This is a genomic window from Streptomyces sp. NPDC001549, from assembly GCF_042894025.1.
Classification (GTDB): Bacteria; Actinomycetota; Actinomycetes; order Streptomycetales; family Streptomycetaceae; genus Streptomyces; species Streptomyces kutzneri.
The window spans coordinates 445,774-501,784 of the sequence record NZ_JBIAVJ010000003.1 but is presented as its reverse complement, the minus strand read 5'-3'; the positions used below and the strand labels follow the sequence as shown (position 1 = coordinate 501,784).

The window sequence follows — 56,011 nt, the reverse complement described above, 5'->3', positions numbered from 1 at the left end:
CCCGTCGAACGAGGTCCGCGCGAGGCTCTCCAGGAGTTCGGCGCAGGGCTGCGTACCGCGGCCCGGGACCAGGTGCTCGTCCTTGGCCGATCCGTTCCCGTCGGCGAGGTGGATGTGCGCGAGCCGGTCGCCCATCCGGTCGATCATCGCGGTGGCGTCGGTACGGGCGGTCGCGGTGTGCGACAGGTCGACGGTGAAGTGGCGGTAGTCGTCCTTCGTCACGTCCCACTCGGGGGCGTACGCGAGCATCTCGCGGTCGCGGTAGCGCCACGGGTACATGTTCTCCACGGCGAACCGGACGTCGGTCTCGTCGGCCATCCGCCAGATACCGGTGACGAAGTCCCGCGCGTACTGGCGCTGCCAGCGGAAGGGCGGATGCACGACCACGGTGCTCGCCCCGAGCCGCTCGGCCGCGGCCTGGGCGCGCTGCAGCTTGGTCCACGGATCGGTGGACCAGACCCGCTGGGTGATCAGGAGACACGGCGCGTGCACGGCCAGGATCGGCACCCCGTGGTGGTCCGACAGCCGGCGCAGGGCGTCGACGTCCTGGCTGACCGGATCCGTCCAGACCATCACCTCGACGCCGTCGTAACCGAGGCGCGCGGCGATCTCGAAGGCGGTCGCCGTCGACTCCGGATAGACGGAGGCGGTGGATAGGGCGACTTTCGCGGTCGGGACACGGACTGGTTCTGCCACGAAGACAGGGTACGGGCCCGAAACGGCGCCCGACCGTGACGGCGGCCACGCGACTCCGGAAGGCGGGATCCGCTCGACCGGAATCAGAGACGCGTATGGGGGTTTCCCGTCAGTCTCATCGTCTCTCCGTGTCGGGCCGGTCCCTCACGCCCCCGGGGCCGGCATGTGGTCCAGCCTGCGCAGGATCACGCCCTCGCGGAGTGCCCACGGGCAGATCTCCAGCTCCTCCACGCCGAAGAGGTCCATCGCGCCCTCCGCGACCAGCGCTCCCGCCAGGAGCTGGTTCGCCCGGCCCTCCGAGACGCCCGGGAGGGCCGAGCGCTGGGCCGTGGTCATCGCCGCCAGGCGCGGGACCCATTCCTCCAGGGACTTGCGGCTCAGATCCCGCTGCACGTACAGGCCGTCCGCCGAGCGGGCCGCGCCCGCGATGCGGGCCAGCTGCTTGAAGGTCTTCGAGGTCGCCACCACGTGGTCCGGCGCACCGAAGCGGCTGAACTCGCCGACCGTCCGGGCGATCTCCGCCCGCGCGTGCCGCCGTAGCGCCCGGATGTCCAGCGCGTCCGGCGGGTCGCCCGGGAGCCAGCCCGAGGTGAGGCGGCCCGCGCCCAGCGGGAGGGAGACGGCCGCGTCCGGGTCCTCGTCGATGCCGTACGCGATCTCCAGCGAGCCGCCGCCGATGTCCAGGACCAGCAGTTTCCCGGCGGACCAGCCGAACCAGCGGCGGGCCGCGAGGAAGGTGAGCCGGGCCTCGTCCTCGCCGCTCAGCACCGGCAGGTCGACGCCGGTCTCGGCCCGGACCCGCGCGAGGACCTCGTCCGCGTTCGTGGCCTCGCGTACGGCGCTGGTCGCGAAGGGGAGGACGTCCTCGCACCCCTTGTCCTCGGCGGCCTGGACCGCGTCGCGGATCACCGAGACGAGGCGCTCGACGCCTTCGGGGGTGACGGCGCCACGCTCGTCGAGCAGCTCCGCCAGCCTCATCTCCACCTTGTGCGAGTGCGCCGGCTGCGGGCGCGCGCCGGGGTGCGCGTCCACCACCAGCAGATGGACCGTATTCGAACCCACATCCAGCACACCGAGTCTCATAGGGGGAAACGCTACTGCGAGGAAGACTCGGGGGTTGTGTAAGGGGCGCATAGGCTTGGGTTTGTGCCAAATACGAAGAAGGCCAACAAGACCCGGTCGCAGAAGGACACGGGCAAGGACACCGTCAAGAACAAGGCGAAGGCCAAGGCCGACGCCAAGGGCGGCAAGGACAAGGCCGTGGTCGCGGCCGACGAGAAGGGGCTCGACTTTCCCCGGGCCTGGGTGGAGTTCCCCGATCCCGCCGACGACGAGCAGATCTTCCGCTGTGACCTGACCTGGCTGACCTCCCGCTGGACCTGCATCTTCGGCAGCGGCTGCCAGGGCATCCAGGCGGGCCGGGCGGACGACGGCTGCTGCACGCTGGGCGCGCACTTCTCCGACGAGGACGACGAGAAGCGCGTCGCGCAGCACGTGGCCCGGCTGACGCCCGAGCTGTGGCAGTTCCACGACGTCGGCAGCGAGAGCGGGTGGACGCAGCACGACGACGACGGGGAGAAGCAGACCCGCCGCTGGGACGGCGCGTGCATCTTCCTGAACCGGCCGGGGTTCGCCGCCGGGGCGGGCTGTTCGCTCCACATCCTCGCGGTGAAGGAGGGCCGGGAGCCGCTGGAGACCAAGCCCGACGTCTGCTGGCAGCTGCCGATCCGCCGGACGTACGAGTGGATCGACCGGCCGGACGACACGCGCGTGCTGCAGGTGTCGATCGGTGAGTACGACCGCCGCGGCTGGGGTCCGGGCGGCCACGACCTGCACTGGTGGTGCACGTCGGCCACCTCCGCGCACGGTGCCGGCGAGCCGGTGTACGTGTCGTACCGCCCCGAGCTGACGGAGCTGATGGGCAAGGAGGGCTACGACGAGCTCGTGAAGCTGTGCGAGGCGCGGCTGGCCTCGCTGCTGCCGATGGCCCCGCACCCCGCGGATCCTGCCTGACCGCAGAGGCCCCCCTCAGGGCCCCCTCAGGGCCCCGTCGATGCCGACGGGGCCGGGTCCGGGGCGGGGGAAACCGTTCCGCCTGAGCCCTCCGTCGGGGTCGGCTCGGGCGTCGGGATCGTCGGCTCCGTCGGGGACGGTGCCGGGGTGGACGGCTGCGTCGGGTCCGGCGAGGGCGCCGGGGTCGCGGGCCGCGTCGGGTCCGGGGTGGGCGCGGGCGTCGCCGCGGGGCGGCCGCGGCCCTGGATGGAGACCACGGCGCCGCTCGGGTCGACCCCGACCCGGGCCGTCCAGGCGCCGACGGGCTGGCCCTCGGGGTCCACGACGATCCGTAGGGTGACCGATTCTCCTGGGGCCAGCGTGCCCGCGGTCCGGCTCGCGCGCAGCCAGGGGGCGTCGGACCAGAGCCGCCAGTCCACGGGGGCGCCGCCGGAGGCGGTGAGGGTGAGCAGGGTGACGGCGCCCTGGGCGGATGCGGCCACGGTGAGGCGGCCGGCGCTGCCGGGGTGGTCGGGGGTCGCGGGCGGGCCGGTGCTGATGATCTCGACGGAGACGTCGGAGGCGGTGTCGCTCTGGGCGAAGCCGGGGCCGCTGGTGGTGGCTGCGTTCCCGGTGTTCTCGTAGGCGGTCAGCGGGCGGCCGTCGGTCCGCGCGGCCGGGAGTTCGGACTCGCTGGCGGAGATACGGGTGGCGTCGCCGCCGGCGGGCTCGCCGGTGCCGGGGCCGCCGCGGTACGCCGCCCACAGGGCCAGGACCGGGGCGGCGACGACGGTGGCGACCACGGTGGTGGTCACGACCCGGGCGCGCAGCCGGTCCCGGCGGGCCGCGCGGTCCTTGGGGTCCATGGGGAAGCCGGTGCGGTCGAAGCGCGGGGCGGACCCCCGTCCGCGGCCCCGGCCGGAGCGGAGCATCGCGGCGTGGACGGCGGTGCGAGGGGCGGGTACGAGGGGGAGCGCGGCGGTGTTGAGGCCGCCGGAGCCGGGCCAGGGGCCCGCGGCGCCCACGCGTTCGGCGACGCGCCGGCATCGGGGGCAGTCGTCGACGTGGCGGACGAGCTCGGCGCGCAGGGTGCTGGACAGCAGGACGTTGCCGTCGCCGTCGTCGCCGGTGAGCCGGGAGACGCTGGGGCAGTTGCCGGTCTCGACGACGGCGAGGGCGGCGCGGGTGCGCTCCACTTCGCAGGCGGCGCCGGAGAGCAGCTCGCGGGCGGCGGCCGCGGGGGTGCCGAGGACGGCGGCGAGTTCGGGGACGCCGAGGCGGTGGCGGACGGCGAGTTCGAGGGCCTCGCGCTGCTCGGGCGTGGTGCCGGCGGCTTCGGGCCAGGCGAGCCGGGCCAGTTCCGTACGGCGGTAGGCGCTCACGTCAAGGGGCCGGTGGGCGTCCTGGCCGCGGTCGGATGGTGTGTCATCACCCGGCGCACGGTCTCGTCCGGTGTGCTCCGGCGCACGCCGGGCGGAATGCGCTCCCTGGCGGGCGCGCCGCTGCTCGGCCAGCCGGTGCAGGCAGCCCCAGCGGGCGAGTGCGTAGAGCCAGGCGCGCCGGTCCCCCTCGTCGGGGCAGCGGCCGGGATGCCGCTCGGCCACGGCGAGGACGTCCCCGAGCACGTCGGTCGCGGTGTCGTGGTCGCACAGGACCGACAGGCAGTACGTGAACAGGCCGTCCAGGTAGGGCTCGTGCCGGAACGGCGGCGGCTGCTCGGCCTCGCGGGGCATGCGCCCGTGCGCCCGGTGTGCGCCGGTGTGCGCCGAGGAGTGTGCCTGGTTGCTGCTGTTCACCTGGCGACCGTAGGCGGCACGCCGGTGACGCCCTGGAAGCCTTCGCCACTTTTAGCCCTTACGGGTGAACAGATCGGTGAGGCGCTGACGCAGGCCCTGACGCGGTCTGACCGGCAGGTCCTGCCGACCCACTGAGCCCACCACGGAGCCCGTCACTGAGCCCGCCACTGAGCCCGCCACGGGGCCCGCCGCGGGGCCCGCCGCGGGGCCCGCCGCGGGGCCCACAGGACCAACGTGCACCTCGCGCAGCAGAGCGCCGTCCTCCCCGTATGAACTCCACGGAGAAGGGGAGGCCGCGTGCGGACAGCACGGCGGTGAGCGCGTCGAGCCGGCCCGCGTCCGCCTGGCCGTGGAGGAGGACGCCGCCGTCGACCGGTTCGATCTCCAGCCGGGCCAGCGGGCTCTCCACCTCGTACCCCTCCCAGGAGGGGGAACGCGAGCTCCAGTCCGCGCGGACGAAGAACGCGGCGAGGTCCGCGGCGGAGCGGCGGCCGGGGAAGAGCCCCGCCACATCCGCGACGGGCATGCCGGTCACGTCGGCGCCGAAGGGGGATCCCTCGTCGGACAGGTCCATGAGGAAGTCCATGAGGGCACCCTCGCAGCGGGCCGGCCGCGCCCCGCGACCGGCACCCTGGTCCGGCCTGTCGGTGCGGGCGGCTACCGTGAACGGCATGGCTGCCCGCACCGCTCGTTCATCCGCCAAGGACCGGCCGTCCTACCGCTGCACCGACTGCGGCTGGACGACCGCCAAGTGGCTCGGCCGCTGTCCCGAATGCCAGGCCTGGGGCACCGTGGAGGAGATGGGCGCGCCCGCCGTGCGGACCACCGCCGCCGGCCGGGTCTCGACCGCCGCCCTGCCGATCGCGCAGGTCGACGGCCGGACCGCGACCGCCCGCAGCACCGGTGTGGACGAGCTGGACCGCGTCCTCGGCGGCGGGCTCGTGCCCGGCGCCGTCGTGCTGCTCGCCGGCGAGCCCGGTGTCGGCAAGTCGACCCTGCTGCTGGACGTAGCGGCGAAGGCGGCCAGCGACGAGCACCGCACGCTGTACGTGACGGGCGAGGAGTCGGCCAGCCAGGTGCGCCTGCGGGCCGACCGGATCAACGCCCTCAGCGATCACCTCTATCTCGCCGCCGAGACCGATCTGTCCGCCGTTCTCGGGCATCTCGACGCCGTGAAGCCCTCCCTGCTGATCCTGGACTCCGTACAGACCGTCGCCTCCCCCGAGATCGACGGCGCGCCCGGCGGCATGGCCCAGGTGCGCGAGGTGGCCGGAGCGCTGATCCGGGCCTCCAAGGAGCGCGGGATGTCCACCCTCCTCGTCGGCCACGTGACCAAGGACGGGGCCATCGCCGGTCCCCGCCTGCTGGAGCACCTCGTCGACGTGGTGCTGAGCTTCGAGGGCGACCGGCACGCCCGGCTGCGGCTGGTGCGCGGCATCAAGAACCGGTACGGGGCCACCGACGAGGTCGGCTGCTTCGAGCTGCACGACGAGGGGATCACCGGGCTCGCCGACCCGAGCGGGCTGTTCCTGACCCGGCGGGCCGAGGCCGTTCCGGGCACCTGCCTGACGGTGACTCTGGAGGGGAAGCGTCCGCTGGTCGCCGAGGTGCAGGCGCTGACCGTGGACTCCCAGATCCCCTCCCCCCGGCGTACGACCTCGGGCCTGGAGACCTCGCGCGTGTCGATGATGCTGGCGGTGCTGGAGCAGCGCGGCCGGATCACGGCGCTCGGCAAGCGCGACATCTACAGCGCCACCGTGGGCGGGGTGAAGCTCACCGAGCCGGCCGCCGACCTGGCGATCGCGCTCGCGCTGGCCTCCGCCGCCAGTGACGTCCCGCTGCCGAAGAACCTCGTCGCGATCGGTGAGGTCGGCCTGGCCGGCGAGGTGCGGCGGGTGACCGGCGTGCAGCGGCGGCTCGCGGAGGCGCACCGGCTGGGATTCACGCACGCGCTGGTCCCGGCGGATCCGGGGAAGGTGCCGGCCGGGATGAAGGTCATCGAGGTGGCCGACATGGGCGACGCGCTACGGGTGTTGCCGCGCGGCCGCTCCCGTACGCCCGCCAGGGAGCGGTCCGCGGAGTAGCCGGCCCCGGGGGGACACCGGGGGGACGATCCCCTGGTCAGGGGGTCCGTACGGGGCCCGCCCGGGCCGTACCTGGCCAAGCCACGGCGGGGCCGTGGCGCGCGCCGGTAGACTTTGGGCTGGTCCGCCCGGCCGTACGCACGTCCTCGTGCCCGCGGCGCGGGGCGGCGCAACCCGCGACCGGAGGAGTGCAGTGGCAGCCAAGGACGGGGCAGCAGCATCCGGGAAGTCGGGCGCGAGCTCCAAGCAGGAGGCCATGATGCGCGCCTCGCTGAGCGCGGTCGCACCTGGTCAGCCGCTGCGTGACGGCTTGGAGCGGATCGTTCGCGGCAACACCGGCGGGCTCATCGTCCTCGGTATGGACAAGAGCGTCGAGGCCATGTGCACGGGCGGTTTCGTCCTGGACGTGGAGTTCACGGCGACCCGGCTGCGCGAGCTGTGCAAGCTCGACGGCGCGCTCATCCTCGACAAGGACATCACCAAAATCCTGCGGGCCGGTGTGCAGCTGGTGCCGGACGCGTCGATCCACACGGAGGAGACGGGTACGCGGCACCGTACGGCCGACCGCGTCTCCAAGCAGTGCGGCTTCCCGGTGGTGTCGGTGTCTCAGTCGATGCGTCTGATCGCTCTGTACGTGGACGGGGAGCGGCGGGTCCTGGAGGAGTCCGGGGCGATCCTGTCGCGGGCGAACCAGGCGCTGGCCACGCTGGAGCGGTACAAGCTGCGCCTCGACGAGGTCGCGGGCACGCTGTCGGCGCTGGAGATCGAGGACCTGGTCACGGTCCGCGACGTGACGGCGGTCGCGCAGCGGCTGGAAATGGTCCGCCGGATCGCGACCGAGATCGCCGAGTACGTGGTCGAACTGGGCACGGACGGGCGACTGCTGTCGCTGCAGCTGGACGAGCTGACGGTCGGGATCGAGCAGGAGCGGGAGCTGGTCATCCGGGACTACGTGCCGGAGCCGACGGCGAAGCGGTCCCGCACGGTGGACGAGGCGCTGGCGGAGCTGGACGCGCTGACGCATCCGGAGCTGCTGGAGCTGGCGATCGTGGCGCGGGCGCTGGGGTACACGGGCTCGCCGGAGACGCTGGACTCGGCGGTGTCGCCGCGCGGGTACCGGCTGCTGGCGAAGGTGCCGCGACTGCCGGGCGCGATCATCGAGCGGCTCGTGGAGCACTTCGGCGGGCTGCAGAAGCTGCTCGCCGCGAGCGTCGACGACCTGCAGACGGTGGACGGCGTGGGCGAGGCCCGCGCACGGAGCGTCCGCGAGGGCCTGTCCCGCCTGGCGGAGTCGTCCATCCTGGAGCGGTACGTCTAGCCTGCGCCGCACTGCCGGACGCCCCGCGCCTCAAACGCCGGCGGGGCTGAATGTTCAGCCCCGCCGGCGTTTGAGGCGCGGGCGCGGAGCGCCGTGTTCGAATCCGCGCCGGCTCGGACCCGGTCAGTCCTGCTTGAGGACGAACGAGGTGCGGGCCACCGGCATGCCCGGGGCCTTGACCTCGACCACGTAGGTGTCGGGTGCCGCCGACCCCGCCGGAGGCGTCTGGCACTGGTCGGCCGCGCTGAACCTGCGGTCCCAGTCCAGCGACTGCTTCGTCTCACCCTGCGCCGGGAGGCGGAAGAAGGCGTTGCCCGCGCCCGCCGGGCAGTCCGCCGAGGACCAGACCGCCTTGCTGCTGCTCGCCTGAAGGATGGTCAGGACGGCCTGCTTCGGGCCGAGGTCGATCTTGCAGGTGGTTCCGGAGGTGTTGCGGGCGACCAGTTCGAGGCGCGGCTTCTCGTTCGCCTCGTACTCGTTCTTCACGCTCTTGACCTCCCACTGCAGCGCTCCGGGCGCGCAGGTGGGGAGCGGGGAGTCCGCCGGGACCGGAGCCGGGCCGCCCGCGGCGCCGCCGGAGCCGGAGCCGGAGCCCGAGCCGCCGTTCGAGCCCGTACCGCCGCCCGGTTCGCCGTTCTTGCCCGCCCCGCCCGTGGAGTCGCCGCCGGAGCCGGTGTTCCCGCCGCTGCCCGACTCGGGGCGCCCGCCGGGGGCCGCGCTGATCGCGGGGCCGGTGCCGGCCGGTCCCGGGGTGATCGAGGTGACGGGGTCGGGGCCGTCCTGGCCCTTTCCGTTCGTACTCGTCCTCCCCCCACCGGAACTGACGGTCCATACGGCGAGGAGCGCCAGGAGCGCGACAACGGAAGCCAGCACAGCCCTCCGTCGCCAGTAGATGGAGGAGGGGAGCGGCCCGACCGGATTGCGCAGAGATCCCACGGATGGAACTTTACGAGAGTTCGCGACCCGATCAGTGCCCCACATGCCGTGCAGAGGACTTGATTTGCCGATGATCATCCTGCGGGCGCAATCGAGGGCGCCGAGATCCGGCCAAAGGGTTGATGCGGAGATTAATCCGCTTTGAGTACGTTCGGTGAGCATGGACAGCTCCGGCCTCTACCGCGCCATCACCGATTTCGCCCACCGGACACCCTCATGGGTGCAACCGGCCTTCGTGATCTGGACGGCGTACGGGCTCCTCCCCTTCGGGGCGCTCTTTCGCGGCCGTCTGGTGGCGCCCGCGCGGCCGGGGCCCCGCCCGGCCGGTGGCCGCACGACGTGGCGTTCGGCCTGCTGCCGGGCGGTTCGGTCGCCGCCCTCGCCGTCCTCGCGTTCACCGGTCCGGCAGGTGCGCTCATCACCGCCGCGCGGGCGGGTGGCGGACCGTCCGCCGTCTGGTTCACCGGTCGCGGTCCGGCGCGCCGAGGGAGGTGAAACGTGCCAGGATGCCGTCTGCCATGACTGCATCTCCCGGTTCCTCCACGGACGTATCCCCCGACTCCTCCCACGCGCTGCACTCCCCCGTCATCGCGTGGTTCGACGAGCACGCCCGCGACCTGCCCTGGCGCCGCCCCGAGGCTGGCCCCTGGGGGGTCATGGTCAGCGAGTTCATGCTCCAGCAGACGCCCGTCAGCCGGGTCCTGCCGGTATACGAGCAGTGGCTCGCCCGGTGGCCCCGCCCCGCGGACCTGGCCACCGAGGCCCCCGGCGAAGCCGTACGGGCCTGGGGCCGGCTCGGCTACCCGCGCCGCGCGCTGCGGCTGCACGGGGCGGCCGTCGCGATAGCGGACCGGCACGGGGGCGACGTACCGCGGGAGCACGCGCAGCTGCTGGCGCTGCCCGGGATCGGCGAGTACACGGCGGCGGCCGTGGCCTCCTTCGCGTACGGGCAGCGGCACGCCGTCCTCGACACGAACGTCCGCCGGGTCTTCGCGCGCACCGCGACCGGGGTCGAGTACCCGCCGAACGCGACGACCGCCGCCGAACGGCGCCTCGCCCGGGCCCTGCTGCCCGAGGACGAGGCCACCGCGGCCCGCTGGGCGGCGGCCTCGATGGAGCTCGGGGCGCTGGTGTGCACCGCCAAGAGCCCCGACTGCGCGCGCTGTCCGGTGGCCGGGCTGTGCGCGTGGCGGCTCGCCGGGAAGCCGGCGCACGAGGGTCCGCCGCGGCGCGGGCAGACGTACGCCGGAACCGACCGGCAGGTGCGGGGCAAGCTCCTCGCCGTGCTCCGGGAGGCGGTGGGCGCGGTTCCGCAGGCGGTGCTCGACACGGTCTGGGACGAGCCGGTGCAGCGGGCCCGGGCGCTGGACGGGCTGGTTGCCGACGGGCTGGTGGAGCCCTTGGACGGGGGCTTCTACCGGCTTCCGCAGTCCCTCCCCCAGGCCCTCCCGCAGTCCCTCCCCCAAGCCGTCGCCCAGACCGTCCCGCAGGCCTGACCGAAGCTGACTCCGAGATTCCGCTTATTGCCGGTAAACCCCAGCTCACGGGGGTTGTTACACAACCTATGGGTGTCCGTGCGCCCACCGAAGGCTGGCTCGCACAGGCCCGTGACAACCCCTCCGTACCTTCGAATCCGTAGGACACGGGGATGAGCGGTTGGACGGGTGGAGGCGGTCTGAGATGGCGCACGGCGAGGTACTCGGATTCGAGGAGTACGTACGCACTCGGCAGGACGCGCTCCTGCGCAGTGCCCGGCGTCTGGTCCCGGACCCCACGGACGCGCAGGACCTCCTGCAGACCGCGCTCGTACGCACCTACGGCCGCTGGGACGGCATCGCCGACAAGTCCCTGGCCGACGCCTACCTGCGCCGGGTCATGATCAACACCCGCACCGAGTGGTGGCGCGCCCGCAAGCTCGAAGAGGTCCCCACCGAGCAGCTCCCCGACGCCTCCGTCGAGGACGGCTCCGACCAGCGCGCCGACCGCGCCCTCCTCATGGACATCCTCAAGGTTCTCGCACCCAAGCAGCGCAGCGTGGTCGTGCTGCGACACTGGGAGCAGATGAGCACCGAGGAGACGGCCGCGGCGCTCGGAATGTCGGCGGGAACCGTGAAGAGCACTCTGCACCGCGCGCTGGCCCGCCTCCGGCAGGAGCTGGAGAGCCGGGATCTGGACATGCGTGCGCTGGAGCGCGGTGACCACACCATGCGGTACGAGGGGCGTGAGCGGTGCGCGGCCTGAATGGCCAAGGTTTGTCCGGAGGTTCTCTGGTGCTGATGTCGGCGGGGACGGTCGTCCTCGTCGGCACAGCCGTGTTCGCGGTCGGGTGCGCCACGGGCGGCACCGGTCTGCGCGACGGCGGCCCGGCCCGCACCGAGGCGGTCGCCAAGGCCACGGCGTCGGGGCCCACCCCCGACGATTCCGTGTCGGCCTCGCCCGGCCGGCCGCTGAGGAAGGTCGACCCGGTCGGGCTGCTGATGAAGGACCCCAAGGTCAGCGCCGAGGTCAAACGGGACCTCAAGCCCTGCTCGGGCAAGGAGTACCCGGTGGACGTGAGCTACGGGAAGGTCACCGGCAGCCCCGTCGTGGACATCGTGGTGAACGTCCTGTCATGCGCCGACGCCCTGGGCCGCGGAACGTACGTGTACCGGGCGGACGGAGACGCGTACGAGAATGTGTTCTCGGACGAACAGCCACCCGTCTACGCGGAGATCGACCGGGGCGACCTGGTGGTCACGAAGCAGGTCTACGGAAAGAGCGACGTGCTCGCCTATCCGTCGGGCGAGGACGTGATCACGTACCGCTGGAACGGGGAGAAGTTCACCGAGCAGGACCGAGTTCACTCGGAGTACAGCAACGTGGTCGACGGCGGTGTCCCGCCCGCCCCGGTCACGAGTCAGAAGAACTGAGCACAGAAGAACCGAGGCGAGGCTCCCGCATGGCCGAGACCCATGTCCTGTTCGTGGAGGACGACGACGTCATCCGTGAGGCCACGACCCTGGCGCTGGAACGCGACGGGTTCGTGGTCACGGCCATGCCCGACGGCCTGTCCGGGCTGGAGTCCTTCCGCGCGAACCGGCCCGACATCGCCCTGCTGGACGTGATGGTCCCGGGCATGGACGGCGTGAGCCTGTGCCGCCGCATCCGCGACGAGTCCACCGTCCCGGTGATCATGCTCTCCGCGCGCGCCGACTCCATCGACGTGGTGCTGGGCCTGGAGGCGGGCGCCGACGACTACGTCACCAAGCCCTTCGACGGATCCGTGCTCGTGGCCCGGATCCGCGCGGTGCTGCGCCGCTTCGACCACTCCGGCGGCCCGCAGAACGGCGGAGCGAACGGGGCCGGCAACGGCTCGGACGCCGAGCGCGGGGTCCTCTCCTTCGGCGACCTGGAGGTGGACACCGAGGGCATGGAGGTCCGCCGGGCGGGCGCCGCCGTGGCCCTGACCCCGACCGAGATGCGGCTGCTGCTGGAGTTCTCCTCCGCGCCCGGCACCGTGCTCTCGCGCGACCGCCTGCTGGAGCGGGTCTGGGACTACGACTGGGGCGGCGACACCCGCGTCGTGGACGTCCACGTCCAGCGGCTGCGCACCAAGATCGGCCAGGACCGGATCGAAACGGTCCGGGGCTTCGGATACAAACTCAAGGCATGAGACGGCTCACCCTCCGCACGGGGATCCGCTGGAAGATCACCGTCGCCATCGCCTCCGTGGGCGTCCTCGTCACGATCGCGCTGAGCCTGGTGGTGCACAGTGCTGCCCGCGTGTCGATGCTGGAGAGCGCCCGCGAAGTGCAGCTGGAGCGCGTCCAGTTCATCTCCCGTAACGCCGATGCCGGGCGCAAGCCGCCCATGGGTGCCAAGCTCAACGATCCCGAACTGCCCTCCGAGCTGCGGCACAAGGCGCAGTCGGGCCGGCGCGGGACCTACGTCCAGGAGCGGCCGGACGGGGGGCTTCCCGAGGTGTGGGCCGCCGTACCGCTCGGGAACGGGCAGGTGCTGTCGCTGCACACGCCGTTCCGGGAGAGCACCAATCTGCTCCCCGACCTGGACCGGGCCCTGCTCATCGGCGGGCTGTCCGCCGTGATCGGCGGCTCGGCGCTCGGCGTGCTCATCGGCGGGCAGATCTCGCGCCGGCTGCGCAAGGCCGCGGCCGCCTCGCAGCGGGTGGCGCACGGCGATCCCGACGTCCGCGTACGGGATGCGGTCGGCGGTGTCGTGCGGGACGAGACGGACGACCTCGCGCGGGCCGTGGACGCCATGGCGGACGCCCTCCAGCAGCGGCTGGAGGCCGAACGACGGGTGACCGCGGACATCGCGCACGAACTGCGGACTCCGGTGACGGGCCTGCTCACGGCGGCGGAACTGCTGCCTCCGGGGCGGCCGACGGAGCTGGTGCGGGACCGGGCCCAGGCCCTGCGCGCACTGGTCGAGGACGTGCTGGAGGTGGCCCGGCTGGACAGCGCCTCGGAGCGGGCGGAGCTCCAGGACGTGGCGCTGGGCGAGTTCGTGAGCCGGCGGGTGGCGTCGCTGATGCCGGAGGCGACCGTACGGGTCGTCGCGGACGAGATCGTCAGCACCGACCCGCGCCGCCTGGAGCGGATCCTGGGGAACCTGCTGGCCAATGCCGCGCGCTACGGGCAGCCGCCGATCCAGGTCGACGTCGAGGGCCGGGTCGTACGGGTCCGGGACCACGGGCCGGGCTTCCCCGAGGCGCTGCTGCGCGAGGGGCCGAGCCGCTTCCGCACCGGGTCGACGGACCGCGCGGGTGTGGGGCACGGGCTGGGGCTGACCATCGCGGGGGGCCAGGCGCGGGTGCTGGGCGCCCGGCTGACCTTCCGTAACGTGGCCGCCCGGGGCGGCTCGGAGCGCGCGGGCGCGGCGGCGGGTGCGGTGGCGGTCCTGTGGCTGCCGGAGCACGCGCCGACGGCGACGGGCAGCTTCCCGATCCTCAAGCCGCCGCAGGGCTGAACCGGGGCGGGACGGGCAGGTCGGGCGGGACGGGTACCGGGCCGTATCCGCCCGGGGGTCCGTGACGTGGCATCCGTGACTTAGCATCCGTGGCATGAGCGACGGTACGAATCCCCCGAGCCACCCGCAGCCCGAGCCCGCCCCAGGGAGCGGCGGATACGGGTTTCCGCCGGGACCGCCCGCGCAGGACGGCTACGGCTACCCGACCCAGTCCGGCGGCTACGGCTACCCGCAGACGGGGCAGCAGCCGAACCCGTACCAGCAGGACGCGGAGGGCGGTCAGTGGCCTCCGGCCCAGCCGGCCTTCACGAGACTGGCCGGTCCGGACCTCCCCGGCGCGTCGCAGGAGCCGGACTGGGAGGCCATGGCCGACCGCTCCGCGGCCGAGCGGCGCAGGAAGCGGCTGTGGATGCTGGGCGGCAGTGTGACCGTGCTCGCGCTGCTGGCCGGCGGAGGAACGTTCTTCCTGCTGGGCGGCGACGAGGACGGACAGGACGCCCAGCCCTCGAACGCGGCCTCCGCCTCCGCCTCGCCCGAGCCGGAGGACTCGAAGGGGCCCGCCGCCTACACCGCGACCGTCGCGGGTGACGACACCCTGCTGCGCGACAGCTACGGCAGCATGGGGATCCGGCTCGGCCCCGACCTCAAGGTCGGCCCGCTGGGCAAGCGCTTCCAGGTCATAGGCAAGGGCAACGGGAACTCGTGGGGGCAGTCCGCCGAGCCGGTCGTGGACGTGACCAAGAGCTTCACCGTGACGGCCCGCGCCTACAACTCCGCCGCCAAGGGCTCGCGGATCATCATGAGCCAGGGCGACGGGGAGTCGTTCTCCTTCGAGCTGGGCGTGAACGAGGTCAACGGCAAGCAGGCCTGGATCTTCCGCGTGCAGACGGGCGACAAGGGCGCCGCGGCCACCACGCGGACGGTCACCGCCGAGGGGCTCAGCATGGTCAAGACGCCCACGCTGCTGATGGCCACCTACGACGCCGAGAAGAAGGCCATCGCGCTCTACGTGGACGGCAAGAAGGCCGGCGAGACCCCGGTGCCGCCGATCTGGCCGGCTCCTGGTCCGCTCCAGCTCGGCCGGTCCAAGCACCACAACATCTGGACCGGTCCGTGGCAGGGCGCCCTGCACAGCATCAAGCTCTACAACATGGCCTTCACGGAGGAGCAGGCCACCGCGTACAAGGAGGGGAAGCTCGAACCATCGCCGAAGCCGACCCATGCCTGGCTGCTCACCTGATCGGTGAGCAGGGCGGGTCGGCCGGTACGACGGGCGCCGCGGGCGCCGCGGATGCGGCGCGTACGGCGGGTGCTGCGGTCGGGACGGGTCAGACGGTGACGCCGTTGGTACGCAGGAAGGCGACCGGGTTGACGGCCGAGCCGTAGTTCGGGGTGGTGCGGATCTCGAAGTGCAGGTGCGGGCCGCTGGAGTTGCCGGTGTTGCCGGACAGGGCGATCCGCTGCGAGGCGTTGACCTTCTGGCCGATCTTGACCTGGATCTTCGAGAGGTGCGCGTACTGCGAGTACGTGGCGTTGGCGTGCTTGATCACGATGGCGTTGCCGTACGCGGGGCCGTCGCCGCCGCCGTTCGGGCCCGCCTTGACGACGACGCCGGCGGCCGCGGCCTTGACCGGGGTGCCGACCGGGGCGGCGAAGTCCTGGCCGGAGTGCTTGTGGGACCACATGTTGCCGCCCTTGCCGAAGGTCGCGGACAGCGTGTACTTCTCCAGCGGCTTGTCCCAGAGACCGGACTTCGAGCCGCCCGCGGCACCGGCGGCGCCGGCTGCCTTGGCTGCCTTGGCGGTGACGGCGGTCTGCGGGGCGTCTGCGAACGCGGCGGTCGTGCCCGCCCCGAGGGCCAGCACGGCACCGAGAGCGGTGGTGCCGACAGCGATACGGGTACGACGGGTGTAGACGCGCTTCGCGAACATGTGCAGACCTCCGGGGCCGGGGACAAGGGGGGTTTCACACCTGTAAGAGGCATGAAGTGACCCGGCACGATCGAGCGAGTGCCGGGTTGGCTCATCTTTGGTAACCCGTGCCCCGGGACTTCCCCAAACGTCCCGATTACTAGCGGAACTCGTAGCGGTGCCCGTGTGACGTGCCCCGTTGACGGCCTCTCTCCAGGGGCGGAGGTCCCGTGGCAGGGCATATTTGATCTACGAAACGACCTAGTACGTCCGATTTGTCCTGTGCGGCTTGTCACCGGCCACCCCACCGAAACCAAGGCCGTCTGAGGCCCAGGTCACTAGGCTCCGATGCCGTGGACGCATCGGTGGTGGGGATCCGGCTGGCCTCGGGGGTCGTGGCACCCCTCGTCAGGAAGCTCTTCCGGCAGGAGGGGGCGGGCGCGGGGCTGGTGGACCGGCCGCACCGCATCTCCTCCTACGTGGCCTGGCGCGAGAAACGCGAGCTCGGCGCCGCCGACCTGCGCACACTCGCCGACCGCCTGGTGAAGGAGGCCTTACGGGCCCCCGGGGAGCGCCCCCTGCCCCCGGGCGATGAGGCGGGCGTGTCCGCCGCCCTCGCCGCCACCCTGCACGCGCTGGGCGGCCTCGCCCTCTCCGACGTGGAGGCCGTCCGCCTCGGACCGCAGGCCTTCGCCCGGAAGCTCCGGGCCGCCGGGCCGCACCCCGGGCTCTCCCGGGACGCCGAGCTCTTCCACGCACGCCTGGTGGACCTGGCCTGCCTGCACATCCTGAACTTCTTCACCCAGCGGTCCACCTTCGTGGCGGCCACCTTGGTCGAACAGAGCCGGCTGCACGCCGAGACCATCGCCAAGGTGGACGAGCTGCTGACCCGCCTGCCCCGCCAGGACGGCCGGGACACCGCCTTCGAGACCCGCTACCTGGACTATCTGGCCCGGCGCCACAGCACCCTCACCATCTTCGGCCTGGACCTGGCCCCCGACTCGTCCCGCTGGCCGCTCGACGCGGCCTACGTGAGCCTGGAGGTCTCCACCACCCCCGGAGCCGGGGCAGGAGCCGGGGCCGGGGCCGGGGGAAGGGCCGGGACACGGGCCGTCGAGCTCCCCGCCCCCTACTCCCTGCCCACCGACCGGCTGCTGGCCGAACACCACCGCGTCCTGCTGCGCGGCGAGGCCGGATCCGGCAAGACCACCCTCATCCAGTGGCTGGCCGTCTCCGCCGCCCGGGACCACGGCGACGGGCTCGTCCCCTACGTCCTGCCCCTGCGCACCCTCACCCGGCACGGCGAGCGGCTCCCCGCGCCCCGCGGCTTCCTCGCCGGCACCCCGCTGGCCGGGGAGGCCCCCGAGGGCTGGGAGGGCCGGGTCCTGCGCGACGGGCGCGCCCTCCTGCTGGTCGACGGCATCGACGAGATCCCGGAGGCCGAGCGCGGCCGCGCCCGGGACTGGCTGGCCGACCTGATCACCGCCTACCCCGGCAACCGCTGGCTGGTCACCTCACGGCCCTCGGCGGTCCGGCAGGACTGGCTGGTCGGCGTGGACTTCTCCGAGGTGACCCTGGCCCCGATGAGCCAGGCGAACGTACGCGCCTTCATCGAGCGCTGGCACGCGGCCGCGGACCATGCCCCGGCGGAGTACCGGGAGCAGCTGCTGGACTCCGTCGCCAGGAAGCCGGACCTGGCCCGGCTCGCCACCAATCCGCTGCTGTGCGGCCTGATCTGCGCGCTGCACCGGGAGCGCCGGGGCTTCCTCCCCTCGGGCCGCAAGGAGCTGTACGCCGCCGCGCTGTCGATGCTGCTGGACCGCCGCGACCGCGAGCGGGGGGTGCGCCTGCCGTATCTGGCCGAGGAGCCCCAGCTCCAGCTGCTCCAGCGGCTCGCGTACTGGCTGATCCGCAACGGCCGCACCGAGATGGACCGCTCCCGGGCCGAGGCGCTGATCGCGGACGCGCTGCCCGCCGTACCGGCCGCCGGTGCCCTCGGCGACGCACGGGCCGTGTTCGGCCACTTCCTGGAGCGCACCGGCCTGCTGCGGGCCCCGACGGAGGACACGGTCCAGTTCGTCCACCGCACCTTCCAGGACTTCCTGGGGGCCCGGGCGGCCCTGGACGAGGGCAGCCTCGGCGAGCTGACGGGGCACGCGGACGACGACCAGTGGGAGGACGTCATCCGCATGGCGGTCGCCCAGGGCCGCCCCCGCGAACGCACCGAGATCATCCGGGGCCTGCTGGCCCGCGACTCGCAGCGGTCGGTCCTGCTCGCCCTGGCCTGCCTGGGGTACGCGGCCGAACTCGATCCCGTACTGCGCGCCGAGGTCGAGCGGCAGGCGGGCCGGCTGATCCCGCCCGCCAGCGTGGGCATGGCGCGCGAGCTGGCCCGTATCGGGCCCCTGGTCCTGGAGCTGCTCCCGCCGCCGGAGCGGGCCCCCGCCGGTCCGGCGGCCCTGCACACGGTCCAGGCCGCGGGCGGGGTGCTGTCGGAGCTCGCGATCCCCTTCCTCGTCGGCTACACCGGCCACCCCTCCTACGAGGTCCGCGCGGAGCTGGCCAGGCTCTGGCCGCGCTTCGAAACGCGCCGGTACGCCGCGGAGGTCATCTCCCTGCTCCCCGCAGACCAGAACGTGACGGTCGTGTCAGACGCGGAGCTGGCCGCCCTGGCCGAGTTCTCGCCCCGCCGGGACCTGAACGTGGTCGGTGAGGTGACCGGCGAGGCCCTCTCCGGCTATCTGGGCGCGGTCCGGGCCCAGTACCTCGCCGTGCGCGGCAACGGCCTGCTCACCGACCTCGGCTTCCTGAAGGGCCAGGACGCGCTGCTCGCCATCGAGATCTCCCACTGCTCCGGGATCCGGGACCTGGAAGGGCTGATGGGGCTGCCGGTCCGGTCGGCCGTGCTCGACCTGCGCGACGCCCTCCTCCCCATCGGCCCCGTCCTCGCCGGCTGGACCTCCCTGCGCGGCCTCGTGCTCCGCGGCACCCACGCCAACTGGTCGCTGGACGGGTTCGCCCCCCGCGTCGAGCTGGACAGCGTGAACATCTACTCGGTGACGCCCGACGCCGCCGGACCCGTCGGTCTGTCCCGCCACCGCGGGCTCCGGTCCGTCTCCCTCGGGGAGTGCTGGGCCCCGAGAGACCCGGCCGAGTGGCAGGAGCTCGCCCTGCTCACGAGGCTGACCGAGCTCGCCGTACCGGACCTGTCCCTCGATCTCGTCCCCGACGGCCTGCGCATGCCCTCGGTGGAGCAGCTCCATGTGCCCCGAAGCACGGGCCTGGGCCCGGAGATCACCCGCCGGCTGCCCACGGTCTTCCCCGGCCTGAGAACCGTGTCCGGGGATTTCGACGAGTCGGCCATCGGCGCGCTGCCCCCGCACATCCGGGTGACCCGTTCGTAAGGGCTGTCCCGCCGAAAAGGGGCGGCCCCGGGACTTTTCAGTCCCGGGGCCGCCCCTTTGGTGCTCAGCCGCGCTTACGCGCCCTTCGACAGGTCCGGGCCGGAGCCCGTGGGCTCGATCGGGGGAAGGTCGGGCAGAGCCGACTTCTCCTCGCCGCGGAAGGTGAACTTGGCGTCCTCGCCCTCACCCTCCTTGCCGACGACCACGATCTGACCGGGACGCAGCTCGCCGAAGAGGATCTTCTCCGAGAGCATGTCCTCGATCTCGCGCTGGATGGTCCGGCGCAGCGGCCGGGCACCCATGATCGGGTCGTAGCCGCGCTTGGCGAGCAGGAGCTTCGCGTCACCGCTCAGCTCGATGCCCATGTCGCGGTCCTTGAGGCGCTCGTCGACCTTGGCGATCATGAGGTCGACGATCTGGATGATGTCTTCCTCGGTGAGCTGGTGGAAGACGACCGTGTCGTCGACACGGTTGAGGAACTCGGGCCGGAAGTGCTGCTTGAGCTCTTCGTTGACCTTCGCCTTCATCCGGTCGTATCCGGTCTTGGTGTCGCCCTGGGCGGCGAAGCCCAGGTTGAAGCCCTTCGAGATGTCCCGGGTACCCAGGTTGGTCGTCATGATGATGACCGTGTTCTTGAAGTCCACGACCCGGCCCTGGGAGTCGGTCAGGCGACCGTCCTCCAGGATCTGGAGAAGGGAATTGAAGATATCCGGGTGGGCCTTCTCGACCTCGTCGAAGAGGACGACGGAGAACGGCTTCCGGCGCACCTTCTCGGTGAGCTGGCCGCCCTCTTCGTAGCCCACGTAGCCGGGGGGCGAACCGAAGAGACGGGAAACCGTGTGCTTCTCGCTGAACTCCGACATGTCGAGGGAGATCAGCGCGTCCTCGTCGCCGAAGAGGAATTCGGCGAGCGTCTTGGAGAGCTCGGTCTTACCGACACCGGACGGACCGGCGAAGATGAACGAGCCACCCGGGCGCTTCGGGTCCTTCAGACCCGCACGGGTACGGCGGATCGCCTGGGAGAGCGCCTTGATGGCGTCCTTCTGGCCGATGACCCGACGGTGGAGCTCGTCCTCCATGCGGAGCAGTCGCGAGGACTCCTCCTCGGTGAGCTTGAAGACGGGAATGCCGGTCGCGGTCGCGAGGACTTCGGCGATGAGCTCCTCGTCGACCTCGGCGACGACGTCCATGTCGCCGGACTTCCATTCCTTCTCGCGCTTGGTCTTCCCCGCCAGCAGCTGCTTCTCCTTGTCGCGGAGAGAGGCCGCCTTCTCGAAGTCCTGGGAGTCGATGGCCGACTCCTTGTCGCGCCGCACGTTCGCGATCTTCTCGTCGAACTCGCGGAGGTCCGGCGGCGCGGTCATCCGGCGGATGCGCATCCGGGAGCCGGCCTCGTCGATCAGGTCGATCGCCTTGTCCGGGAGGAAGCGGTCCGAGATGTACCGGTCGGCCAGAGTCGCCGCGGCCACGAGAGCCGAGTCCGTGATGGAGACGCGGTGGTGGGCCTCGTAGCGGTCGCGCAGGCCCTTGAGGATCTCGATCGTGTGGGGGAGGGAAGGCTCCGCCACCTGGATCGGCTGGAAGCGGCGCTCAAGGGCCGCGTCCTTCTCGAGGTGCTTGCGGTACTCGTCGAGCGTCGTGGCACCGATGGTCTGGAGCTCACCACGGGCCAGCATGGGCTTGAGGATGCTGGCGGCGTCGATCGCGCCCTCGGCGGCACCCGCACCCACGAGGGTGTGGAGCTCGTCGATGAACAGGATGATGTCGCCGCGGGTGCGGATCTCCTTGAGCACCTTCTTCAGGCGCTCCTCGAAGTCACCGCGGTAGCGGGAACCCGCGACCAGGGCGCCGAGGTCAAGCGTGTAGAGGTGCTTGTCCTTGAGCGTCTCGGGAACCTCGCCCTTGACGATCGCCTGGGCCAGGCCCTCGACGACGGCGGTCTTGCCGACGCCGGGCTCGCCGATGAGGACCGGGTTGTTCTTCGTACGGCGGGACAGCACCTGCATGACCCGCTCGATCTCCTTCTCGCGCCCGATGACCGGGTCGAGCTTGGATTCGCGGGCCGCCTGGGTGAGGTTGCGGCCGAACTGGTCCAGGACGAGCGAGGTCGAGGGCGTGCCCTCGGCCGGGCCGCCGGCCGTGGCCGACTCCTTGCCTCCACCGGTGTAGCCGGAGAGCAGCTGGATGACCTGCTGCCGGACTCGGTTGAGATCGGCGCCCAGCTTCACGAGGACCTGGGCGGCGACGCCCTCGCCCTCGCGGATCAGGCCGAGCAGGATGTGCTCGGTGCCGATGTAGTTGTGGCCGAGCTGGAGGGCCTCTCGGAGCGAAAGCTCCAGGACCTTCTTCGCCCGCGGGGTGAAGGGGATGTGGCCGGACGGGGCCTGCTGCCCCTGACCGATGATCTCCTCAACCTGCTGGCGAACAGCCTCGAGCGAAATCCCGAGGCTCTCCAGGGCCTTAGCGGCGACACCCTCACCCTCGTGGATCAAGCCCAGGAGGATGTGCTCGGTGCCGATGTAGTTGTGGTTGAGCATCCGGGCTTCTTCCTGAGCCAGGACGACAACCCGCCGCGCGCGGTCGGTGAACCTCTCGAACATCGTTTATCGCTCCTCAGAGCGGTCGGGCAGTTCGGGGTCGGTCCCCGCCCTGTCCTTCCGCATGCTAGTCCCGCGGGGCGGGACAGCTCATTCCAACTGCCGACATCCGTCCGCGGCTCACCCCTGCATCAGCGGGAAAACCGGCTTGAAGAGCCGACAACTGCTCCAACTCGATGGTGCGAGACGATGTTCCCGCAGGCCAGGCAGATACCCGTCATGCGTGTACGCCGACGGCGAACGGAGGCCCGTCAAATCAGCGTGTCGCCCCGATCCACTAGGAATGTCTTACCCGTAAGGACTGACACTCCATGCCGGTGCCGCCGGTTCCCTCAGCTAAGGGCGAACACGGTTGCGTCCCGAATGCGGACTCCGGACTCGTCTGACGTTTACGTTCCGCATGGTGGTGAGTGCGGTGTGTCACATCGAGCGTAACCCCGGGGCGTTTCGGAAGTTGCTCCGGACATGGCCGCAACCCTCCCGCCGCTCGCCCCGCCGACCGTGCCGCCGCCCCGCCCGGCGCCCGAGGAGGACGCGTACGCCTCCTGGTACGGGAGAGTGCTCGGCTGGACCGTCACGGGCGGGCCGCCGGCCCAGCTCGCGACCGGGATCCGGTTCGACGTGCTGGAGCTGCCGTCCGACGCGGGGGCCGCACTGCTGCGCAGGCCGGTCGCCACGGGCCCGGTGGCCCTGATGGGGCGCCGGATGCGGTTCCTGGTGGCCGCGGGGAGCGCAGAGGAGCTGGACGGGCTGCTCGACTGGCTGGAGTGGGGCGGGGTCGCCCTCGATCTCGCCGCCCTGGGTGCGGGTGGCCGGATCACCGCCCCGGTGCCGCCGGGGTATTGCGTACGGGACGGGAGTCCCCGGGGGGCCGCCGTGTGGCTACGGCCCCCCGAGCAGGGGTGCGAGGCACTTCTGCCTGCCCTGTCCGGTCCCGGACAGGGCGCCGGTCCCGGGCGGGTGAGCGCCGGGCCCGATCTCGTGCGCCTGGTCTCCGCGGCGGCGACGGAATGCCACCGCGCGCGGCTCCGGCGCCGTACGCCCCTGCGGAGCGCCGTGGCCGGGCCTCCCTCGCGGGCCGGCCGGGTCAGTCCCTGACGGGTCAGCCCCGGTTCTCGTAGGCGTCGCGGATCTCCTGCGGTACGCGGCCGCGGTCGTTGACGCTCATGCCCTGGGACTTCGCCCAGGCGCGGATCTCTGCGGTGTCCGGGTTGCCGGACGCCGCGGCCGTACGGCCCTTGGTGCGACCGGTGGACGCGCGGCCACCGATACGGCGGCCGCCCTTGGTGTACGGGTCGAGCAGACCGCGGAGCTTTTCAGCGTTGGCGGTGGTGAGGTCGATCTCGTAGGTCTTGCCATCCAGAGCGAACGTCACCGTCTCGTCCGCCTCGCCACCGTCGAGGTCGTCGACAAGAAGGACCTGAACCTTCTGTGCCACCGGGATTTCCTTTCATCGAAAAGCAGTACGCGGAAAGGAAACCGCTTTTGCCTGGAAAACACAAACCCCCGGGGAGAGGTTCGAGACCGCAACAGGGCGGGAAACGTGCGCGATTCGGACATAGGCCACAGGTGCGCGGAGCGCCGGAAAAGCTGAGGCCATCGCTCAGAGGTGCAGAAGCATCCGACTGTTGCCCAAGGTGTTCGGCTTCACTCGTTCGAGACCGAGGAACTCGGCGACACCCTCGTCATAGGAACGCAGCAGCTCCATGTAGACATCGGTCTTGACCGGGGTCTCGCCGATCTCGACGAAGCCGTGCTTCGCGAAGAACTCGACTTCGAAGGTGAGGCAGAAAACCCGGCTCACCCCGAGGGTACGGGCGGTACGCAACAACTGCTCCAGCACCTGATGCCCGACTCCGGCACCCTTCAAGCCCCGGTCGACGGCGAGAGTGCGCACTTCGGCAAGGTCTTCCCACATCACGTGGAGAGCGCCGCAGCCGACGACCTGGCCGTCGGACTCGCGTTCCGCGACCCAGAACTCCTGGATGTCCTCGTAAAGGACGACCGGAGCTTTGTCGAGCAGGATCCGCTGCTGCACGTACTGGTCGAGGAGGCGGCGCAGCGCGGGAACATCACGCGTCCGGGCACGGCGGATCGTCACTGTTTCTGCATGTGCAGTGGAAAACTCTCCCATGGCTGCGGACGTTATCGCCCCGGCTCCTGCGGGCGCTCGGCGGACTCCCCCTCGGCCGCGGGCGGAGCGGGGGGTTCGGGGGCGGTGTCGGAGGCCGACTCGTCGTCGTACTGGACGACCCGCACGGCGTCGCGGAGGGCTTCCCGCTGTTCCGCGGACATCATGCCGAAGAAGGCCACGAGCGCGGCCGCGGGGTTGTCGCTCGTCGACCAGGCTTCGTTCATCAGTGCGGCCGAGTAGGCGGCGCGGGTGGAGACCGCCGTATATCGATAGGCGCGGCCTTCGGCTTCCCGGCGGACCCAGCCCTTCTGATGGAGATTGTCCATAACGGTCATGACCGTGGTGTACGCGATGGACCGTTCCTGCTGGAGGTCTTCCAGTACTTCTCGCACGGTGACCGGGCGGTTCCACTGCCACACCCGTGTCATGACGGCGTCTTCGAGTTCTCCCAAGGGGCGAGGCACAGCAGCACGATAGTGCGGCTTGTGCGGAATTGCCCGACTATTCGCTCGGCAACGCGCAAGAAAATCGGGCGCACGGCCGGTGAAGCCGCACGCCCTGAGGGTTACTTCTGCTGCTGGGTGGCCTCGGCCCGGGCGAGCACGGCGTCGACCGCCGCGTCCTCCTTGGCCTTGTTGGAACCGCCCTGGCTCTTCACGATCGTCATGACGAGGGCGATGAAGAACACGGCCATCACGAAGGGGGGCACGAGCGCGGAGACATAGTCCATGCCCCACAGCGTAGCTACCCGGCGGCCCGCCCGGCCGCCGGGGGCGGGCTGGGCTTGCGGCGTGGCGGGAACACCTCGCCAGGGGTCGGAATCGGCCGCTCCGGGCGCGGCGGCTCCTTGGGGTGCGGCGCCGGACGGGCCGGCTGCTCGTCCTTCTCCTTGCCGCCGGCCAGGGCCAGCAGCCGGGTCCGGGGCGCTGGGGCGGTCGACAGCCGCCGTCGGACGGAGCGCTCCGCGACCGTGCGGACCCGTTCCAGCAGCGCGGCGGCGACCGGATTGGCGCGGAGCGCGCGCAGGGCGGCGAGGTCGTCGGGCTCCGGTTCGTACCCGGCGGCCAGGGCGTCCTGCAGCAGCTCCAGGTAGCCGGAGAGACTGCCGGGCAGGGCGCCGCGGTAGCGGGCGAGGTCCGCGAGGAGGAACGCTCTGAGCCGGCCCGCCTCCTGGACCGCTTCGTCCACCGACCGCGCGAGGCGCAGGCAGTCCTGGACCTCCTCGGCCGCCAGGGGGGCCGAGGAGGACTGAAGGGCGTGGGCGATGAGGCGCCTGAGCAGGTGCAGCTCAGCGGCGCTGAACGCCATGCCGCCGCGGGATCCGTAGGGCGTGGGCATGGGCCGAAGATACGCGCTAATCGGACAAAATCCCCTGATCGCGGGTGCGGCGCGCTCGGCGGGTCCCTCAGCCGGTCTCTTTGACCGCGCGCAGGAAGTCGGCCCAGGCGGCCCGGGTGGTGGCGAGCACGAGGTGGGCGGGGTCGGCGCGGTCGGCGACCTTGACGAGCGCTCCGGGGGCGGTGGCGACGTAGACGCAGGCGTCGCCCTCGCTGCAGAACGAGGACTTCCGCCACGCGGGCTGAGTGGTCATGGTGTCTCCTCCGGGCGCGGTGGCCGGTAATTGCCGTCAATGACGGTAACTCCGTGGCCGGCCCGCGCCGGCGGCTTTCGGGAATTCGGCGTTTCGCCCTTGCCTTCCGAGGGGCGGGGCGGGTACCGCTGCGCGGGGCCTCTCCCCGCCCCGCCCTTTCGCCGTTTCCCGGGGCTCCGCCCCGGAGCCCGCGCCTCGAACTCCCCCGGCCACCGCTGGGAGGTGCCCCCCGGCCAGGCTGGATTTCGCAGTCCTAGGTCCGGTGAACCTCGCCGGTCACAGCCCTTAGATCCGGGCCACGAAGGCCGAGACTGCTTCGTGGACGTCGGACTCCGTCCAGGACAGGCCCGGCTGCGTGATTTCCAGTTCCGTCACCGCCAGGCCCGGCGGGCCGTCGGCGGACCAGCGGCGGAAGAGGACCGTGCCCGTCTCCTCGGCCTGCCGCAGGCCCGCCTGCGTCAGCCGGTCCGGCTCGTACGGGAGCCACACCTGGAACTGGTGGGTGTGCGGCTCCTCCGGGTTGATCCGGGCCCACGGGACCCCCGAATCCGCGAACGCCGAGCGCAGCGCCCGGGCCACCACCCGCGCCTGGGCCACGTACGACGGCAGCCGGGGCAGTTCCCGTTCCAGTCCGGCCAGTGCCGAGAGGGCCTGCGGGAACTGCCGGAAGATCTGGCCGCCGTAGCGGTGGCGCCAGATCCGGGTCTCCTCCACGAAGTCCCGCGGCCCCGCCAGGGCCGCCCCGCTGAGGCCGCCGAGCGACTTGTAGAAGGAGACGTACACCGAGTCCGCGAGGCCCGCGATCTCCGGCAGGGTGCGGCCGAAGTGGACGGTGGACTCCCACAGCCGGGCCCCGTCGAAGTGGACGACCGCGTCCCGCGCCCGGGCCGCTTCGGTGAGCGCCTCCAGCTCCTCCCAGGTGGGCAGCAGGAAGCCCGCGTCCCGCAGGGGCAGCTCCACCATCAGCGTGCCGAAGGGCTCCCGGAGCGACTCGACGTCCGCGGCCGACGGCGGGCGGGCCTCCGTCGTCGGGTGCGCCACCCGCAGCCCGGAGACGGCCGACAGGGCCTCCTCCTCCCACCGCTCCGGATGGCTCATCGGGTGCAGCGCCACCACCGGGTTCCCGGTCCGGCCCGCCCAGCACCGCAGCGCGATCTGCTGCGCCATAGTGCCGCTGGGGAAGAACGCCGCGTCCTCGGTCCCCAGCAGCTCGGCGACCTTGCGCTCCAGTGCGCCGACGACCCCGTCGCCGTAGACGTCGGCCGGCCCGTCCATGTCGTACGGGGCTTCGGCGAGCGAGCCGAGCAGCTCGCCCACGGTGGGCTCCAGCAGGCTGCGCGACAGCCTCCGCTCCGCCCCGCGCCAGGCCGCGACCAGCCGCTTCGTACGTTCGATGTCGTCGCTGTCATCACTCATGGGGAAAGATCCTCGCTCCCGTCACCGCCGACCGGCCAACTGCCCCAGGAGCTAGCATGGCGGCGTATCGTCCGGTACCCCCCGCGGACTGGAACGGAAGGGCCCTCCCCGCGTGAATCCATCACAGCAGCCCCGCCCTGCCCGGCTCGCCGTCGGCGTCGTCGGAGCCGGCCGCGTCGGTCCCGCGCTGGCGTGTGCGCTCCAGCAGGCCGGGCACCGGCCCGTCGCCGTCTCCGGAGTTTCCGACACGTCCGTGCGCCGGGCCGCGCGGATGCTGCCCGATGTGCCGCTCGTACCGCCCGCGCAGGTGCTGGAGGTGGCCGACCTGGTGCTCCTGACCGTCCCCGACGATGCGCTGCCGTCCCTCGTGGAGGGCCTCGCCGAGACCGGCGCGGTCCGGCCCGGGCAGCTCCTGGTGCACACCTCCGGCCGGTACGGGACCTCCGTGCTCGACCCGGCGCGGCGCGCGGGCGCCCTGCCGCTGGCCCTGCACCCGGCGATGACCTTCACCGGTACCGAGGTCGACGTGCAGCGGCTCGCGGGCTGCTCCTTCGGGGTCACCGCCCCCGAGGAGCTGCGCCTGGCCGCCGAGGCCCTGGTCATCGAGATGGGCGGGGAGCCCGAGTGGATCGCGGAGGAGAACCGTCCGCTCTACCACGCGGCCCTGGCCCTCGGCGCGAACCACCTGGTCACGCTGGTCGCCCAGTCGATGGAGCTGCTGGCCAAGGCCGGGGTGGAGCACCCCGACCGGATGCTCGGCCCGCTGCTCGGCGCGGCCCTCGACAACGCCCTGCGCTCCGGTGACGCCGCCCTGACCGGGCCGGTGGCCCGCGGGGACGCCGGTACGGTCGCCGCGCACGTCTCGGAGCTGCGCAGGCACGCGCCCGGCGCCGTCGCCGGGTACCTGGCGATGGCCCGCACGACCGCGGACCGGGCCCTCGCGCACGGTCTGCTCAAGCCCGAACTCGCCGAGGACCTGCTCGGAGTGCTCGCCGACACGGAGACCGACGGGGGCGACCGGTGACCGACCTGCTGCTGCACACCGCCGAAGAGCTGCACAAGCTGCCGCGCACCGGCCGCCGGGCCGTGGTGATGACCATGGGCGCCCTCCACGCGGGCCACGCCACCCTGATCCGCACGGCCCGCGAACAGGCCGGGCCCGAGGGGCAGGTCGTCGTCACCGTCTTCGTCAACCCCCTGCAGTTCGGGGCGGGCGAGGACCTCGACCGCTACCCCCGCACCCTCGACGCGGATCTGCGGATCGCCGAAGAGGCGGGCGCCGACGCGGTGTTCGCCCCGGCCGTCGACGAGGTCTACCCGGGCGGTGACCCGCAGGTGCGGATCACCGCCGGCCCCATGGGCGAGCGTCTCGAAGGGGCCACCCGCCCCGGGCACTTCGACGGAATGCTGACCGTCGTCGCCAAGCTGCTCCACCTCACCCGCCCCGACCTGGCCCTCTTCGGCCAGAAGGACGCGCAGCAACTGGCGTTGATCCGGCGGATGGTGACCGACCTGAACTTCCCCGTCGAGGTGGTCGGCGTACAGACCGTCCGCGAGGAGGACGGGCTCGCGCTGTCCTCCCGCAACCGCTACCTCTCGACCGCGGAGCGGCACACCGCCCTGGCCCTGTCCCGCGCCCTGTTCGCCGGCCGGGACCGGCTCGCCGCGCAGGCGGCGCTGCGCGCCCGCGCCGAGGCCTCCCCGGCCAGCGACGAGCGGGCCACCGCCCTGGCCCGGCTGGGCGAGATCCGTGCCTCCGCCGACGCGCACGCCGTCTCGGCGGCCGGCGCCGGGCTGCCGGACGCCGTACGGGCCGCCGCGCTGCACGTCCTGGACGAGGCGGGCCGCCACGAGCCGCCGCTCGTGCTGGACTACCTGGCGCTGGTGGATCCGCTGGACTTCACCGAGACCGGTCAGGACTTCACCGGGCAGGCCGTGCTGGCCGTCGCCGCGAAGGTGGGCTCGACCCGGCTGATCGACAACATCCCATTGGAATTCGGAGCACACTCGTGAGCACCCCAGGCAGAGGCATCCCGTCGGGCGGGGCAGGCGCAGGCACCGGCATACGGCTGCACGCACCGGCCCCCGGCTGGTCCCTCGACGCCGATGTCGTGGTCGTCGGCTCCGGCGTGGCGGGCCTGACCGCCGCGCTGCGCTGCGCCGCCGGGGGCCGCCGTACCGTCGTGGTCACCAAGGCCCGGCTCGACGACGGCTCCACCCGCTGGGCCCAGGGCGGTATCGCCGCGGCCCTCGGCGAGGGCGACACCCCCGAGCAGCACCTCGACGACACCCTGGTCGCCGGTGCGGGCCTGTGCGACGAGGAGGCCGTCCGGCTGCTCGTCACCGAGGGCCCCGACGCGGTACGGCGGCTGATGGCCACCGGCGCGGTCTTCGACACCTCCACGGAGACCGGCGAGATAGAACTGACCCGCGAGGGCGGGCACCACCGCCGCCGGATCGCGCACGCGGGCGGCGACGCCACCGGCGCCGAGATCTCGCGGGCGCTCGTCGAGGCCGTCCAGGCCGCGGGCATCGAGACCGTGGAGAACGCCCTCGTCCTGGACCTGCTGCAGGACGCGCAGGGCCGTACGGCCGGGGTCACCCTGCACGTCATGGGCGAGGGCCAGCACGACGGGGTGGGCGCCGTGCACGCGCCCGCCGTGATCCTCGCGACCGGCGGCATGGGCCAGGTCTTCTCGGCGACCACCAACCCGTCGGTGTCCACCGGTGACGGCGTGGCGCTCGCGCTGCGGGCCGGCGCCGAGGTCTCCGACCTCGAATTCGTGCAGTTCCACCCGACGGTGCTCTTCCTCGGCCCGGACGCCGAGGGCCAGCAGCCGCTGGTGTCGGAGGCGGTCCGGGGCGAGGGAGCGTACCTCGTCGACGCGGACGGCGTGCGCTTCATGCAGGGCCAGCACGAGCTCGCCGAGCTCGCGCCGCGCGACATCGTCGCCAAGGGCATCATGCGCCGCATGCAGGAGCAGGGCGCGCAGCACATGTACCTCGACGCCCGGCACTTCGGCGCGCAGATGTGGGAGCAGCGCTTCCCGACCATCCTGGCCGCCTGCCGCTCCCACGGCATCGACCCGGTGACCGAGCCCATCCCGGTGGCGCCCGCCGCGCACTACGCGTCCGGCGGCGTCCGCACCGACCTGCAGGGGCGGACCACCGTCCCCGGCCTGTACGCCTGCGGCGAGGTCGCCTGCACCGGTGTGCACGGCGCGAACCGGCTGGCCTCCAACTCCCTGCTGGAGGGTCTGGTCTTCGCCGAGCGGATCGCCCAGGACATCGTCGCCGAGCGGCCCGCCGGCAGCGGCCCGGGCATACCGGTCCCGGCGACCGGCCCGCTGCAGCCCGGCGGGGCCCGGTACGAGGTCCAGCGGATCATGACGGAGGGCGCGGGCGTGCTCCGCTCCGCCGACTCGCTCAGTACCGCGGCCGACGCCCTCGAAGCTCTGTACGCCACTGCCCTGAACGACCTCGAAGCGCACGGCAAGACCGCCGAGCCGGGCGTGGACACCTGGGAGGCCACGAACCTGCTGTGCGTGGCGCGGGTCCTGGTCGCAGCGGCGCAGCGGCGCGTGGAGACCCGCGGCTGCCACTGGCGTGAGGACCACCCCGAGCGGGACGATGCGCACTGGCGCCGCCATCTCGTCGTCCGGCTCTCGGCGACCGAGAAGCGCGCCCTGGTCGTCGTACCCACCGACTCCGCGGACTTCCCGTCCGTGCACCCCCTGAGCACCCCGAGCCTGGAGCAGTGACCGTGAGCACCCCCGAACTTCCCCTGATCGACCAGAACGACGGCGGCTGCGGCGACGACTGCGCCTGCGGCGACGGCGAGGAGAGCGGCCTGGACCCGGCGCTGGCGCAGCTGCTCGCCGACGCCGGCCTGGACCCGATCGAGGTCGAGGACATCGCGCACATGGCGCTGTCGGAGGACCTGGACGGCGGCGTGGACGTGACGACCGTCGCGACCGTGCCGGAGGAGGCCGAGGCCGTCGCCGACTTCGTCGCGCGCGAGGACGGTGTCGTGGCCGGTCTGCGGATCGCCGAGGCCGTGTTCTCCGTGGTCTGCACGGAGGCCTTCGAGGTGGAGCGGCACGCGGAGGACGGCGACGCCGTCACGGCCGGGCAGCTGCTGCTGTCCGTGCGCTCGCGCACCCGTGACCTGCTCACGGCGGAGCGCAGCGCGCTGAACATCATGTGCCGGCTGTCGGGCATCGCGACGGCCACCCGCCGCTGGGCCGACGTGCTGGAGGGCACCTCGGCGAAGGTCCGCGACACCCGCAAGACCACGCCGGGCCTGCGCTCGCTGGAGAAGTACGCGGTGCGCTGCGGCGGCGGCGTCAACCACCGGATGTCGCTCTCGGACGCCGCGCTGGTCAAGGACAACCACGTGGTGGCGGCGGGCGGTGTCGCGCAGGCCTTCAAGGCCGTGCGCGAAGCCTTCCCGGAGGTCCCGATCGAGGTCGAGGTCGACACGCTGGAGCAGATCGGGGAGGTCCTGGAGGCCGGCGCCGACCTGATCCTGCTGGACAACTTCACGGTCGAGCAGACCGCGCAGGCCGTGGCCCTGGTGGCCGGCCGCGCGGTGCTGGAGTCCTCCGGCCGCCTCACCCTGGACACGGCGCGCGCGTACGCGGAGACCGGCGTGGACTACCTGGCGGTCGGCGCGCTGACCCACTCCTCGCCGATCCTGGACATCGGGCTCGATCTGCGCGAGGCGGTGTAACCCGTGCTCCTCACCATCGACGTGGGCAACACCCACACGGTCCTGGGCCTGTTCGACGGTGACGAGATCGTCGAGCACTGGCGCATCTCGACCGACCCGCAGCGCACGGCCGACGAGATGGCCGTGCTAATGCAGGGGCTGATGGGCATGCACCCGATGCTCGGCAGCGAGCTCGGCGACGGGATCCACGGCATCGCGATCTGCTCGGCGGTGCCCTCTGTCCTGCACGAGCTCCGCGAGGTGACCCGCCGCTACTACGGCGACGTGCCCGCGGTGATCGTGGAACCGGGCACCAAGACGGGCGTGCCGATCCTCATGGACAACCCGAAGGAGGTCGGCGCGGACCGCATCGTGAACGCGGTCGCGGTGGTCGAGCTCTACGGGGGCCCGGCGATCGTGGTCGACCTCGGTACGGCGACCACCTTCGACGCGGTGTCCGCCAGGGGCGAGTACGTGGGCGGGGTGATCTCCCCGGGCATCGAGATCTCGATGGACGCGCTCGGCGTGCGGGGTGCCCAGCTGCGGAAGATCGAGCTGGCGCGGCCGCGCAACGTGATCGGGAAGTCCACGGTCGAGGCGATGCAGTCGGGCGTGGTCTACGGCTTCGCGGGGCAGATCGACGGGGTCGTGACCCGGATGGCGAAGGAGCTGGCCGGACCGCACGGCAACCCGGACGACGTGCGGGTCATCGCCACGGGCGGGCTGGCTCCGATGGTGCTGGGCGAGTCCTCGGTGATCGACGACCACGAGCCGTGGCTGACGCTGATCGGGCTGCGGCTGGTGTACCAGCGCAACGCGCCCAATTTCGAGTAGACCGGCACCGGGGCAGGGGCCGTACCCCGTGTGTACGGTCCCGGCCCGGTCAGGCACGGACTTCGACCCACAGCAGCTTCCCCCCGGCGTCCCCGTACAGCCCGGTCCCGCCGAGCGGATACCCGCCCCAGTTGGCGGCGTACGCCCGTACGAGGAACAGCCCGCGGCCTCGCTCGGCATCCGACTGTGGTGTCCGGCCGGGGGAGTCCGCCCCGAAGGGCGGCGGGATGTGCGGATTGCTGTCCCAGACGCTGACACGCAGCCGCTTGGACCCCATGGCCCGTAGCCGGAGCGTGTACGGGCCGTCGGAGTAGAGGTAGGCGTTGGCCATCAGCTCCCCCGCCAACAGCTCGGCCGTCTCGACGAGTTCGCTCATCGCGTGCGTCCGCAGCACGGAACGCAGGGTCTGGCGGGCGAGGCCGGGGGCGCGGGGATCTTGCGGGAGTTGCAGGCTGTAGGCCCACGACGGAGATACGGTGGCAGGCATGGAAGTCTCCGATCACGGAGGGGTGTTGGTCGCGTTGCGCTTGTTGCCCGGTGACCTTGCCGCTCCGTCGAACGGGGTGCTTCCGGGCGGGGTGGCCTGCGTCCCAGATTAGGGTCACGCAAGTGTTATTTGCGTGAATCTCGCGGGATCCAGGCCCTCATTCGCTCGTGTGAGTGAGACAGCTGCCGGAAGGGAGTGCAATGGCGGGGCGGGTAGCACTGACGGCCCGACGCATCCGCGTCGCGGTTGAGCTGCGCAAGTTGCGAGAACGCTCTGGGCTCACGGCAACCGAGGCCGCGCGTCAACTCGGCACCAGCCAGGGCCAGCTGAGCAACGTGGAAACCGGCAGGTTCGGCGTCTCTTCCGAACGCGTCCGCGCCATGGCCCGGGTGTACTCCGTCTGCGACCCCCTGCTCGTCGATGCGCTGGCCGCAATGGCGAGCGACCGTACGAAGGGCTGGTGGGAGCAGTACAGGGAGATCCTGCCGCCAGGCCTGCTCGACCTCGCCGAGCTGGAGCACCACGGTCTGGCGCTGCGCGCCGCCTACACCGTCCACGTGCCCGGCCTGCTGCAGACGGCGGAGCATGCCCGGGAGATCTTCGGGCACGTGCTGCCGCCACTGCCCCAGGCCGATGTGGAGCAGCGCGTCGCCCACCGGATCAAGCGGCAGGAAGTGCTTCACCGGGACGATCCCATCCCGTACACCGCGATCATTCATGAGGCGGCCCTGCGAATGAAGTTCGGCGGGCACTCCGTTGTGAAGGCCCAGCTGACCCACTTGCTGGAGATGGGGGAGCTGAGTCATGTCCGGATTCTGGTAATCCCCTTCGACGCGGGCTCCTTCCCCGGTTCCGGCCAGTCGATCTACTACGTCCACGGCCCCGTACCTCAGCTCGACACCGTCCACCTCGACCAGTCCCACGGCCCCGCCCTGGTCGACGCCGAGGCCCAGCTCGCCAAATACCGGCTGCTTCTGGACCGTATGGAGGGCGCGGCCCTCGAATGCGGGAAGAGCCGGGCCTTCATCCACAGCATCCTGCGCGCCCTGTGAACCGAGGAGTCCCCATGACTCAGCTCAGCTGGCGAAAATCGTCGTTCTGCCAGGAGGGAGAGGCCTGTGTGCACGTCGCGACGGCCGCCCCGGACGCGGCCGTGAAGGTGGCCGGAAGCGCCGACCCCGGCGAGGCCCACCTCACCCTCTCCCCGGCCGCCTGGTCGGCCTTCCTCCAAGCCGTGAAGAACCTCGGCGCCGCTTGAGGGAGGCTGCTTGCAGTCTGGGCCGACGGCGTCCTGAGAAACCTGCCCGCCTCTTCACCCACGGCAAGTAGCCTGGCGCGATGGTGGACGTGGGGGTGAGCGAGCTACGCCGGAGCCGCGAGCGACTCGCCAAGCAGGGGGAGGCCGCCGAGCAGGCGGGGGAGAACGCGGTCAGCGGACTGCTGCTCTTCTACGCTGCCGAGTGCGGGTTGAAGGCTGAGGTGCTGCGCTGGGTTCTGCGCTGCGAGGACACTTCCTCCTTACCCAGTGACCTGCGGACGCACAATCTGCGCCGCCTGGCCAAGGCCTTGAACCTCCAGGACCCCGCTCCTGGGCCGGACCCGTTGCGCTGCCATCGGCACAAGAACGGCGCCTGGATCGAGAGCCACGAGTTGCACGAAGCATGGCGCTATGGTGCAGAACTGCGCGCCGATGATCAGAAAGCGGCGGTGGAGGCTCTGAAGTCACTGGTGGAGGACGCCAGGAAGGGATCTTGAGCGCTATGACCGGCAAGCTCTTCACCTGGGTCGACATCGATTCCCGACTTGCGGAAGCAGCTGTGGAGGGCCAGTGGCCGCAATGGCTGCTGGAGGTCGATGCCTGGTGGGACGGGCTGGAGCTGACAGTCCTCCCGGGTACCGAGACCGCGACTGTCCGTGAGTGGCTGGACAGACAGTTCGGCCTCGGGTCCACCGCCGAACACGGAATGGGCCTGGAACTCACCCTGGACCGCCCCACGGCCATCGCTCCTCAATCCCTTCCCGTGCGTCTGGTTGAAGCCGCCGATCCCGGCGTGCTGCCTCACCGCCGCCCAAAACTCAGCGAACGCCGTGTCACCTCAGCTCTGAGCGAGGCACTTCCCCGCCCGGAGGTCTCACAGTTCGCCGGTGGCAAGCAGCTCACTGCCTTCCACTCCTTCAAGGGCGGCGTGGGACGCACACTGCACGCGGTGGCACTGGCCGACCTCCTCGCTTCTCAAGGTCAGCACGTCCTTCTCGTCGACGCCGACCTGGAGGCGCCCGGCATCACCTGGATGTATCAGGCGCAAGGGGGCCGCTGCGACATCGCGTACGAGGACCTCCTCGCCCTCCTGCACTCCTCACGGCAGGGCGACCCCACACAAGCGGTGGAAATCGCCGCCGCCTACCTGCCCAACCAGCGGGTCTCGCGCTATCCGGGCACAGGCCGCGTGACTGTCCTGCCGGCCAGTCGGCGCGTGCGGCTCGGGCCGCCCCGGATCGGGCCCGCCGACCTGCTGACCGAGGACCGCTCGCCCTACTTCCTCAGTGAGTCCCTGGTGGCCCTCGCGAACGCCGCCGAGGCCGACACCGTCGTACTGGACCTCCGTGCCGGCGCTTCGGAGCTGGCGGCGCCCATCCTGTTGGACCCCCGAGTGATGCGGGTGTTCGTCACTACGATCAGCAGTCAGTCCCTGCAAGGCACCGAGACCATGATCCAGCAGCTCGGGGCTCAGTCCCCGGCGGTGGTCGGAACGGATCCCACCCCTGCAGCGATCGTGACGCAGTACCGGCTCGACATCCATGACGCCCATGCCGAAGAGGCCCGCAGGGGACTCTCCGCAGCTCTGTCGTCCACGATCGTCCTGCCCGGCGGGATTGCTGACGAGTACACGCCCGAGGATCTGGCCGTGGACGAGCAGGTCCTGACCGAGCCTGTGCTGAGTCCGTTCCGCGAGGAGTTGCTGGCGCTTCCGCGAAGCTGGGACGCGGTGGTGGAGGTCATCCGGCGCTGTGGTCTCCCCGGTCTGCTCGCCGAATTCACCCCGAGCGTCGTACCGGCGGTCCCGACACGTTCCGAGGGGCGGGCCACGCTGGACGACAGTCGGCGTGCCCTGGAGAGCACCGCACGCCGGTTTGTCTTCGCCGAGCAGCGCGGTATGGATCCAGGGCTCGGATTCCTCACCACTGAGCCGGTGCGCCGACTGATCGCGGATCACAGCACCGACCTTCCGGTTGCGGTCGTCGTCGGCGCGAAAGGCGCAGGCAAGACGTTCACCTTCGCCAGGATGTGCGTTGCGGGGACCTGGGAAGCCTTTGCCCGGGAGAACGGGCAGAGCGTCGAACGGCGAGCGATCGTGATCCCTGTTCTGGACCCGGCCAACATCGCTGGGCCTCGGGCGGGCGTGGTGTCGCCGCAAGAGCTCAGAGACCGCGCGGCACGGGGGCCAGGCGTCACCGCGGACGAGATCCGAAGCCATCTGAACGCCGGCCTCAAGGACGAGCGGTCCGATGATCCGGAGTTCTGGCGGCTGCGCTGGCTGGAATGTCTGGCCTGGTCGGCAGGCGCCGACCGGGGTGAACCCGCTGAGGAATTCCTCATCGAACGGACTCTGGACGCCTCCGGGGCCTGCCTCTTCGTCATCGACGGCCTGGAAGACTGGCTGGAGTCACTGGAGGCGGAACCCAGACGCATCGCGCTGCGGACGCTGCTGATCGAGGTTCCGGCCTGGCTGCGTCGGCTTCGCAATCGCTCGCTCGGGCTCGTGATCTTCGTCCGCCAAGACCTGGTCCGCGCGGCGATCAGGCAGAACCTCGGCCACTTCCTCGACCTCTACGCACCCTATGAGCTGCGCTGGAACACCGAGGACGCCCTCCGGCTGCCGCTGTGGCTGGCGATGAACGCCGAGGCGTTGCCGACCGCCGATCTTCCGATCGCCGACATGGGCTACGACGAGCTCGTCCGGGCGCTCCTCCCCCTCTGGGGCGCGAAGCTCGGGACCGACAACTCCCGCGAGGCGTGGACCGAACGATGGGTTCCGGTCGCCCTCGCGGACTTCAACGAACAGATTCAGGCTCGCGATGTCGTCCGCTTCCTGTGCGAGGCGGCGCTCGCCTCCGTGGGCGATGCGAAATGGCCGGACAGATTGCTGACCCCGGTGGCCATGCGTCGCGCCCTGAGCGCGTGCAGCCGTGCGAAGGTGGAGGAGATCAACCAGGAGAATCCGCGTCTCGGAACGCTGCTGAGGCGCATGTCGACCTTTGCGGACTCCGTGAAGATGCCCTTCGACGCGGCGGACGTGGAACTGACGGCCGACGACGTCGAAACCCTGGGGCAGTGGGGTGTACTGGCCCGAGACATCGACGGGCGTTACCGCATGCCCGAGATCTATCGCCACGCCCTCGGCTTCCGCGCGCTGGGCAGGGCTCGGGTGGCCCGGGGTCTTTGAAGATCCAGAGGAGGCCGCACGAGGGATCAGCACGCCCGCGGGCGGACGAATATCCGGCGCAGGGCCGCGCGCCAGGGGTGGCGGCCCGATCTGCCGTCCATGACGGCGCGGGCCTGCTCGTACGAGCGGAGCGAGCGCAGGACGGCGACGTCGTCCCGCCCGGGCGGCGGGGGCATCGGGGCGCCCTGCTGGGACGCCCGGTAGGTGTCGATCATGTACTGCTCGATTGCGGTCATGACCCAAGCCTCACCCCGTCGGCGGCATCGCGCACGACAGTTGACGTTCCCCGTCAATCGACGGCCCGAAAGCGCCCCCGCGGCCCGAAATGATCACTCGTACGGCCGCCGTGCCGGGGCGCCCGCGGCCACTCGTACGGCGGGGCCGGGAGGCCCGTCCCGGCTTCCCCGGCGTGCGCGGAACGACAGAATGGCCTGATGAGCGTCACGATCGACATCGCAGGCCTGCCCACCGAGCGGATCACCTTCGCGCCCTCCCCGCTCGCCGAGCTCTGCATGGCCCTGCACGCGCTCTCCCAGCCCGCGCACCACCCCGGGCTGACCTCCTGGACCACCGCCACCGCCGCCTCGCTCGATCCGTGCCTCGCGGACCGGCTGCTGGAGGCCGACTTCATGTGGCGGAGCTCGTTCTCCGACATCTTCATGCCCTTCGCCGGGCTGCCCGGCGGCACCGGGCTGCCGGCCGCGACGCTGGCCGAGGCGCTGGACGTGCTCGACCGGCTGGACGACGAGCGGTTCGTGCGGGCCGCCCTGGAGCAGTGCTGGCTGGCGCTCTACAACGAGGGCGGCCCGTCCTCCTCACCGCTGGACAACCCGGCGGCGCGGGCCAAGGCGCTGGAGACGGCCGCCGCCCGCGGCCCGCGCCAGCTGGACTTCTCCATGCGGCTCCTCGACGACACGGCCGCCGTACGGGTGTGGATGCGGCGCCTCCTGGAGGACTGCGACGAGGCCTTCTTCGCCGAGACGTGGAAGCGCGTCGAGCCCGGGCAGAGCGCCGACGCCCGGCACAAGACGGAGGTGCTGCGCCGCAAGGGGCTGCCGACCGTGCTGAAGGAGGTCTCGGCGGCGCTGAGCGTCGACGAGGGCGGCACCACCATCACCGCCGACAAGATGGTCCACGGATCGACGACCGCGACCGATCCCCGAATAGGCGCCGGTCTGGTCTTCGTGCCGACCAACTTCGGCTGGCCGCATCTGCTGGTGCTGCACGCGCCGGGCTGGCGGCCGGTGGTCCACTATCCGCTCGGCTCCCCCGAACTGGCCTCCGAGCCCGGCTCGGTGGAGCTGCTCCAGCGGCGGATGGAGGCGCTGGCGCATCCGATGCGGATGATGCTGTGCCGGAGCCTGGCCCGGGCCCCGTTCACGACGAGCGAGCTGGCGACCGTGTACGGGATCACCGCGCCGGAGGTGTCGCGGCATCTGGCCGTCCTGAAAAAGGCCGGTCTGATGCATACGAGACGTCAGGGCCGGTATGCCCAGCACCAGTTGGATCTGCCGGCGGTCGCGCGCATCGGATCGGACTTCATCGAGGGCATCCTCCGCTAGGACGAACCGGCGTGCGGTTGGCCTGATTTGGGCGGCCCAGATTCACCGATATACGGAATTCATAAACCGGAATCAGCGAAAACTCTGGCCATGGTGGCCACTTGCTGTCTAACGTGCGTCCACCGCTCCCCCACGTAACGTGCACCACTTCTGCTCACCCGCTCCGCCACGCTCCGCCACGTTCCGCCGTGCGGTGCCCTGCTCCGCCCTGCCCTGCTCGCCTTTGCCGTGGAAGGACCTTCATGCCCTCACGCCGTATAGCCGCAGCAACCGCCGCCCTGGCAGCCGCAGCCCTCGTCTCGCCGCTGCTGCTGGCCGGACCGGCCGGAGCCACCGGAAGCCCGCAGAGCGACGCCGCCCGGGGTGACGCGCTCGCCAGGAAGCTGGTCAAGGAAGCGACCGGCAAGGGCGCCTACAACCACCTCAAGGTCCTGCAGTCGCTCGCCGACTACAACAACGGCAACCGCGCGGCCGGCTCCAAGGGGCACGTGCAGTCGGCCAAGTACATCGAGGCCGTGATGAAGGCGGCCGGGTACAAGGTCACCAAGAACGAATTCGACTTCGTGTACGTCGAGACCATCGAGGAGAAGCTGACGGTGGGCGGCGCGAACCAGCGCGACGTACCGATCCACCTGATGTCGTACACGGCGAACAGCCCGGAGGGCGGTGTGACCGCCGGCGTCGCCGTCGCCCCGGTCGACGCGGACGGGACGAACGGCTGCGAGCCCGGCGACTTCGCCTCCGGCACCTTCACCGGCAAGATCGCCCTGGTCAAGCGCGGCGGCTGCACCTTCGCGGCGAAGCAGGCCAACGCGGCGGCGGCCGGCGCGGTCGGCGCGGTCATCTACAACAACACCGCGGGCGCCCTCAACGGAACCCTCGGCGACCCGAACGCGGGCAAGATCCCGACGGGCGGCATCACCCAGGAGGACGGCGAGAAGCTCGCCGCCGAGGCCGCGGCCGGCCCGGTCGAGGTCACCCTCGACATCCGGCAGCTGCGCGAGAACCGCAAGACGTACAACGTCATCGCCGAGACCAAGGGCGGCGACGAGAACAACACCGTCTTCCTCGGCTCGCACCTCGACTCGGTCGCGGCCGGCCCGGGCATCAACGACAACGGGTCCGGATCGGCCGGCATCCTGCAGGTCGCGCAGCGCCTCGCGAGCAGCCAGACGAAGATCAACAACAAGGTCAAGTTCGCCTGGTGGTCGGCGGAGGAGTTCGGCCTGCTCGGCTCCGAGGCGTACGTCGCCGGGCTGACGGACGCGCAGAAGAAGCAGATCAAGCTCTACCTGAACTTCGACATGATCGCCTCGCCGAACGCCGCGTACTTCGTCTACGACGGCGACGACTCGGACGCGACCGGCGCGGGCCCCGGCCCGGAGGGCTCCGCCCAGCTGGAGAAGGGGATCAACGACTTCCTCGACTCGAAGAAGATCCCGCACGAGGGCACGGACTTCTCGGGCCGCTCGGACTACGGCCCCTTCATCGAGGTGGGCATCCCGTCCGGCGGTACCTTCACCGGCGCCGAGGGAATCAAGACCCCGGAGCAGGCCGCGAAGTTCGGTGGCCAGGCGGGCGTCGCCTACGACGTGAACTACCACGGCAAGGGTGACGACATCACCAACATCGACCAGAAGGCGCTCGACATCAACGTCGACGTCATCGCGGACGCGGTCGGCCACTACGCCTTCGACCTGGCCCCGCTGTCGAAGCCGGTCGTCTCGCAGCCGACGGGCGGCACGGGCAGCGGCGGCGGCCTGCACCAGGGCCACGACGAGCTGAAGCAGTAAGCACGCACGCAGGCCGACAGGAGGGCCGGGATCCCACGCGGATCCCGGCCCTCCGTGCGTTCGCCGGCCCTCGTCGCATCGGCCCGGCCCTCGTCGCATCGGCCCGGCCCTCGTCGCATCGGCCCGGCCCTCCCCGCGCCGGCCCGGCGCGCCCGTCCGCGCCCACCGCACGAAGATCCATCTTTCGAACTCGCGCACCGTTCGCCACGCGTTTCGTCACGGAGAGCTCTCAAAACATCCCATACGGTTACTTTAAGTGAGAAATCCCGACGTAACGCCCTCGGGCGAGAGGAGCCGCACCGTCATGCCCATGCTGCTGATCAAAGGTTCGTACGAGATCCTCGGGACCGACCCGGACGGGGACACCATCCACTTCCGGCCCGACAACCCCGACGAGTGGGATCTGATCGGCGGCCCCCGGAAGGTCAAGCGCAACGCGGCGGGCCGCGGGAAGCTTCGCCTGGAGGCCATCGACGCCCTGGAGACCCACTACTCACGGACCGGCCCCACGGTCCATCAGCCGCTCGCCCTCGCCAACGCCGCCCGGGACGCGGTACTGGAGTGGGTGGGCTTCACCGGCGTCACCCGGGGGTCGAACGGGCTGGTGACGGCCTCGACCCCGGCGAGCGCGCCCGGCTTCGTCCTGACGCGGGGCGTCGACATCAGCCGCCGGTGCATCGCCTTCGCAGGGCGGGGCGAACCTCCGGCCGCCAGCGGGACCCAGGTGCTCGTGGACCCGGCCATGCTGGAGCTCACCCTCAACCACCACCTGATCAAGGAGGGGCTGGTGTATCCGCTGTACTACAACACCCTCTTCCACGACCTGCGCAACCTGATCACCACCGCGGCCCAGAAGGCACGGACCGCCACACCGCCCAAGGGAGTGTGGGCCGAGGACTCGACCGTCAGCGGAGCGACGGTCACGGGCATGTCCTCGATCACCGAGGACGAGGTCATCCTCCCCAAGCTCTTCCGGCGTCTGGTGGACTACCTCAACCTCGGCGACACCGACCTCTCCGGCTTCCCCGCCTACCTGGACCAGCAGGCCGACAAGTTCCTCATCCTGCCCACCGGCCAGTTCACCACGGGCCTCGACGAGGTGGTCCAGGTCTCCGGCACCACCGTGAAGATGACCCGCAACCCCGAGGACCTCGTCTTCGACGAGGGCTGAGCAGGAGACGACCGTCATGACCGACGCCGCGGACTTCCGCGCCCTCTCCGAGCTCCTCACCGGCGAACCGTCCCTCGGCCAGGCGACGGCGGACGCACACCGGACCCACCTCGCAGCCCACTACCCGGCAGCGCTCCCGCGCCTGATCGACGCCTACCGGACCGCGTCGGGGCAGCCCGACCCCGGCGCCGCGCTGTTCGCCGCCGTGAACGCCGGTCCGGACGCGGCCTGCCACCCTGCTCCTGCGGATCCCCGTCGGGGCGAGCGGCGCGGTCGGCTTCGGCACGCACCACACCGGCCTCACCCGCTTCGAGCACCGCCGCGACCGCTACGGCAACGGGCGCTGGGTGCTCACCGCCCTCGACGACACCACCCATCCCGGTCCGCGCCCGGCCTGGGGCGGGCCCTTCGGATCACGCCCGGCCCGCGGCACCCGGCCATGCCGGGGCCGGGATGCCGGCCGGCTGGACCAGCCAGCCGAAGGCGCCCAGCCCGGCGCGGTCCGTGAGCTCCGCCGCCTCACCGGCCGAGGACAGGGCCCGTACGTAGGCCACCGGGTCCGCCGAGGCCAGGGCCAGCGGGGGCCGGGCTCCCGAGACGCCGAGCGCGGCCAGGGCCTCGCGCTGGGTCAGCAGGACCGCTCCCGGCCCGGCACAGGAGTCCAGGGCCACGTGGGCGGTGACGTCGCAGGAGCCGTCCGGCACCGGCGGGACCTCACGGCCGTCGCGGAAGCCCGTCAGGGTGCCGTACGGGGGCCGTGCGCCGCGGGTGTGGGCGTAGTCCACCGCCACCGCGAGGCCCCGCTCCAGGGTCCCGGCGGCGGCCGCCCAGGCCTCGTCACGGGCCCGGCCGATCTCGGCGCGGCCGCCGCCGGGCCACCACCGCTCCAGCCAGGCCCGGTCCGGGGCGTCCAGCGGGCCGCCCGCGCTCTCCGTACCGTCCGGGGCGACGAGCACGTAGTGCCCGTCCTCGGCGACCTCCAGCGGCACGTTGTCCAGCCATTCGTTGGCGAAGAGCAGCCCCGTCGCCCCTTCGGGCGGGGCCGCGGCCCAGCGGATCCGCGGGTCGAGCCCGGCGGGCCGCTCCGCCCGTTCCACGGCGTACGGGCGCACCCGCGCGGCCGTCCGCGGCTCCAGCGCGGCGAGCACCCCGGTCAGCAGCTCCCCCCGCCCGGCCCCGACGTCGACCAGGTCCAGCTCCGCCGGGTGCCCGAGCTCGGCGTCCACCCACCGCAGCAGCCGGGCCACGGCCACGGCGTACAGCGGCGAGGCGTGTACGGACGTACGGAAGTGCCCGGCGGGTCCCGGCCCGCCGGGCCGCACGTAGAAGCCGCCGGGCCCGTACAGCGCGGCCTCCATCGCACGGCGCCACCGCACCGCGGGGACCGGGGTCACGCCTTCACCCTGAGAGCTCACCGGACAAAGGGTAGGCTTCCGTCCACCTTGGGGAGTACGCCCCCGGTGTCAGGTTCGAACCTCTGGTTGACTCCAGCACCTATCTGCGTTCCCTACTCTGGGTTACGTGCAGCGCCTCTACGACTTCCTCCGCAGACACCCGACGGGCGTCGACAGCTTCTGGGCTGTCTTCCTCTTCGGGATCGGGATGCTGCAAGTCGCCGACGACAGTTTCAGCAGCACCACCGCACGGATGCTCGCCGTCCCCGCGGTGGTCTCGATGAGCCTCGTGGTGGCCCTGCGCCGCAAGTGGACGCAAGCGATGTTCTGGGTGGCCGCCGGCACCGGCGTCTACAAGCTGATCACCCATACCGAGGTGAACAACGCCGACCTGGCGATGCTGATCATCCTGTACACGGTCGCCGCCTCGGCCGAGGTCTCGCGCCGGATGTCCCGTACCGCGCTCGCCATCGGATTCCTCGCCTCCCCCCTGTACGCCCTGCGCTTCCAGGTGGACAAGGGGGACTTCCGTGACAACGTCCTCTTCACGCTCTTCGCCATGGTCCCCTTCGCCCTCGCCTGGGTACTGGGCGACTCCCTGCGCACCCGACGGGCCTATTACGCCCAGCTCGTCGAGCGGAACCAGCGCCTGGAGAACCAGCGCGAGGCCCAGGCCAAGGTGGCCGTGGCCGCCGAGCGCGCCCGGATCGCCCGCGAGCTGCACGACGTCGTCGCGCACAACGTCTCGGTGATGGTGGTCCAGGCGGACGGGGCGGCGTACGTCATGGACGCGGCCCCCGAACAGGCCAAGGAAGCCCTCCAGACCATCTCCGGCACCGGGCGCCAGGCGCTGGCCGAGATGCGGCGGCTGCTGGGCGTCCTGCGCACCGGCGAGCCGCAGGAGTCCGAGGACTACGTGCCCCAGCCGGACGTCGAGCAGATCGAGGTCCTGGTCGAGCAGGTGCGGACGGCCGGGCTCGCGGTGGACTTCGAGGTCGAGGGCGCGCCGCGACGGCTGCCCAGCGGGGTCGAGCTGACGGCGTACCGGATCGTGCAGGAGGCGCTGACCAACACCCGCAAGCACGGCGGCCCCGACGCGAAGGCCAGCGTCCGGCTGGTCTACTTCGACGACGGGCTCGGCCTGCTGATCGAGGACGACGGCCGGGGCGCGGCCCACGAGCTGTACGAGGACGGCGGCGCGGACGGCGCCGGGCACGGGCTGATCGGCATGCGCGAGCGGATCGGTATGGTCGGCGGAACCCTGGACGCGGGGCCGCGGCCCGGTGGCGGCTTCCGGATCAGCGCACTGCTGCCGCTGAAGAAGAGATGACGAGGACGAGGTAACTGATGTCCATCCGCGTGATGCTGGTCGACGACCAGGTGCTGCTGCGCACCGGTTTCCGTATGGTGCTCGCCGCCCAGCCGGACATGGAGGTGGTCGCCGAGGCGGGCAACGGCCTGGAGGCGCTGGAGGTGCTGCGGGCCACGAAGGTGGACGTGGTGCTGATGGACGTCCGCATGCCCAGGCTGGACGGAGTGGAGGCGACCCGGCGGATCTGCGAGCCGGAGGAGCACCCGAAGGTGATCATCCTGACCACCTTCGACCTGGACGAGTACGCCTTCTCGGGCCTGAAGGCGGGCGCGAGCGGGTTCATGCTGAAGGACGTCCCGCCGGGCGAGCTGCTCGCGGCCATCCGCTCGGTGCACAGCGGGGACGCGGTGGTGGCCCCGTCCACGACGCGGCGTCTGCTGGACCGCTTCGCGCCGATGCTGCCGACGACGACGCAGGAGCCGCAGAACAAGGACATCGAGCGGCTGACGGAGCGCGAGCGCGAGGTCATGCTGCTGGTCGCGCAGGGCCTGTCGAACGGCGAGATCGCGGCCCGGCTGGTCCTGTCGGAGGCGACGGTGAAGACCCATGTGGGCCGGATCCTGACCAAGCTGGGGCTGCGCGACCGGGTCCAGGTGGTGGTCCTGGCGTACGAGACGGGCCTGGTCCGCGCGGGCGGTGGCGGAGCCGGGTAGTCCGGCCCCGCAGGGCGTTCCCCCGGGCTGCCGGCCGGGGGAACGCCGTGCGTGGGTGGGTGGGTGGCCGGCGGGGGTCAGCGGATGACGAACTCGCAGCCCGATCCGGCCGGGACGGTGTCGAGGGCCGCCTGGTCGGCCACAAGGCTGTCGAAGCCGGTGCCGCACGTGATCCGGTCGAAGCCGCCGTTCTTGCTGACGAGGGTGTCGTTGCCGTCGCGCCCCTCGAAGGTGGTGGTGCCGGTGGTGGCGTTCCAGCCGTCGGGGTCGGTGAGCCGGTCGGCGGCGGTGCCCCGATCAGACGGTCCTCGCCCGATCCGCCTCGCCCGGCTCACGTACCCGGCTCCGTCATCCAGCGGTCCGGACGGGCCGAGGCCCGGGAGGTGCGGGAGCGTGCGGCCTGGGCGTGCAGCAGGGTGGCGGCCTCCGGCTCCGGTCGGAGCCGGGCCGTGACCGTGCAGTTCGCGCCGGTGTCCACGTGGACGTCGGCGACGCCGCGGGCGCGGGCCCAGGGGCCCTGCGTGAAGCGGACGCTCTGCACCTTGGCGTGCGGGACGATGTCCGTACGCCGGCACAGGCGGCCGTGCCGGGCGGCGAACACCTCCGGGGAGAGCGCCAGGGCGTAGCCCTTCCACCACACCGGGACCACCCAGCGGGACCCGGTCCGCGGGGAGCCGGAGAAGGACAGCGCCGCCAGGTCCACCCCGGGCAGCACCCGGGCGATCATGGCGAAGGCGGCGTCCTTCGAGGCCACGGGGATCAGGACCGTGTTGTTCGAGCCCGCCACCTTCAGCTCCACCCGGACCAGGCCGCGCCGCCGCCACAGCAGCGGCTCCACGATCCGTACGCACTGCACGCGCCCCGGCGGCACGGTCTCGTGCGCCCGGTCCAGCAGGCCGTGGTCCAGGCGCAGTCCGTCCGGGGACTCGGCGACCCGCCAGTCGTACTCGGTGAGGAAGCGGCCCGCGGTGCCCGCCCAGACCGCGCCGAGCATCGGGAGCACGGCGACGAGGGCCGCCCACGGGCTGGAGCTGAGCCACCACACGAGGGCCGGCACGGTCAGGCCGGGGATCAGCAGGGCCCAGACCCCCAGGTTGAGCAGCAGCGACACGACGAGCTCGCGCGGGGTCACGCGCAGCAGTTCGTTCTCAGGGGCTTCGCCCAGCCTCACGGCCTCCTCGGGGGCGAAACCGGCCGCGCGGGCGAGGAGCTCGGCGCGCAGGGCGACGGCCTCCTTCTCGCCGAGGAAGGACAGCTGGTCCTTGTCCTCGGTGCCGATGACGTCGAGCCGGAGGCTGGCGACGCCGGTCAGCCGGGCCAGGAGGGGGCGGGTGACGTCCACGGCCTGGAGCCGGTCGAGGCGGATGTGCGCGGTGCGGCGGAAGAAGAGCCCGCTGCGGATGCGCAGTTCGGTGTCGGTGATGGCGTAGTGGGTGAACCACCAGCTCAGGAACCCGTAGGCGCCGAAGACCACGATCAGGCCCGCCACCGCCGCCACCCGCAGGAGGGCGGACAGGTCGGCGACCCATCTGCCGGCCTGGTCGCCCTGCTGGGCGATCACACCGACGGTCGCGGCGATCGGCACCCAGGCGCGGCGCAGCGGGGTGAAGGGGTGCAGTCGGCGCTCCACCGGGTCGCCTGCGGCGGGCTCGGCGGCGACGGATCGGCCTGCCGCGGGCAGCGCGGCAGCGGCGGGCTCGGCAGCGGGCGACCCGCCTGCGGACCGTTCGCCTGCGGCGGGCTCCACACGTACGGGCCCGCCCAGGGCCGGCGGCTCGGGCGCGGCCTGCGCGTCGCGTACTTCGAGGCGGGGGTCCGTGCCGTCCGGACCGGAGGTCCCGGGGCTCACAGGCCCGCCGACCTTGCCTCGCCGAGGGCGGTGAGCCGGTCGCGCAGCCGCTCCGCCTCGGCCGGCACCAGCCCGGGGATCTTGGCGTCACTGGCCGCCGCGGCCGTGTGCAGCTGCACCGAGGCCAGGCCGAAGCGGCGCTCCAGCGGGCCGGAGGTGACCTCCACCAGCTGCATCCGCCCGTACGGCACCACGGTCTCCTCCCGCCACAGCACGCCCCGGCTGATCAGCAGGTCGTCCGCGCGCTCGGCGTACCGCCAGGACCGCCAGTTCCGGCCGAGGAACACCCAGCCCCAGGCCAGGACCGCGAGCCAGAACGCCCCGAGGGCCGCCCACACCGGGCCGAGCGTCAGCCCCAGCACGACGGCGGTCACGACGGCGAGCAGCACCGTCCATATCAGCAGCAGCGTCCGGCGCAGAGTGAGCAGCCCGCCCGGCAGTCCGACCCATGCGGGTCCGTCCGTCTCACCCATCGTCCCCGTTTCCATGCGTCCACCCTAGGGCTGAGACAATGCCCGCATGACGGAGACCACGGTCGGTATCGGCGGAGCGGCGGAGAGCACCGACATGGTGCTCAACATCGGCCCCCAGCACCCTTCCACGCACGGCGTGCTGCGCCTGCGCCTCGTCCTGGACGGCGAGCGGATCGTCAGCGCCGAACCGGTGGTCGGCTACATGCACCGCGGTGCGGAGAAACTCTTCGAGGCCCGCGACTACCGGCAGATCGTGATGCTCGCGAACCGCCACGACTGGCTGTCCGCGTTCTCGAACGAGCTGGGCGTGGTCATGGCGGTCGAGCGGATGCTCGGCATGGAGGTCCCCGAGCGGGCCGTGTGGATGCGGACGCTGCTGGCCGAGCTGAACCGGGTGCTGAACCACCTGATGTTCCTCGGCTCGTACCCCCTCGAACTGGGTGGAATCACTCCGATCTTCCACGCGTTCCGGGAACGCGAGGAGCTCCAGGCCGTCATGGAGGAGATCTCCGGCGGCCGTATGCACTACATGTTCAACCGCGTCGGCGGCCTCAAGGAGGACCTCCCGGCCGGCTGGCTCGGCCGGGCCCGCGCCGCGATCGCCGACGTCAACACCCGCATGCACGTCTACGACGACCTGGTGCGCGGCAACGAGATCTTCCGCGCCCGCACCCGCGGGGTCGGCGTCCTGTCCGCCGAGGCGGTGCACGCGTACGGGGTCTCCGGCCCGATCGCCCGCGCCTCCGGTGTCGACTTCGACCTGCGCCGCGACGAGCCGTACCTGGCCTACGGCGAGCTCCAGGACGTCCTGAAGGTGATCACCCGCACCGAGGGCGACTGCCTGGCCCGCTTCGAGTGCCTGCTGGACCAGACCCACAACGCGCTCGACCTGGCCGTGGCCTGCCTGGACCGGATGGACGACCTCCCGCCGGGGCCGATCAACCAGCGGCTGCCCAAGGTCCTGAAGGCGCCCGAGGGGCACACGTACGCCTGGACCGAGAACCCGCTCGGCATCAACGGCTACTACCTCGTCTCCAAGGGCGAGAAGACCCCGTACCGGCTGAAGCTGCGCAGCGCCTCGTACAACAACATCCAGGCGCTGGCCGTGCTCCTGCCGGGGCAGTTGGTCGCCGACATGGTGGCGATCCTGGGCTCGCTCTTCTTCGTGGTCGGCGACATCGACAAATAGCCCGCCGCGGGGGAAATGCCCGATCTAGGGTGATCCCATGATCATTTCTGGCATATACGCCGCGTACCTCGGGCGGATCGGCATCACGGAACCCGGATCCCCCTCCGCCGAAGGGCTGTTCGCGCTCACGCGGGCCCATCTGGAGCGGATCCCGTTCGAGAACACCGAGATCCAGCTGGGCCGGCCGCCGGGCATCGACCCCGAGCTGTCCGTGCGCCGCATCGTCGCCGGGCGCGGCGGCTACTGCTTCCACCTCAACGGCGCCTTCGCGGCGCTGCTGGAGCACCTCGGGTACGACGTGACGCGTCACCTCGGGGGCATGAGCGCGGATCCGGATTCCCAGGAGGTGAGCGGCGACCACCTCACCCTGACCGTACGGATCGACGGACAGGCCTTCCTCGTGGACGTCGGCCTGGGCGACGGTCCGCCCGAGCCGCTGCCCCTGCGCGAGGGCCGGTACGAGCGGGGCTTCCGGTACGGCCTGCGGCCGCTCGGGGGCGCGGACGGGCCCGACACGGGCTGGACCTTCCTCAACGAGGACTCGCCCTTCCCCGCGATGAACTTCCGCTCGGCCCCCGCGGCCATGGCCGACTTCGAGGACGAACACCTGCGTCTGTCCACCGCCGAGGACTCCCCCTTCCTGCAGTCGTTCTTCATGCTGCGGCGCAACGCCGGGGCCGTCGACCGGCTGCACGGCAGGATCCTGCTCCACATCGACCCGCAGGGCGGGCGCGACAAGCGGGAACTGACCTCCCCGGAGGAGCTCTTCGAGGTCATGGCCACGGTCTTCGGGCGGGAGCTCGACGACCTGACGCCGGCGGACCGGGCGGCGCTGTGGGACCGGGTGCAGCGGGCGCACGAGGCCTGGCTCGCCTCGCAGCAGGACTGATGTCGGTGCGGCAGGGCAGACTGGGCGCCATGTCCCACTCTCCCCGCCGGGCCTGCCCCTCCTGCGGCCGCGACTGCGCCGTCACCGCCGGACGGATCGCCCGCCACGATCCGCCCTCCGGGCGGGGGCGCGGCGACCTGGTGTCCTGCCCCGGATCCCGGGCCCGGGTGGTGCTCGGCGCCTCCGCGCCGGCCCTGGACGGCTTCGTACTGGCCGAACACTCCGGGCAGCTGCCGCTGTTCTGAGGAGCCGGGGGAGCCGGGCAGCGGGGAAGCCGGGGACCTGAGTACGGGGCCCCCGCGGGCTGAGTACCCGCGCGGATCCCCGTACGGCGCCCCCGCGGCACTGTGGTGGCATGACCCCGACGCCACAGCCCGCCACCGCCTCCGCGTCCCGGATCCGGTGGCGCTCGGGGCTCGCCGCCCTGCTGTTCCTGCCCGCCCTCTTCGTCGCGAAGATCCTCATGCTCGCCACCGACAAGGGCGGCCGCTGCTTCGTGAACGACACCGGCTGCGCGCCCTTCCCGGTCGCGGCCTTCGGGGCGCTGCTCGCCGCCGTGGTGGTGTCCTTCGTCGTCGCGACGGCGGCGCCCGTGCGGGTGGGGCGGGTCGCCCTGGCCGTGCAACTGTCCCTGGAGCTGATGGCCGTCACGCTCGTCCTGGCCTTCCCCTGACCGCCGGTCGGGCGGGGGTTGGCCGGGCCGCACGACCTGCTCGGCAGCGAGTTCCCCGGGCTCACCGACGGCCGGGTCGATCCGCGCGTCGGCGTCTTCTGCCTCTCGTACTTCCTCACGGCCCAGAACCGGCTCCACCCGCTCTACAAGGACCCGGCCGAGGTGTTCCGCGCGCCCTATGCACAGGCTGTGGAAGGCCTGTTCGACGGGAGCCACCAGCCGCAGGACATCGTGGCCGCGCTCCCGGCGACGCCGCAGGAGCTGCTGACCCCGCAGTGGACCGAGAACGTCCGCAGCCCGCGCGGGGCCCTGCTGGAGGCCATACGGGCCAACGACGGCGTCTGCGACTGGAAGCCCGCCGTGCCCGTACGCCTCTACGCGGGCGGGGGCGACACGGACGTACCGATCGCCAACTCCCGCGCCTGCGCCGCCGATCTGGCCCGCCACGGGGTCCGGGCGAAGGTCGTGGACCAGGGCCTGGACGCCGACCACACGGCCACCGCGGTGCGCTCGGCACCGCAGGTGGTCCGCTGGTTCGACTCGATCCGCCAGGCCCGGTCCAGCTAGGGCCTCAGGCCGGGGTGCCGCTCAGCAGGCCGATCAGGCGCGAGCTGCTGTCCGCGCCGAAGCCCGCCTCGACACCGCGCCGGTAGAGCTCGGCGTGCGCGGTCAGGATCCCGGTGTCCACACCGGAGTCGGCGGCCGTGTGCAGGATGTGCTCGACGCTCGCGGCGCACATCGCGAGGCGCTGGTGCTCGCCGCCGTGCTCGTCGGCGTCGATCAGCGGGGCGCCCCCGGTGTAGAAGCCGCGCATGCTGTCGGCCGTGTAGCCGGCGTACGGGAGGATGTCCGCCGCCGTCAGCCCGTTGGCGCGGGCGACGGCGACGGCCTGGTACCAGCCGGTGTAGGCGGTCCAGAAGAGGATCATGTTGAGCTGGTAGTAGAGCTGTGCGTGGCCGGGGTCGGCGCCCCGGTAGTCGGTGGCGGCGAGCACGTCGAGCGCGGCGCGGTGCTCCTCGTAGACCTCCCGCGGGCCGCTGACGAAGACGGAGGAGCCCTCCCGGCCGATGCCGGTCGGCGGCACGTTGACCCCGCCGGTCAGGTACGCGGCCCCGCGCGCCTCGGCCCACCGGGCGGCGGCGCGGGCCTTGTCCGGGACGTCCGAGGACAGGTTGGCCAGTACGCGACCGCCGAGGTCGGTGTCGCCGAGCGTGCCGTACACGGCCTCGACGTCGATGAGGCTGAGCACGGTCAGCCGGCTCGCGGCGACGGCCTCGGCGACGTCGGCGGCGCGGTGGGCCCCGCGGGCGACGAGCTCGTCGTCCTTGCCCGTGCTGCGGTTCCACACGGTGACCTCGAAGCCGGCGTCGAGATAGGCGGCGGCCATGGCGCGGCCCATCGGGCCGAGGCCCACGACGGTGACCTTGGCGTCCTGGGCCCGGGTGGTACGGATCTGGTTCATGACGGAGTTCTCCCCCAACGCATCGTCTAGAACGAACGCTCTATCCAGCGCTCGGGACGACCGTAGCACGGGACTAGAATGAACGCTCTATCTAGATTCGGCGGTAGGATCACGCCCATGGCAACAGCAGCGACGACCACAGCACCCGGGACGCGCGACCGGCTGGTGCGCACCGCATCCCGCCTCATGCAGCACGGCGGATACGAGAACACCCCGGTCAAGCAGCTCGTCCGCGAGGCCGAGGCCACCCTCGGCTCGCTGTACCACTTCTTCCCGGGCGGCAAGCAGGAGCTCGCGGTGGCCGCGATCCACTTCGGCGACGAGGAGTTCGCGGAGCTGCTCCGCGCCGGGCTCGCCGCCCACACCGACCCCGCGGAGGCGGTCGAGGGCGTAGCCGCCGCGCTCGCACAGGCGCTGGAGGCCTCCGACTGGCGGGACGGCTGCCCGGTGACGGCCACGGCCCTGGAGACGGTCGGCCGCCTCCCGGAGCTCCAGGCGGCCTGCGCCCAGGCCTTCGCCAACTGGCAGCACCTGGTGGCCGCGAAGCTCCTGGCGTCGGGCTACCCGGAGGCGGAGGCCCGCGACCTGGCGATCACCGTAATCAACACCCTGGAGGGCGCCGAGACGACCTCACAGGTCACCATGAGCCGCACCCCGCTCCTGGTGGCGGGCCGGCACCTGGCCCGGCTGGTGGCCTCGTACCGGGACTGACCCCGGGGGCCGGCCGGGCAGGAGCGACAGGCCTAAGGGCTGTCTAGGAGATCGCGGTACGGAGCCGGGCCACGTCGATCGGCTCGGTCTCGTCATGGGCCGTCAGGTCGATGACCTGGCCCACCGCGCGGGTCTCGTCGGTCGCCGGCTTGAACTCCGGCTCGGCCACGGCCTGGGCGGACTCGGCCTTGTGCACCGCGAGGGCCTCCGCGCCGACCACGTCGGCCAGGTCCTCGTTCTGCACCGCCTCGATCACCGCGCGGGCCTGCGCCGCGTTCTTGGTGCCGAAGAAGTCGAAGCCGCCCTCGACGCGCGAGGCGGTACGCCGCTGGGCCGCGTACGGGGCCACCGCGGCCGCCGGACGGCGCGCCGGGAGCGAGGGTGCGGCAGCGGGAGCGGGAGCGTGACCACGGCCGGGACCGGGATCCGGCTCCGGAGCCGACGGCCCGGCGGGCAGCGCCCGCGCCTCCCGCCTGCGGGCCAGCGCCTCCAGGGCCGAGTGGGCCCTGGAGTAGCCGACCTCGGTGGGCGCGCCCGCCGAGGTGCGCTCCTCGGTGACGGCCGGAAGTTCCTTCGGCGCGGCGGCCGGCGCCGCGGAGGCCTCGATGGCCAGCAGCCGGCGGCCCTCCAGGGCGCTGGCGCGCTCGGTCTCGGCGGTCGCGTACCGCCGCAGCAGCGCCGCGTGCTCGCCGCGCAGGCCCGCCAGTTCGACCCGCTTGGCGCGCAGCTTGGCGTCGAGCCTGGCCCGCAGCATCCGGGCCTCTTCGAGGTCGGACTCGAGCTCGGCTATCCGCTCGTCCGTCCGCCACTCGTCCTTGACGCGCTCGCGCGCGAGCTCGGCGACGCGGCGGCCCGCCGAGCGGTCCCAGGCGCGCATGACGACGGCGCCGGCGACCCCGGCCGCCGCCGCGACGGCCACGAGGAGCCGGAGCGCCATCGGTTCCGCCGGCAGCCAGGCCGCGCCGGCGGCGGCGACGGACACACCGGCCACGGTCGTCGGCGTGAGCAGCCGGTGCAGGGGTTCGGGATTGCGGTGGCGTCCACGGGGCATGGCCCGAAATTTACAGGGCATGGGGGTCCAGTGGGATACCCGCCCGGCAAACTCTTGCCGGGCAGTTAAGCCACTTTTCTCCATCAACCCCGTGCGCGCTACTTCTTCAGCAGGCCCTTGGACTCCAGGTAGGCCTTCGCGACGTCGGCCGGCTTGGCGCGCTCGGCGTCCACCTTGCGGTTCAGGTCGACCAGATCGGCCGTCGTGAGCGCCTTGGTCAGCTTGTCGAGCGCGGCGGCGACCTCCGGGGTTCCGGCGTCCTTGGCGTTGACCACCGGCAGGACGTTGTCGGCGTTCTGGAGCTTCTTGTCGTCGTCCAGCAGGACCAGGCCGTAGCTGTCGAGGGTGGCGTCGGTGGTCGTGGTGAGCACGAGCTGGTCGGCGCCGTCCTTGACCGCCTGCTTGGCCTGCGGGGTGCCGACGCCCTTCGGGTCGATCCCGGAAACCTGAATTCCGTACGTCTTGGTCAACCCCGGCGCGCAGAAGGGCCGGACGCTGCATTCGTCGCCCGCCGCGATCTTCACCTTGAGTCCGGACTTGCCAAGATCGGAAAGCGTCTTCAGGTTGTTCTTCTGGGCGAATTCCCTGGTCACGGCGAATGCGTTCTGGTCGACCGCCTCACCGGCGGCCAGCGCCTTCAGGCCGAGCGGGGCCGCGAGCTTCTCCAGGCCCGCCACCGTCGCCGCGACGTCGCTGGAGGCGGCCGGCTTCTCCTCGGGCGCCTTCGGACCGTTCACCTTGGCGTTGAGGAACTCCGCGAGCGTGGCCGCGTACTCCGGGACGACGTCGATCTCGCCCTTCTCCAGGGACGGCTCGTACAGCTCGCGGTTGTTGACCGTCTTGACCGAGGTGCTGTAGCCCGCGTCCTTCAGGATCTGCGCGTACAGCTCGGCCAGCACGTTCGACTCGGTGAACCCGGCCGCGCCGATCACCAGGCTGCCCTTGCCGCCGCCCGCGGACGAGGAGGAGCCGGCGGAGGCCGAGCCGCCGTCCTTGCTCTTCTCCAGGCTGTCGCCGCCGCACGCGGCCAGCGACACCGTCAGGGCCAGGGTGCCCAGGGACGCGCCGAGGACGCGCGTGGTCTTGGTCATGGAGGTACTCCGTTCGAGGCGATGGACAGGAATCAGCGGGACGCCGCCGCCCGCGGCAGCAGCAGCCGGTCCGCCGCCACCAGCGCACCCTCCACCAGCAGGGCGAGCGCGGCCACCAGCAGGGCGCCCGCGACGACCTGCGGGGTGTTGTACGTGTTGAAGCCGGCGGTGATGATCCGGCCGAGGCCGCCCTGGCCGACCATGGCGGCGATCGTGGCCGTGGCGATGACCTGTACGGCGCCCGAGCGCAGCCCGGTCATCACCATGGCCCGCGCGAGCGGCAGTTCGACACGCAGGAAGAGCTGGATCCCGGACATGCCCATGCCGCGGGCGGCCTCCACGACCGAGCGGTCCACCTCGCGCATGCCGACGTAGGCGTTGGTCAGCAGCGGCGGGACGGCGAAGAGGACGAGCGCGGCGATGGTGGGCAGGTAGCCGGCGTTGCGCAGCGGGGAGACCATGAACAGCGCCAGCACCGCGAAGACGGGGACGGCCCGGCCGATGTTGGAGACGTTGATCGCGAGGGTGCCGCCCTTGCCGAGGTGGCCGAGGAACAGGCCGATCGGCAGCGCCACCGCGCAGGCGATCGCGAGCGCGACCGCGCTGACGTAGACGTGCTCGCCGAGCCGGTGCCAGACACCGCTCTCGCCCGACCAGTTGGCGCCGTTCGCCAGCCAGTCCCAGGCCCCTCCGATGACGCCCACGGCTTCAGGCTCCCTTCGCCGGAGCCGGAGCCGGAGCCGAAGCCGGAGCCGCAGGCCTGGCACCCGCGCCGGCACGGGTACCGGCACCGGCCCGGGTACCGGCACCGGCCCGGGTCCACGGGGTGAGCAGCCGCTGTGCGCCGAGCAGCAGCAGGTCGGCCACGAGCGCGAGCAGCACGCACAGCACCGAGGCGGTGAGCACCTGGGCCTTGAAGGAGCTGTTCACGGCCGGGGCGATGAGATTGCCGAGGCCGCCCTTGCCGACGATGGAGCCGACCGTGGTCAGCGCGACCGTCGAAACGGTGGCGATCCGGACCCCGGCGAGCAGCGCGGGCAGCGCGAGCGGCAGCTCGACCTGCCACAGCAGGCGCCCCGGGCCGTATCCCATGCCGCGCGCGGCCTCCCGTACGTCCTCGGGGACGGCCTCCAGGCCGGCCAGGACGTTGCGGACCAGGATCGTCAGCGAATACAGCACCAGCCCGGTCACCACCAGCGCCGCCGAGAGCCCGAAGACCGGCAGCAGCAGGGAGAACATGGCCAGCGAGGGGATCGTGTAGAGGAGGGTGGTCAGGCCCAGGACGGGCGCCGCCCAGTGGCGGCCGCGGCGGGCCAGCAGGGCGAGCGGCACGGACACGGCTATGCCGATCAGGACCGA

At 72.0% G+C, this 56,011-nt stretch carries 56 protein-coding genes (2 of these 56 running past the window's edge); 32 read left to right on the top strand and 24 right to left on the bottom strand.

All coding sequences use genetic code 11. The annotated features are described in order from the left end of the window. Positions 1-696 carry the 5' portion of a sugar phosphate isomerase/epimerase family protein gene (locus tag ACFY04_RS07750; RefSeq protein ID WP_389114802.1) on the bottom strand. Its footprint begins 174 nt before the window's first position, so 696 of the gene's 870 nt are visible here — the first part of the coding sequence; it begins with the start codon at positions 694-696; its stop codon lies off the left edge, out of view. Positions 697-840: 144 nt separating this feature from the next. After that, positions 841-1,779 carry a Ppx/GppA family phosphatase gene (locus ACFY04_RS07745; RefSeq protein ID WP_389114800.1) on the bottom strand — a complete coding sequence of 313 codons (939 nt, stop codon included), beginning with the start codon at positions 1,777-1,779 and terminating at the stop codon, positions 841-843. 177 nt (positions 1,780-1,956) lie between these two features. Between ACFY04_RS07745 and ACFY04_RS07740 the strand changes: the two genes are divergently transcribed. Next, positions 1,957-2,709, top strand: coding sequence for a hypothetical protein (locus tag ACFY04_RS07740; RefSeq protein ID WP_389114846.1), 753 nt, complete (start codon positions 1,957-1,959; stop codon positions 2,707-2,709). A 26-nt stretch (positions 2,710-2,735) separates the two neighbouring features. On the opposite strand, the gene ACFY04_RS07735 is transcribed toward ACFY04_RS07740, so the two are convergent. Beyond that, a complete protein-coding gene (locus ACFY04_RS07735; protein ID WP_389114798.1) occupies positions 2,736-4,484 on the bottom strand; it encodes a hypothetical protein in 1,749 nt (582 codons plus the stop codon). Positions 4,485-5,155: 671 nt separating this feature from the next. Here ACFY04_RS07735 and radA point away from each other — a divergent pair. After that, positions 5,156-6,568 carry a DNA repair protein RadA gene (gene radA, locus ACFY04_RS07730; protein WP_189974095.1) on the top strand — a complete coding sequence of 471 codons (1,413 nt, stop codon included), beginning with the start codon at positions 5,156-5,158 and terminating at the stop codon, positions 6,566-6,568. 193 nt (positions 6,569-6,761) lie between these two features. Next, on the top strand, positions 6,762-7,886 hold the full coding sequence (disA, locus tag ACFY04_RS07725) for a DNA integrity scanning diadenylate cyclase DisA (RefSeq protein ID WP_314242449.1): 1,125 nt from the start codon (positions 6,762-6,764) through the stop codon (positions 7,884-7,886). 123 nt (positions 7,887-8,009) lie between these two features. Here the strand turns inward: disA and ACFY04_RS07720 are convergent, their stop codons facing one another. Then, positions 8,010-8,759, bottom strand: coding sequence for a hypothetical protein (locus tag ACFY04_RS07720; protein ID WP_389114797.1), 750 nt, complete (start codon positions 8,757-8,759; stop codon positions 8,010-8,012). 402 nt (positions 8,760-9,161) lie between these two features. Between ACFY04_RS07720 and ACFY04_RS07715 the strand changes: the two genes are divergently transcribed. The 7 genes from ACFY04_RS07715 to ACFY04_RS07685 all read left to right on the top strand — a co-directional run bounded on the left by ACFY04_RS07715 (position 9,162) and on the right by ACFY04_RS07685 (position 15,030). Then, entirely contained in the window at positions 9,162-9,317 is a 156-nt protein-coding gene (locus ACFY04_RS07715; protein WP_389114796.1) for a hypothetical protein, read from the top strand. A gap of 23 nt (positions 9,318-9,340) precedes the next feature. Further along, positions 9,341-10,318: an A/G-specific adenine glycosylase gene (locus ACFY04_RS07710; protein WP_389114795.1), complete on the top strand. Its 978-nt coding sequence runs from the start codon at positions 9,341-9,343 to the stop codon at positions 10,316-10,318. A 184-nt stretch (positions 10,319-10,502) separates the two neighbouring features. Next, positions 10,503-11,063, top strand: a complete 561-nt coding sequence (locus tag ACFY04_RS07705) for a SigE family RNA polymerase sigma factor (RefSeq protein WP_030010715.1) — start codon at positions 10,503-10,505, stop codon at positions 11,061-11,063. Positions 11,064-11,098: 35 nt separating this feature from the next. Then, on the top strand, positions 11,099-11,731 hold the full coding sequence (locus ACFY04_RS07700) for a hypothetical protein (protein ID WP_389114844.1): 633 nt from the start codon (positions 11,099-11,101) through the stop codon (positions 11,729-11,731). Between the two features lie 29 nt (positions 11,732-11,760). Continuing rightward, positions 11,761-12,474 carry a two-component system response regulator CseB gene (gene cseB / locus ACFY04_RS07695; RefSeq protein WP_389114794.1) on the top strand — a complete coding sequence of 238 codons (714 nt, stop codon included), beginning with the start codon at positions 11,761-11,763 and terminating at the stop codon, positions 12,472-12,474. Next, positions 12,471-13,790 carry a two-component system sensor histidine kinase CseC gene (gene cseC, locus ACFY04_RS07690; RefSeq protein ID WP_389114792.1) on the top strand — a complete coding sequence of 440 codons (1,320 nt, stop codon included), beginning with the start codon at positions 12,471-12,473 and terminating at the stop codon, positions 13,788-13,790. The genes cseB and cseC overlap by 4 nt, the downstream gene beginning before the upstream one ends. A 94-nt stretch (positions 13,791-13,884) precedes the next feature. Then, on the top strand, positions 13,885-15,030 hold the full coding sequence (locus ACFY04_RS07685) for a LamG-like jellyroll fold domain-containing protein (RefSeq protein ID WP_389114790.1): 1,146 nt from the start codon (positions 13,885-13,887) through the stop codon (positions 15,028-15,030). An 88-nt stretch (positions 15,031-15,118) separates the two neighbouring features. Here ACFY04_RS07685 and ACFY04_RS07680 read toward each other — a convergent pair whose 3' ends face one another. After that, positions 15,119-15,721: a M23 family metallopeptidase gene (locus ACFY04_RS07680; protein ID WP_389114789.1), complete on the bottom strand. Its 603-nt coding sequence runs from the start codon at positions 15,719-15,721 to the stop codon at positions 15,119-15,121. Between the two features lie 332 nt (positions 15,722-16,053). Between ACFY04_RS07680 and ACFY04_RS07675 the strand changes: the two genes are divergently transcribed. Continuing rightward, complete coding sequence (locus ACFY04_RS07675; RefSeq protein WP_389114787.1) at positions 16,054-19,104, top strand: NACHT domain-containing protein; 3,051 nt, start codon at positions 16,054-16,056, stop codon at positions 19,102-19,104. A gap of 74 nt (positions 19,105-19,178) precedes the next feature. Here the strand turns inward: ACFY04_RS07675 and ACFY04_RS07670 are convergent, their stop codons facing one another. Further along, complete coding sequence (locus tag ACFY04_RS07670; protein ID WP_389114786.1) at positions 19,179-21,704, bottom strand: ATP-dependent Clp protease ATP-binding subunit; 2,526 nt, start codon at positions 21,702-21,704, stop codon at positions 19,179-19,181. A gap of 462 nt (positions 21,705-22,166) precedes the next feature. On the opposite strand from ACFY04_RS07670, the gene ACFY04_RS07665 reads away from it, so the two are divergent. After that, complete coding sequence (locus tag ACFY04_RS07665; RefSeq protein ID WP_389114784.1) at positions 22,167-22,799, top strand: SCO3374 family protein; 633 nt, start codon at positions 22,167-22,169, stop codon at positions 22,797-22,799. A gap of 4 nt (positions 22,800-22,803) precedes the next feature. Here the strand turns inward: ACFY04_RS07665 and ACFY04_RS07660 are convergent, their stop codons facing one another. The 7 genes from ACFY04_RS07660 to ACFY04_RS07630 form a co-directional block, all read right to left on the bottom strand. Continuing rightward, complete coding sequence (locus tag ACFY04_RS07660; protein WP_389114783.1) at positions 22,804-23,139, bottom strand: Lsr2 family protein; 336 nt, start codon at positions 23,137-23,139, stop codon at positions 22,804-22,806. A gap of 165 nt (positions 23,140-23,304) precedes the next feature. Beyond that, positions 23,305-23,835 (bottom strand): amino-acid N-acetyltransferase, encoded by a 531-nt coding sequence (locus ACFY04_RS07655; RefSeq protein ID WP_030727070.1) that lies wholly within the window; start codon positions 23,833-23,835, stop codon positions 23,305-23,307. Between the two features lie 11 nt (positions 23,836-23,846). Beyond that, positions 23,847-24,299: a BlaI/MecI/CopY family transcriptional regulator gene (locus tag ACFY04_RS07650; RefSeq protein WP_389114782.1), complete on the bottom strand. Its 453-nt coding sequence runs from the start codon at positions 24,297-24,299 to the stop codon at positions 23,847-23,849. Between the two features lie 101 nt (positions 24,300-24,400). Then, positions 24,401-24,565: a hypothetical protein gene (locus ACFY04_RS07645; RefSeq protein WP_301368259.1), complete on the bottom strand. Its 165-nt coding sequence runs from the start codon at positions 24,563-24,565 to the stop codon at positions 24,401-24,403. Positions 24,566-24,579: 14 nt separating this feature from the next. Next, positions 24,580-25,143: a hypothetical protein gene (locus tag ACFY04_RS07640; protein ID WP_389114843.1), complete on the bottom strand. Its 564-nt coding sequence runs from the start codon at positions 25,141-25,143 to the stop codon at positions 24,580-24,582. Positions 25,144-25,240: 97 nt separating this feature from the next. Then, positions 25,241-25,426 (bottom strand): DUF397 domain-containing protein, encoded by a 186-nt coding sequence (locus ACFY04_RS07635; protein WP_382549025.1) that lies wholly within the window; start codon positions 25,424-25,426, stop codon positions 25,241-25,243. 285 nt (positions 25,427-25,711) lie between these two features. After that, complete coding sequence (locus ACFY04_RS07630) at positions 25,712-26,842, bottom strand: threonine aldolase family protein (RefSeq protein WP_389114781.1); 1,131 nt, start codon at positions 26,840-26,842, stop codon at positions 25,712-25,714. Between the two features lie 112 nt (positions 26,843-26,954). On the opposite strand from ACFY04_RS07630, the gene ACFY04_RS07625 reads away from it, so the two are divergent. Genes ACFY04_RS07625 through ACFY04_RS07605 form a run of 5 tightly spaced genes read left to right on the top strand, consistent with a single transcriptional unit; the run spans position 26,955 to position 32,387 of the window. Beyond that, positions 26,955-27,866, top strand: a complete 912-nt coding sequence (locus ACFY04_RS07625) for a Rossmann-like and DUF2520 domain-containing protein (RefSeq protein ID WP_389114780.1) — start codon at positions 26,955-26,957, stop codon at positions 27,864-27,866. Beyond that, positions 27,863-28,855, top strand: coding sequence for a pantoate--beta-alanine ligase (gene panC / locus ACFY04_RS07620; RefSeq protein ID WP_389114777.1), 993 nt, complete (start codon positions 27,863-27,865; stop codon positions 28,853-28,855). Before ACFY04_RS07625 ends, panC begins: the two co-directional genes overlap by 4 nt. Then, entirely contained in the window at positions 28,852-30,603 is a 1,752-nt protein-coding gene (locus ACFY04_RS07615; protein WP_389114776.1) for an L-aspartate oxidase, read from the top strand. Before panC ends, ACFY04_RS07615 begins: the two co-directional genes overlap by 4 nt. Before the next feature lie 2 nt (positions 30,604-30,605). Beyond that, positions 30,606-31,574: a carboxylating nicotinate-nucleotide diphosphorylase gene (gene nadC, locus ACFY04_RS07610; RefSeq protein WP_389114842.1), complete on the top strand. Its 969-nt coding sequence runs from the start codon at positions 30,606-30,608 to the stop codon at positions 31,572-31,574. A 3-nt stretch (positions 31,575-31,577) separates the two neighbouring features. Next, a complete protein-coding gene (locus tag ACFY04_RS07605) occupies positions 31,578-32,387 on the top strand; it encodes a type III pantothenate kinase (RefSeq protein WP_389114774.1) in 810 nt (269 codons plus the stop codon). A 49-nt stretch (positions 32,388-32,436) separates the two neighbouring features. Here ACFY04_RS07605 and ACFY04_RS07600 read toward each other — a convergent pair whose 3' ends face one another. Next, positions 32,437-32,874 (bottom strand): ATP-binding protein, encoded by a 438-nt coding sequence (locus ACFY04_RS07600; RefSeq protein ID WP_389114772.1) that lies wholly within the window; start codon positions 32,872-32,874, stop codon positions 32,437-32,439. Between the two features lie 200 nt (positions 32,875-33,074). Between ACFY04_RS07600 and ACFY04_RS07595 the strand changes: the two genes are divergently transcribed. The 4 genes from ACFY04_RS07595 (at position 33,075) to ACFY04_RS07580 (ending at position 37,319) form a co-directional block, all read left to right on the top strand. Further along, the gene (locus tag ACFY04_RS07595; protein WP_389114770.1) at positions 33,075-33,926 is read left to right on the top strand and encodes a helix-turn-helix transcriptional regulator; all 852 of its coding nucleotides are present in this window, start codon (positions 33,075-33,077) and stop codon (positions 33,924-33,926) included. A 14-nt stretch (positions 33,927-33,940) separates the two neighbouring features. Then, the gene (locus ACFY04_RS07590) at positions 33,941-34,132 is read left to right on the top strand and encodes a DUF397 domain-containing protein (RefSeq protein ID WP_389114768.1); all 192 of its coding nucleotides are present in this window, start codon (positions 33,941-33,943) and stop codon (positions 34,130-34,132) included. Positions 34,133-34,212: 80 nt separating this feature from the next. Next, the gene (locus ACFY04_RS07585; protein ID WP_351148330.1) at positions 34,213-34,629 is read left to right on the top strand and encodes a hypothetical protein; all 417 of its coding nucleotides are present in this window, start codon (positions 34,213-34,215) and stop codon (positions 34,627-34,629) included. A 5-nt stretch (positions 34,630-34,634) separates the two neighbouring features. Then, on the top strand, positions 34,635-37,319 hold the full coding sequence (locus ACFY04_RS07580) for a KGGVGR-motif variant AAA ATPase (RefSeq protein ID WP_389114767.1): 2,685 nt from the start codon (positions 34,635-34,637) through the stop codon (positions 37,317-37,319). A gap of 26 nt (positions 37,320-37,345) precedes the next feature. On the opposite strand, the gene ACFY04_RS07575 is transcribed toward ACFY04_RS07580, so the two are convergent. Further along, positions 37,346-37,555, bottom strand: coding sequence for a hypothetical protein (locus ACFY04_RS07575; protein ID WP_301368272.1), 210 nt, complete (start codon positions 37,553-37,555; stop codon positions 37,346-37,348). 198 nt (positions 37,556-37,753) lie between these two features. Between ACFY04_RS07575 and ACFY04_RS07570 the strand changes: the two genes are divergently transcribed. The 3 genes from ACFY04_RS07570 (at position 37,754) to ACFY04_RS07560 (ending at position 41,845) form a co-directional block, all read left to right on the top strand. After that, complete coding sequence (locus ACFY04_RS07570; protein WP_389114766.1) at positions 37,754-38,881, top strand: DUF5937 family protein; 1,128 nt, start codon at positions 37,754-37,756, stop codon at positions 38,879-38,881. A gap of 242 nt (positions 38,882-39,123) precedes the next feature. Beyond that, the gene (locus tag ACFY04_RS07565) at positions 39,124-40,674 is read left to right on the top strand and encodes a M28 family metallopeptidase (protein ID WP_389114765.1); all 1,551 of its coding nucleotides are present in this window, start codon (positions 39,124-39,126) and stop codon (positions 40,672-40,674) included. A 304-nt stretch (positions 40,675-40,978) separates the two neighbouring features. Beyond that, entirely contained in the window at positions 40,979-41,845 is an 867-nt protein-coding gene (locus ACFY04_RS07560; protein WP_389114763.1) for a nuclease, read from the top strand. Positions 41,846-42,258: 413 nt separating this feature from the next. Here ACFY04_RS07560 and ACFY04_RS07555 read toward each other — a convergent pair whose 3' ends face one another. Then, entirely contained in the window at positions 42,259-43,203 is a 945-nt protein-coding gene (locus tag ACFY04_RS07555; RefSeq protein WP_389114840.1) for an SAM-dependent methyltransferase, read from the bottom strand. Positions 43,204-43,366: 163 nt separating this feature from the next. On the opposite strand from ACFY04_RS07555, the gene ACFY04_RS07550 reads away from it, so the two are divergent. Together ACFY04_RS07550 and ACFY04_RS07545 are read left to right on the top strand one after the other, a co-directional pair. Continuing rightward, complete coding sequence (locus ACFY04_RS07550; protein WP_389114762.1) at positions 43,367-44,569, top strand: sensor histidine kinase; 1,203 nt, start codon at positions 43,367-43,369, stop codon at positions 44,567-44,569. A gap of 17 nt (positions 44,570-44,586) precedes the next feature. Continuing rightward, positions 44,587-45,264, top strand: coding sequence for a response regulator (locus tag ACFY04_RS07545; protein WP_389114760.1), 678 nt, complete (start codon positions 44,587-44,589; stop codon positions 45,262-45,264). A 77-nt stretch (positions 45,265-45,341) separates the two neighbouring features. On the opposite strand, the gene ACFY04_RS07540 is transcribed toward ACFY04_RS07545, so the two are convergent. The 3 genes from ACFY04_RS07540 to ACFY04_RS07530 are packed head-to-tail and all read right to left on the bottom strand — an operon-like array spanning position 45,342 to position 47,601. Further along, positions 45,342-45,599, bottom strand: a complete 258-nt coding sequence (locus ACFY04_RS07540; protein ID WP_389114759.1) for a hypothetical protein — start codon at positions 45,597-45,599, stop codon at positions 45,342-45,344. Further along, complete coding sequence (locus ACFY04_RS07535; RefSeq protein WP_389114757.1) at positions 45,596-47,113, bottom strand: PH domain-containing protein; 1,518 nt, start codon at positions 47,111-47,113, stop codon at positions 45,596-45,598. The genes ACFY04_RS07540 and ACFY04_RS07535 overlap by 4 nt, the downstream gene beginning before the upstream one ends. Then, positions 47,110-47,601 carry a PH domain-containing protein gene (locus tag ACFY04_RS07530; RefSeq protein ID WP_389114756.1) on the bottom strand — a complete coding sequence of 164 codons (492 nt, stop codon included), beginning with the start codon at positions 47,599-47,601 and terminating at the stop codon, positions 47,110-47,112. Before ACFY04_RS07530 ends, ACFY04_RS07535 begins: the two co-directional genes overlap by 4 nt. A 31-nt stretch (positions 47,602-47,632) precedes the next feature. On the opposite strand from ACFY04_RS07530, the gene ACFY04_RS07525 reads away from it, so the two are divergent. From ACFY04_RS07525 to ACFY04_RS07505, 5 genes are all read left to right on the top strand, one after another. Beyond that, positions 47,633-48,775 (top strand): NADH-quinone oxidoreductase subunit D, encoded by a 1,143-nt coding sequence (locus ACFY04_RS07525; RefSeq protein ID WP_389114754.1) that lies wholly within the window; start codon positions 47,633-47,635, stop codon positions 48,773-48,775. A 37-nt stretch (positions 48,776-48,812) separates the two neighbouring features. Continuing rightward, positions 48,813-49,664 (top strand): arylamine N-acetyltransferase, encoded by an 852-nt coding sequence (locus ACFY04_RS07520; protein ID WP_389114753.1) that lies wholly within the window; start codon positions 48,813-48,815, stop codon positions 49,662-49,664. Between the two features lie 29 nt (positions 49,665-49,693). Further along, on the top strand, positions 49,694-49,909 hold the full coding sequence (locus ACFY04_RS07515) for a hypothetical protein (RefSeq protein ID WP_389114751.1): 216 nt from the start codon (positions 49,694-49,696) through the stop codon (positions 49,907-49,909). Between the two features lie 110 nt (positions 49,910-50,019). Then, a complete protein-coding gene (locus tag ACFY04_RS07510) occupies positions 50,020-50,337 on the top strand; it encodes a hypothetical protein (RefSeq protein WP_389114750.1) in 318 nt (105 codons plus the stop codon). Between the two features lie 18 nt (positions 50,338-50,355). Then, positions 50,356-50,904 (top strand): hypothetical protein, encoded by a 549-nt coding sequence (locus tag ACFY04_RS07505; protein ID WP_389114748.1) that lies wholly within the window; start codon positions 50,356-50,358, stop codon positions 50,902-50,904. Between the two features lie 4 nt (positions 50,905-50,908). On the opposite strand, the gene ACFY04_RS07500 is transcribed toward ACFY04_RS07505, so the two are convergent. Then, complete coding sequence (locus ACFY04_RS07500; RefSeq protein ID WP_389114747.1) at positions 50,909-51,799, bottom strand: NAD(P)-dependent oxidoreductase; 891 nt, start codon at positions 51,797-51,799, stop codon at positions 50,909-50,911. 117 nt (positions 51,800-51,916) lie between these two features. Between ACFY04_RS07500 and ACFY04_RS07495 the strand changes: the two genes are divergently transcribed. Further along, positions 51,917-52,510 (top strand): TetR/AcrR family transcriptional regulator, encoded by a 594-nt coding sequence (locus ACFY04_RS07495; protein WP_389114746.1) that lies wholly within the window; start codon positions 51,917-51,919, stop codon positions 52,508-52,510. 43 nt (positions 52,511-52,553) lie between these two features. Here ACFY04_RS07495 and ACFY04_RS07490 read toward each other — a convergent pair whose 3' ends face one another. The 4 genes from ACFY04_RS07490 to ACFY04_RS07475 form a co-directional block, all read right to left on the bottom strand. Further along, positions 52,554-53,561 carry a hypothetical protein gene (locus tag ACFY04_RS07490; protein WP_389114745.1) on the bottom strand — a complete coding sequence of 336 codons (1,008 nt, stop codon included), beginning with the start codon at positions 53,559-53,561 and terminating at the stop codon, positions 52,554-52,556. Between the two features lie 98 nt (positions 53,562-53,659). Beyond that, positions 53,660-54,652 (bottom strand): ABC transporter substrate-binding protein, encoded by a 993-nt coding sequence (locus ACFY04_RS07485; protein WP_389114744.1) that lies wholly within the window; start codon positions 54,650-54,652, stop codon positions 53,660-53,662. Positions 54,653-54,684: 32 nt separating this feature from the next. Further along, the gene (locus ACFY04_RS07480) at positions 54,685-55,356 is read right to left on the bottom strand and encodes an ABC transporter permease (protein WP_389114742.1); all 672 of its coding nucleotides are present in this window, start codon (positions 55,354-55,356) and stop codon (positions 54,685-54,687) included. 4 nt (positions 55,357-55,360) lie between these two features. Beyond that, positions 55,361-56,011: the 3' portion of an ABC transporter permease gene (locus ACFY04_RS07475; RefSeq protein ID WP_389114741.1), read on the bottom strand. 114 nt of this gene lie beyond the right edge of the window; only the last 651 of its 765 coding nucleotides appear in the window; its start codon lies off the right edge, out of view — the gene reads right to left on this strand; the stop codon is at positions 55,361-55,363.

Coding starts and splice junctions, on each gene's coding strand:
- ACFY04_RS07570 (WP_389114766.1), top strand. CDS start 37,754: ATGAGCGTCACGATCGACATCGCAGGCCTGCCCACCGAGCGGATCACC.
- ACFY04_RS07590 (WP_389114768.1), top strand. CDS start 33,941: ATGACTCAGCTCAGCTGGCGAAAATCGTCGTTCTGCCAGGAGGGAGAG.
- cseC (WP_389114792.1), top strand. CDS start 12,471: ATGAGACGGCTCACCCTCCGCACGGGGATCCGCTGGAAGATCACCGTC.
- ACFY04_RS07680 (WP_389114789.1), bottom strand. CDS start 15,721: ATGTTCGCGAAGCGCGTCTACACCCGTCGTACCCGTATCGCTGTCGGC.
- ACFY04_RS07555 (WP_389114840.1), bottom strand. CDS start 43,203: ATGGAGGCCGCGCTGTACGGGCCCGGCGGCTTCTACGTGCGGCCCGGC.
- ACFY04_RS07670 (WP_389114786.1), bottom strand. CDS start 21,704: ATGTTCGAGAGGTTCACCGACCGCGCGCGGCGGGTTGTCGTCCTGGCT.
- ACFY04_RS07495 (WP_389114746.1), top strand. CDS start 51,917: ATGGCAACAGCAGCGACGACCACAGCACCCGGGACGCGCGACCGGCTG.
- ACFY04_RS07485 (WP_389114744.1), bottom strand. CDS start 54,652: ATGACCAAGACCACGCGCGTCCTCGGCGCGTCCCTGGGCACCCTGGCC.
- ACFY04_RS07710 (WP_389114795.1), top strand. CDS start 9,341: ATGACTGCATCTCCCGGTTCCTCCACGGACGTATCCCCCGACTCCTCC.
- ACFY04_RS07565 (WP_389114765.1), top strand. CDS start 39,124: ATGCCCTCACGCCGTATAGCCGCAGCAACCGCCGCCCTGGCAGCCGCA.
- radA (WP_189974095.1), top strand. CDS start 5,156: ATGGCTGCCCGCACCGCTCGTTCATCCGCCAAGGACCGGCCGTCCTAC.
- ACFY04_RS07600 (WP_389114772.1), bottom strand. CDS start 32,874: ATGCCTGCCACCGTATCTCCGTCGTGGGCCTACAGCCTGCAACTCCCG.
- ACFY04_RS07685 (WP_389114790.1), top strand. CDS start 13,885: ATGAGCGACGGTACGAATCCCCCGAGCCACCCGCAGCCCGAGCCCGCC.
- ACFY04_RS07705 (WP_030010715.1), top strand. CDS start 10,503: ATGGCGCACGGCGAGGTACTCGGATTCGAGGAGTACGTACGCACTCGG.
- ACFY04_RS07525 (WP_389114754.1), top strand. CDS start 47,633: ATGACGGAGACCACGGTCGGTATCGGCGGAGCGGCGGAGAGCACCGAC.
- ACFY04_RS07515 (WP_389114751.1), top strand. CDS start 49,694: ATGTCCCACTCTCCCCGCCGGGCCTGCCCCTCCTGCGGCCGCGACTGC.
- ACFY04_RS07580 (WP_389114767.1), top strand. CDS start 34,635: ATGACCGGCAAGCTCTTCACCTGGGTCGACATCGATTCCCGACTTGCG.
- ACFY04_RS07635 (WP_382549025.1), bottom strand. CDS start 25,426: ATGACCACTCAGCCCGCGTGGCGGAAGTCCTCGTTCTGCAGCGAGGGC.
- ACFY04_RS07575 (WP_301368272.1), bottom strand. CDS start 37,555: ATGACCGCAATCGAGCAGTACATGATCGACACCTACCGGGCGTCCCAG.
- ACFY04_RS07665 (WP_389114784.1), top strand. CDS start 22,167: ATGGCCGCAACCCTCCCGCCGCTCGCCCCGCCGACCGTGCCGCCGCCC.
- ACFY04_RS07640 (WP_389114843.1), bottom strand. CDS start 25,143: ATGGCGTTCAGCGCCGCTGAGCTGCACCTGCTCAGGCGCCTCATCGCC.
- ACFY04_RS07585 (WP_351148330.1), top strand. CDS start 34,213: ATGGTGGACGTGGGGGTGAGCGAGCTACGCCGGAGCCGCGAGCGACTC.
- ACFY04_RS07595 (WP_389114770.1), top strand. CDS start 33,075: ATGGCGGGGCGGGTAGCACTGACGGCCCGACGCATCCGCGTCGCGGTT.
- ACFY04_RS07560 (WP_389114763.1), top strand. CDS start 40,979: ATGCCCATGCTGCTGATCAAAGGTTCGTACGAGATCCTCGGGACCGAC.
- ACFY04_RS07645 (WP_301368259.1), bottom strand. CDS start 24,565: ATGGACTATGTCTCCGCGCTCGTGCCCCCCTTCGTGATGGCCGTGTTC.
- ACFY04_RS07700 (WP_389114844.1), top strand. CDS start 11,099: ATGTCGGCGGGGACGGTCGTCCTCGTCGGCACAGCCGTGTTCGCGGTC.
- ACFY04_RS07745 (WP_389114800.1), bottom strand. CDS start 1,779: ATGAGACTCGGTGTGCTGGATGTGGGTTCGAATACGGTCCATCTGCTG.
- ACFY04_RS07490 (WP_389114745.1), bottom strand. CDS start 53,561: ATGCCCCGTGGACGCCACCGCAATCCCGAACCCCTGCACCGGCTGCTC.
- ACFY04_RS07655 (WP_030727070.1), bottom strand. CDS start 23,835: ATGGGAGAGTTTTCCACTGCACATGCAGAAACAGTGACGATCCGCCGT.
- ACFY04_RS07500 (WP_389114747.1), bottom strand. CDS start 51,799: ATGAACCAGATCCGTACCACCCGGGCCCAGGACGCCAAGGTCACCGTC.
- ACFY04_RS07530 (WP_389114756.1), bottom strand. CDS start 47,601: ATGGAAACGGGGACGATGGGTGAGACGGACGGACCCGCATGGGTCGGA.
- ACFY04_RS07520 (WP_389114753.1), top strand. CDS start 48,813: ATGATCATTTCTGGCATATACGCCGCGTACCTCGGGCGGATCGGCATC.
- cseB (WP_389114794.1), top strand. CDS start 11,761: ATGGCCGAGACCCATGTCCTGTTCGTGGAGGACGACGACGTCATCCGT.
- ACFY04_RS07545 (WP_389114760.1), top strand. CDS start 44,587: ATGTCCATCCGCGTGATGCTGGTCGACGACCAGGTGCTGCTGCGCACC.
- ACFY04_RS07510 (WP_389114750.1), top strand. CDS start 50,020: ATGACCCCGACGCCACAGCCCGCCACCGCCTCCGCGTCCCGGATCCGG.
- ACFY04_RS07630 (WP_389114781.1), bottom strand. CDS start 26,842: ATGAGTGATGACAGCGACGACATCGAACGTACGAAGCGGCTGGTCGCG.